The 57,671-nt window shown below is 43.8% G+C and carries 56 protein-coding genes (2 of these 56 cut by a window edge); 42 read left to right on the top strand and 14 right to left on the bottom strand.

The features are described from left to right. From JZO70_RS03175 to queG, 3 genes are all read left to right on the top strand, one after another. Positions 1-620, top strand: partial view of an alpha-L-rhamnosidase-related protein gene (locus JZO70_RS03175; RefSeq protein WP_207672081.1) — the 3' end only. 961 nt of this gene lie to the left of the window's left edge; the window shows 620 of its 1,581 coding nt (coding positions 962-1,581); the start codon falls outside the window, past its left edge; it ends in the stop codon at positions 618-620. Between the two features lie 70 nt (positions 621-690). Continuing rightward, positions 691-2,052: an MFS transporter gene (locus JZO70_RS03170; RefSeq protein ID WP_430748882.1), complete on the top strand. Its 1,362-nt coding sequence runs from the start codon at positions 691-693 to the stop codon at positions 2,050-2,052. A gap of 105 nt (positions 2,053-2,157) precedes the next feature. After that, on the top strand, positions 2,158-3,300 hold the full coding sequence (gene queG, locus JZO70_RS03165) for a tRNA epoxyqueuosine(34) reductase QueG (protein ID WP_207672080.1): 1,143 nt from the start codon (positions 2,158-2,160) through the stop codon (positions 3,298-3,300). 88 nt (positions 3,301-3,388) lie between these two features. Here the strand turns inward: queG and JZO70_RS03160 are convergent, their stop codons facing one another. Further along, entirely contained in the window at positions 3,389-4,420 is a 1,032-nt protein-coding gene (locus tag JZO70_RS03160; RefSeq protein ID WP_207672079.1) for a hypothetical protein, read from the bottom strand. 573 nt (positions 4,421-4,993) lie between these two features. Between JZO70_RS03160 and JZO70_RS03155 the strand changes: the two genes are divergently transcribed. The 9 genes from JZO70_RS03155 to hemC all read left to right on the top strand — a co-directional run bounded on the left by JZO70_RS03155 (position 4,994) and on the right by hemC (position 12,930). Further along, on the top strand, positions 4,994-5,422 hold the full coding sequence (locus JZO70_RS03155) for a GAF domain-containing protein (protein WP_207672078.1): 429 nt from the start codon (positions 4,994-4,996) through the stop codon (positions 5,420-5,422). A 2-nt stretch (positions 5,423-5,424) separates the two neighbouring features. Continuing rightward, positions 5,425-6,414 carry a sensor histidine kinase gene (locus JZO70_RS03150; RefSeq protein ID WP_242703733.1) on the top strand — a complete coding sequence of 330 codons (990 nt, stop codon included), beginning with the start codon at positions 5,425-5,427 and terminating at the stop codon, positions 6,412-6,414. Further along, positions 6,411-7,043, top strand: coding sequence for a response regulator transcription factor (locus JZO70_RS03145; RefSeq protein WP_207672077.1), 633 nt, complete (start codon positions 6,411-6,413; stop codon positions 7,041-7,043). The genes JZO70_RS03150 and JZO70_RS03145 overlap by 4 nt, the downstream gene beginning before the upstream one ends. An 11-nt stretch (positions 7,044-7,054) precedes the next feature. Further along, entirely contained in the window at positions 7,055-7,735 is a 681-nt protein-coding gene (locus tag JZO70_RS03140; protein WP_207672076.1) for a sirohydrochlorin chelatase, read from the top strand. After that, positions 7,735-8,187: a precorrin-2 dehydrogenase/sirohydrochlorin ferrochelatase family protein gene (locus tag JZO70_RS03135; RefSeq protein ID WP_207672075.1), complete on the top strand. Its 453-nt coding sequence runs from the start codon at positions 7,735-7,737 to the stop codon at positions 8,185-8,187. The genes JZO70_RS03140 and JZO70_RS03135 overlap by 1 nt, the downstream gene beginning before the upstream one ends. A gap of 168 nt (positions 8,188-8,355) precedes the next feature. Continuing rightward, positions 8,356-10,788, top strand: coding sequence for a nitrite reductase large subunit NirB (nirB, locus tag JZO70_RS03130; RefSeq protein WP_207672074.1), 2,433 nt, complete (start codon positions 8,356-8,358; stop codon positions 10,786-10,788). Position 10,789: 1 nt separating this feature from the next. Next, positions 10,790-11,092 carry a nitrite reductase (NAD(P)H) small subunit gene (locus JZO70_RS03125; RefSeq protein WP_207672073.1) on the top strand — a complete coding sequence of 101 codons (303 nt, stop codon included), beginning with the start codon at positions 10,790-10,792 and terminating at the stop codon, positions 11,090-11,092. A 105-nt stretch (positions 11,093-11,197) separates the two neighbouring features. Then, positions 11,198-12,019: a formate/nitrite transporter family protein gene (locus tag JZO70_RS03120; protein ID WP_207672072.1), complete on the top strand. Its 822-nt coding sequence runs from the start codon at positions 11,198-11,200 to the stop codon at positions 12,017-12,019. Between the two features lie 17 nt (positions 12,020-12,036). Then, complete coding sequence (gene hemC, locus JZO70_RS03115) at positions 12,037-12,930, top strand: hydroxymethylbilane synthase (RefSeq protein WP_207672071.1); 894 nt, start codon at positions 12,037-12,039, stop codon at positions 12,928-12,930. A 93-nt stretch (positions 12,931-13,023) separates the two neighbouring features. On the opposite strand, the gene JZO70_RS03110 is transcribed toward hemC, so the two are convergent. Then, a complete protein-coding gene (locus JZO70_RS03110) occupies positions 13,024-13,485 on the bottom strand; it encodes a DUF2798 domain-containing protein (RefSeq protein WP_207672070.1) in 462 nt (153 codons plus the stop codon). A 186-nt stretch (positions 13,486-13,671) separates the two neighbouring features. On the opposite strand from JZO70_RS03110, the gene dapB reads away from it, so the two are divergent. After that, the gene (dapB, locus tag JZO70_RS03105; protein ID WP_207672069.1) at positions 13,672-14,469 is read left to right on the top strand and encodes a 4-hydroxy-tetrahydrodipicolinate reductase; all 798 of its coding nucleotides are present in this window, start codon (positions 13,672-13,674) and stop codon (positions 14,467-14,469) included. Between the two features lie 59 nt (positions 14,470-14,528). On the opposite strand, the gene JZO70_RS03100 is transcribed toward dapB, so the two are convergent. After that, positions 14,529-15,182 carry a PepSY domain-containing protein gene (locus JZO70_RS03100; RefSeq protein WP_207672068.1) on the bottom strand — a complete coding sequence of 218 codons (654 nt, stop codon included), beginning with the start codon at positions 15,180-15,182 and terminating at the stop codon, positions 14,529-14,531. A 149-nt stretch (positions 15,183-15,331) separates the two neighbouring features. Here JZO70_RS03100 and JZO70_RS03095 point away from each other — a divergent pair, with 149 nt between their 5' ends. The 4 genes from JZO70_RS03095 (at position 15,332) to JZO70_RS03080 (ending at position 19,560) form a co-directional block, all read left to right on the top strand. Beyond that, on the top strand, positions 15,332-16,219 hold the full coding sequence (locus JZO70_RS03095) for a DMT family transporter (protein ID WP_347565077.1): 888 nt from the start codon (positions 15,332-15,334) through the stop codon (positions 16,217-16,219). A gap of 69 nt (positions 16,220-16,288) precedes the next feature. Continuing rightward, a complete protein-coding gene (gene rsxC, locus JZO70_RS03090; RefSeq protein ID WP_207672067.1) occupies positions 16,289-17,605 on the top strand; it encodes an electron transport complex subunit RsxC in 1,317 nt (438 codons plus the stop codon). Then, on the top strand, positions 17,605-18,600 hold the full coding sequence (locus tag JZO70_RS03085) for an RnfABCDGE type electron transport complex subunit D (protein ID WP_242703732.1): 996 nt from the start codon (positions 17,605-17,607) through the stop codon (positions 18,598-18,600). The genes rsxC and JZO70_RS03085 overlap by 1 nt, the downstream gene beginning before the upstream one ends. 129 nt (positions 18,601-18,729) lie before the next feature. Then, positions 18,730-19,560, top strand: coding sequence for an aldo/keto reductase (locus tag JZO70_RS03080; protein ID WP_207672066.1), 831 nt, complete (start codon positions 18,730-18,732; stop codon positions 19,558-19,560). A 24-nt stretch (positions 19,561-19,584) separates the two neighbouring features. Here JZO70_RS03080 and JZO70_RS03075 read toward each other — a convergent pair whose 3' ends face one another. Beyond that, positions 19,585-20,799 (bottom strand): YdcF family protein, encoded by a 1,215-nt coding sequence (locus tag JZO70_RS03075; RefSeq protein WP_207672065.1) that lies wholly within the window; start codon positions 20,797-20,799, stop codon positions 19,585-19,587. A 92-nt stretch (positions 20,800-20,891) separates the two neighbouring features. Between JZO70_RS03075 and JZO70_RS03070 the strand changes: the two genes are divergently transcribed. Further along, positions 20,892-21,380, top strand: coding sequence for a GyrI-like domain-containing protein (locus JZO70_RS03070; protein ID WP_207672231.1), 489 nt, complete (start codon positions 20,892-20,894; stop codon positions 21,378-21,380). 51 nt (positions 21,381-21,431) lie between these two features. Here the strand turns inward: JZO70_RS03070 and JZO70_RS03065 are convergent, their stop codons facing one another. From JZO70_RS03065 to JZO70_RS03050, 4 genes are all read right to left on the bottom strand, one after another. Further along, the gene (locus JZO70_RS03065) at positions 21,432-22,718 is read right to left on the bottom strand and encodes a serine hydrolase (RefSeq protein ID WP_207672064.1); all 1,287 of its coding nucleotides are present in this window, start codon (positions 22,716-22,718) and stop codon (positions 21,432-21,434) included. A gap of 191 nt (positions 22,719-22,909) precedes the next feature. Then, complete coding sequence (locus JZO70_RS03060) at positions 22,910-23,707, bottom strand: TPM domain-containing protein (protein ID WP_207672063.1); 798 nt, start codon at positions 23,705-23,707, stop codon at positions 22,910-22,912. Further along, a complete protein-coding gene (locus JZO70_RS03055; protein WP_207672062.1) occupies positions 23,704-24,759 on the bottom strand; it encodes a TFIIB-type zinc ribbon-containing protein in 1,056 nt (351 codons plus the stop codon). Before JZO70_RS03055 ends, JZO70_RS03060 begins: the two co-directional genes overlap by 4 nt. A gap of 12 nt (positions 24,760-24,771) precedes the next feature. Beyond that, positions 24,772-26,001, bottom strand: a complete 1,230-nt coding sequence (locus tag JZO70_RS03050; protein WP_207672061.1) for an SPFH domain-containing protein — start codon at positions 25,999-26,001, stop codon at positions 24,772-24,774. A gap of 225 nt (positions 26,002-26,226) precedes the next feature. Between JZO70_RS03050 and dnaX the strand changes: the two genes are divergently transcribed. The 11 genes from dnaX to JZO70_RS02995 all read left to right on the top strand — a co-directional run bounded on the left by dnaX (position 26,227) and on the right by JZO70_RS02995 (position 34,922). Next, positions 26,227-27,960 (top strand): DNA polymerase III subunit gamma/tau, encoded by a 1,734-nt coding sequence (dnaX, locus tag JZO70_RS03045; protein ID WP_207672060.1) that lies wholly within the window; start codon positions 26,227-26,229, stop codon positions 27,958-27,960. A gap of 102 nt (positions 27,961-28,062) precedes the next feature. Further along, entirely contained in the window at positions 28,063-28,377 is a 315-nt protein-coding gene (locus JZO70_RS03040; protein WP_207672059.1) for a YbaB/EbfC family nucleoid-associated protein, read from the top strand. A gap of 28 nt (positions 28,378-28,405) precedes the next feature. After that, positions 28,406-29,002, top strand: a complete 597-nt coding sequence (gene recR, locus JZO70_RS03035) for a recombination mediator RecR (protein ID WP_207672058.1) — start codon at positions 28,406-28,408, stop codon at positions 29,000-29,002. Between the two features lie 61 nt (positions 29,003-29,063). Further along, positions 29,064-29,708 (top strand): dTMP kinase, encoded by a 645-nt coding sequence (gene tmk / locus JZO70_RS03030; RefSeq protein WP_207672057.1) that lies wholly within the window; start codon positions 29,064-29,066, stop codon positions 29,706-29,708. Between the two features lie 13 nt (positions 29,709-29,721). Next, positions 29,722-30,051, top strand: coding sequence for a cyclic-di-AMP receptor (locus JZO70_RS03025; protein ID WP_010755590.1), 330 nt, complete (start codon positions 29,722-29,724; stop codon positions 30,049-30,051). Between the two features lies 1 nt (position 30,052). Then, complete coding sequence (holB, locus tag JZO70_RS03020; protein ID WP_207672056.1) at positions 30,053-30,994, top strand: DNA polymerase III subunit delta'; 942 nt, start codon at positions 30,053-30,055, stop codon at positions 30,992-30,994. Positions 30,995-31,025: 31 nt separating this feature from the next. Further along, positions 31,026-31,850, top strand: coding sequence for a PSP1 domain-containing protein (locus JZO70_RS03015; RefSeq protein WP_207672055.1), 825 nt, complete (start codon positions 31,026-31,028; stop codon positions 31,848-31,850). Continuing rightward, positions 31,843-32,193, top strand: a complete 351-nt coding sequence (locus JZO70_RS03010; protein ID WP_207672230.1) for a DNA replication initiation control protein YabA — start codon at positions 31,843-31,845, stop codon at positions 32,191-32,193. The genes JZO70_RS03015 and JZO70_RS03010 overlap by 8 nt, the downstream gene beginning before the upstream one ends. Positions 32,194-32,243: 50 nt before the next feature. Then, positions 32,244-33,101 carry a 16S rRNA (cytidine(1402)-2'-O)-methyltransferase gene (gene rsmI / locus JZO70_RS03005; RefSeq protein ID WP_207672054.1) on the top strand — a complete coding sequence of 286 codons (858 nt, stop codon included), beginning with the start codon at positions 32,244-32,246 and terminating at the stop codon, positions 33,099-33,101. A gap of 249 nt (positions 33,102-33,350) precedes the next feature. Then, positions 33,351-34,565 carry an ammonium transporter gene (locus tag JZO70_RS03000; RefSeq protein ID WP_207672053.1) on the top strand — a complete coding sequence of 405 codons (1,215 nt, stop codon included), beginning with the start codon at positions 33,351-33,353 and terminating at the stop codon, positions 34,563-34,565. 15 nt (positions 34,566-34,580) lie between these two features. Next, positions 34,581-34,922, top strand: a complete 342-nt coding sequence (locus JZO70_RS02995) for a P-II family nitrogen regulator (protein ID WP_207672052.1) — start codon at positions 34,581-34,583, stop codon at positions 34,920-34,922. Positions 34,923-34,983: 61 nt separating this feature from the next. Here the strand turns inward: JZO70_RS02995 and JZO70_RS02990 are convergent, their stop codons facing one another. Continuing rightward, entirely contained in the window at positions 34,984-35,526 is a 543-nt protein-coding gene (locus JZO70_RS02990; protein WP_207672051.1) for a PH domain-containing protein, read from the bottom strand. Positions 35,527-36,062: 536 nt separating this feature from the next. On the opposite strand from JZO70_RS02990, the gene JZO70_RS02985 reads away from it, so the two are divergent. The 5 genes from JZO70_RS02985 (at position 36,063) to JZO70_RS02965 (ending at position 40,987) form a co-directional block, all read left to right on the top strand. After that, positions 36,063-37,184 carry a baeRF6 domain-containing protein gene (locus tag JZO70_RS02985; RefSeq protein WP_207672050.1) on the top strand — a complete coding sequence of 374 codons (1,122 nt, stop codon included), beginning with the start codon at positions 36,063-36,065 and terminating at the stop codon, positions 37,182-37,184. Positions 37,185-37,356: 172 nt separating this feature from the next. Beyond that, a complete protein-coding gene (locus JZO70_RS02980; RefSeq protein ID WP_010755600.1) occupies positions 37,357-37,557 on the top strand; it encodes a cold-shock protein in 201 nt (66 codons plus the stop codon). A gap of 276 nt (positions 37,558-37,833) precedes the next feature. Beyond that, a complete protein-coding gene (locus tag JZO70_RS02975; protein WP_207672049.1) occupies positions 37,834-39,297 on the top strand; it encodes an adhesive domain-containing protein in 1,464 nt (487 codons plus the stop codon). Positions 39,298-39,358: 61 nt separating this feature from the next. Next, positions 39,359-39,973, top strand: coding sequence for a WxL domain-containing protein (locus tag JZO70_RS02970; RefSeq protein WP_207672048.1), 615 nt, complete (start codon positions 39,359-39,361; stop codon positions 39,971-39,973). Positions 39,974-40,003: 30 nt separating this feature from the next. Beyond that, the gene (locus tag JZO70_RS02965) at positions 40,004-40,987 is read left to right on the top strand and encodes a WxLIP family cell surface protein (protein ID WP_207672047.1); all 984 of its coding nucleotides are present in this window, start codon (positions 40,004-40,006) and stop codon (positions 40,985-40,987) included. Positions 40,988-41,039: 52 nt separating this feature from the next. Here the strand turns inward: JZO70_RS02965 and JZO70_RS02960 are convergent, their stop codons facing one another. Next, entirely contained in the window at positions 41,040-41,552 is a 513-nt protein-coding gene (locus JZO70_RS02960; protein WP_207672046.1) for an adenylate kinase, read from the bottom strand. A 197-nt stretch (positions 41,553-41,749) separates the two neighbouring features. Here JZO70_RS02960 and JZO70_RS02955 point away from each other — a divergent pair, with 197 nt between their 5' ends. The 4 genes from JZO70_RS02955 to asnS all read left to right on the top strand — a co-directional run bounded on the left by JZO70_RS02955 (position 41,750) and on the right by asnS (position 47,596). Then, positions 41,750-44,503, top strand: a complete 2,754-nt coding sequence (locus tag JZO70_RS02955) for a helicase C-terminal domain-containing protein (RefSeq protein ID WP_207672045.1) — start codon at positions 41,750-41,752, stop codon at positions 44,501-44,503. Between the two features lie 62 nt (positions 44,504-44,565). Beyond that, positions 44,566-45,045: a cell wall elongation regulator TseB-like domain-containing protein gene (locus tag JZO70_RS02950; RefSeq protein WP_207672229.1), complete on the top strand. Its 480-nt coding sequence runs from the start codon at positions 44,566-44,568 to the stop codon at positions 45,043-45,045. 27 nt (positions 45,046-45,072) lie between these two features. Beyond that, positions 45,073-46,260 (top strand): pyridoxal phosphate-dependent aminotransferase, encoded by a 1,188-nt coding sequence (locus tag JZO70_RS02945; RefSeq protein ID WP_207672044.1) that lies wholly within the window; start codon positions 45,073-45,075, stop codon positions 46,258-46,260. A 37-nt stretch (positions 46,261-46,297) separates the two neighbouring features. Then, complete coding sequence (gene asnS, locus JZO70_RS02940; protein WP_207672043.1) at positions 46,298-47,596, top strand: asparagine--tRNA ligase; 1,299 nt, start codon at positions 46,298-46,300, stop codon at positions 47,594-47,596. A 143-nt stretch (positions 47,597-47,739) separates the two neighbouring features. On the opposite strand, the gene JZO70_RS02935 is transcribed toward asnS, so the two are convergent. Continuing rightward, positions 47,740-48,456 (bottom strand): GntR family transcriptional regulator, encoded by a 717-nt coding sequence (locus tag JZO70_RS02935; protein ID WP_347565076.1) that lies wholly within the window; start codon positions 48,454-48,456, stop codon positions 47,740-47,742. 27 nt (positions 48,457-48,483) lie between these two features. Further along, complete coding sequence (gene acnA / locus JZO70_RS02930) at positions 48,484-51,156, bottom strand: aconitate hydratase AcnA (RefSeq protein ID WP_207672042.1); 2,673 nt, start codon at positions 51,154-51,156, stop codon at positions 48,484-48,486. Between the two features lie 88 nt (positions 51,157-51,244). Here acnA and JZO70_RS02925 point away from each other — a divergent pair, with 88 nt between their 5' ends. Continuing rightward, positions 51,245-52,162, top strand: coding sequence for a LysR family transcriptional regulator (locus tag JZO70_RS02925; protein ID WP_207672041.1), 918 nt, complete (start codon positions 51,245-51,247; stop codon positions 52,160-52,162). Here the strand turns inward: JZO70_RS02925 and JZO70_RS02920 are convergent. Next, complete coding sequence (locus JZO70_RS02920) at positions 52,154-53,521, bottom strand: CitMHS family transporter (RefSeq protein WP_207672040.1); 1,368 nt, start codon at positions 53,519-53,521, stop codon at positions 52,154-52,156. The genes JZO70_RS02925 and JZO70_RS02920 overlap by 9 nt on opposite strands. A gap of 19 nt (positions 53,522-53,540) precedes the next feature. Beyond that, the gene (locus tag JZO70_RS02915; protein ID WP_207672039.1) at positions 53,541-54,689 is read right to left on the bottom strand and encodes a 2-methylaconitate cis-trans isomerase PrpF family protein; all 1,149 of its coding nucleotides are present in this window, start codon (positions 54,687-54,689) and stop codon (positions 53,541-53,543) included. 806 nt (positions 54,690-55,495) lie between these two features. Between JZO70_RS02915 and JZO70_RS02910 the strand changes: the two genes are divergently transcribed. The 3 genes from JZO70_RS02910 to JZO70_RS02900 all read left to right on the top strand — a co-directional run. Next, the gene (locus JZO70_RS02910; RefSeq protein WP_207672038.1) at positions 55,496-56,329 is read left to right on the top strand and encodes an ABC transporter permease; all 834 of its coding nucleotides are present in this window, start codon (positions 55,496-55,498) and stop codon (positions 56,327-56,329) included. After that, positions 56,322-57,101, top strand: coding sequence for an ABC transporter permease (locus JZO70_RS02905; RefSeq protein WP_207672037.1), 780 nt, complete (start codon positions 56,322-56,324; stop codon positions 57,099-57,101). Before JZO70_RS02910 ends, JZO70_RS02905 begins: the two co-directional genes overlap by 8 nt. A 77-nt stretch (positions 57,102-57,178) precedes the next feature. Next, on the top strand, positions 57,179-57,671 hold the 5' end (the start) of the coding sequence (locus JZO70_RS02900; RefSeq protein ID WP_207672036.1) for an ATP-binding cassette domain-containing protein. It continues 539 nt past the right edge of the window; the window shows 493 of its 1,032 coding nt (coding positions 1-493); the start codon lies at positions 57,179-57,181; its stop codon lies off the right edge, out of view.

Raw genomic sequence — 57,671 nt, 5'->3', positions numbered from 1 at the left:
CTTTGCAGCAAGTGGATGAGCAAGGTCGCTTAGTCCTTACCGAAGATTGGCCAGTCTTCATCGATTGGTCCAATGAGTTTGATAAAGCCACCGCCGGTCAGGCAGTCATGATCTATGCGCTGAAACGCTTCATTCAATTAGCTGAGAAAATGAACGATGTTCAGTTGGGTGACTATCAAACGATTTGCGACCAACTGGAAAGTTTTGCTAAAACAGCACTATACGATGAAGCGAAAAAACAATTTGTGATTGAAGCTAGTGGTGAAGTGAATGTGGCCAGCCAAGTCTGGATGGTTTTAGCTGAAGTGATGGATGACGAAACCAACAAAGCCATCATGGAAACAACTGTAGCGGAACAATTCCCGATCACCGGAATTGCCACTCCTTACATGTATCATCATGTAGTAGAAGCATTGTTTGTGGCCGGCCTATCTGATGCAGCCGTTCAGTTGATGAAAGACTACTGGGGCACCATGATTGAGATGGGGGCCGATACTTTCTGGGAAGCCTTCAAGCCAGAAGAACCAAACTTCTCACCATATGGCAGCCCCATCATCAGCAGCTATTGCCATGCTTGGAGCTGTACACCGGCTTACTTGATTAAAAAATATTTAGCCTAATAGCAGCAGGAGGGTTCGGCTTTCCAAGGGGAAGCCGAACCCATAAAAACAGGAGAAAGTAGGAAAGAGGATGGAATCGTTGAAAATGGAGACACAGACAGCTAAACCAATTTCAAAATGGCAGCAGCGGATCGGTTATGGCGTCTCTGACTTAGCATGTAACTTGATTTGGCAGATGATTTCTTTGTATTTATTGTTTTTCTACACGGATATTATGCAGTTGAGTGCTTCGGCAATTAGTTTGATGTTTGTTTTGACCCGTTTCGTTGATGGCATCACCGACCTTTTAGTGGGATATTTGATCGACCATACTCATACTCGCTGGGGCAAGTCGCGGCCGTATTTTCTGTTTGGCGCGATTCCCTTCGCCCTGTTTGCCTTCTTATGCTTTAGCGTGCCGGATATTTCCGCCAACGGCAAATTGATTTATGCTTATATCACTTATTTCGGCTTGTCTTTAGCCTATACGATTGTGAATGTGCCGATGGCTTCGATATTGCCAAGCTTGACCAATGATACGGAAGAACGGACGGCGCTATCTACTTCGCGAAAATTCTTCGGTTTTATGGGGGCAACAGTGGTAAGTTCAACTGCCTTAGTGTTAGTCAATTACTTTGGCGGGAGCAATCAAGCGTTAGGCTTTAGAATTGTGATGGCGATTTTTGGAGTGATTGGCTGTCTGCTGTTTTTCTTTACCTTCTTCAGTGTGCGGGAAACGACTACCTTGAAGCCGGAAAAAGCCTCAGTGAAGGAAATTTTTAACAGCTTGAAGCAAAATAAACCGTGGTTGATTTTTGCCTTGAACATTGTCTTTATGTGGACCGGCTTTTTTATTCAAACTAGTGCGTTAGTCTACTATTATACAGTGGTAGTGGGGAGTCAGGTGTTGTCGATTTCGGTAGCGACGATCATGTCGATCGTTCCTATGGTGGCAAATTTCTTCGTGCCCTTTTTAGCTAGACGTTTAGGTAAGCGCAATCTTTATGTGACAGCTTCAGCTATTCAAGCCATTGGAATCGTGATTATTTTAGTGGGAAATGTAAACCATTTCGTAATATTAGGCGGTGCAGTGGTGTCCGCCATTGGTTATGGTGTGAAGGAAAGTATTTACTTCTCTATGCAGGCTGATCCGGTGGATTATGGGGAATGGAAAACTGGCGTTAATGTTTCAGGATCACTTTCAGCGATTAACGGCTTCTTAGGCAAAGTTGCTCAAGCACTATCTGGCGGGATTGCCGGAGCTTTATTGGCTTGGGGAAATTACACACCAGGTGCAGCGGCCCAAAGTCCGCAGGCAGAACTGGCGATCCGGGCGATGTACGGCTACATTCCTTTGCTATTAATTATCGGTTCGATCATCACGATGTTCTTCTATCGACTGGATCGAATTTATCCGCAGATTAAACAGGAATTGGAAGCACGAAAAGCATAACAAAATAGGTATTCTCTTGGTTCAGCTGGGAGAATACCTATTTTTTTCGTAATCAGCTATAATAAAATCAGAAACAGAATTTTTACCAGTTAAGGTGGTACAAACATGTCCCTGAAAGAAAAAATTATCGCTGAGAGTCAGCGTTTAGGAATTGATAAAATCGGCTTTGCGACGGCAGAGCCTTTTACCGAATTAGAAGCCTCCCTCCATGAACAAAAAGAGCGGGGCTATACCTCGGGCTTTGAGCATCCAGTGATCGAGGAACGCATTTATCCTGAACGAACCTTTGAAAATCCGCGCACGATTATCTCGATTGCTCTGGCTTATCCAACTAAAGCCAAGGAGCCTGTACCCAAGGACGAAAAGCGGGGCATGTTTGCCCGGGCTTCTTGGGGGATTGATTACCATGATGTTTTGCGGGATCGGCTGCAAAAACTAATTGCTTTCATCCAAACAGAAGCCGAATCGCTGCAGCAGCAAGAAAGCTGGCGCTTCGCTCCCCAAGTGGATACTGGTGAGCTGATTGATGTATCAGTCGCACAACGGGCCGGGCTGGGATTTATCGGCCGCAACGGCTTATTGATCACGGAAGAGTTTGGTTCCTTTGTTTATTTAGGAGAAATCGTCACCAACATCGAATTCGAAGTCGACGAACCCGTTCCTTTTGGCTGCGGCGACTGCATGCGCTGCATCAAAGGCTGTCCTACGAAGGCTTTATTAGGTGATGGCCGCATGAATGCTCAGCGTTGTCTGTCTTATCAAACCCAAACCAAAGGCATGATGCCGGATGAATACCGAAAAAAAATCCGCAATGTCATTTACGGCTGCGATATTTGCCAGCTGGTGTGTCCCTATAATCAAGGTAAAGATTTCCATTTTCATGAAGAGATGGAACCGGAAATTGACACTGTCTATCCCAAACTGAAGCCGATGCTTAATCTGTCAAACAAAGAATTCAAAAATCAGTTTGGTCATTTAGCCGGCTCATGGCGGGGCAAAAAACCTTTGCAGCGAAATGCAATTATTGCCCTAGCAAATCTAGGCGATCGCTCGGCTTTACCAGATTTACTGCAGGTAGCTAAAGAAGACGTTCGGCCGGTGATCCGGGGAACCGCTGCTTGGGCAATTGGCCGCTTAGGTAAAAAAGAAGCGGCAATCTGGCTGGAGCATTTAACCGAGCTACAGTCATTGGAGCAAGACGAAGAAGCCTTGCAGGAAATTGAAAAAGCGATGGAAATGCTAAGCTAGCTGGATTTCCGATTCTAATTAAGAAGCCAAAATCCTCAGTCGATGGACACAAGTAGAACTGTGTCTATCGGCTTTTTAGTCTGCAAAACTATTTTCGCTTTTTCCCATTCTTCCCTCTACCTTTGTTCTTATTTTTCTTCCGATCCTTCTTACCAGATTGCTGCTGTCCGTTGTTCTTCAGAGAGGGCAGAAAGCCTTTGAGGGGTTTCGACAAACTGGTTTTCTTTTCAAGCTGAGTCTTATTTTCCTCAGCTGATGCGTCTTCGCCAGTATCATTTTCTTGGCGATCGTTCTTTATGAAGTTTGACAGGAGCGATCGCGTCGCTTGACTAAGCGAAGAAGCGTCGGATTCTTGGGTTTCACTAGTATCTTCAGCGTCTTTTGTGGTTGAATTGTTAGTTGGCGCGTCCGATTCAACTCCTGCCACTTCCTCTGGTGACTCTTGAACGGTCACGGGTTCTGATTCCGCATCCTCTTTTGGTTGATACAAGGGGTCATCTTCTTTTCGGACATCAAAGGAGCGGTATTTCTCATCCACGGCATAATCCAGCCAAACGACGCGGACAAAGCGTCTTACTCCGTCCTTTTGGAAAATAGTCAGCTCTCCTAAAATACTCAACAAGGCATGAGTCTCCATCGGATCAAGACGGCGAACTACATTGCTGAGATTCCAGGTGTGAAGTTTACCGCTTTCATCTTCAAAGGCAGCTTTTAAGTTGTGCTTCTTGTCGACCGTACAGTCCTTTGAGTTCAAAAGCGGCAGTAATTTGTCTATATGTAAGCGAGTTTTCTCGGTGGCTTTTAAGTAGTCATCTTCGCTGGTGAAAAGGTTAGCTTTGACGTTCGCCCAATCTTTTTGACTGAAATAACTTTCAAAATAAGGAGTTAGGTGGCGGACTGAGGCAAGCTTCTGGCTTTTTAAAAGAATGGAGCAAATTTTCTCTTGAGCTAAGTAAGAAAAATCAGCTACACACAACGCATTGCGCAGCATAATAGCTACCGCACATTGGATAATGTAGGCCTCATCCTGGTACTTTTCCAGGTGTTGAATAAGGCGTTTCTCAAGGGTCTCACGTTTGGAGACGAAGATTTGTCGTTGTTTTAATAAAATTTCAGTCATATTTTTATATCTCCTTATCATCACTAAGTAAAATTCATTTTTATTGTAAACGATTGCTTAGTTGGATTCAAGCACTAATTTCATTTTTTTGTCCACTTATTCTAATCGAAAATTCATTTTGGTGAATCTGCAACATAAAATTGAAAGTGAAATGTTATACAAAATGCATCAGAATGTTTTTTAAAACTACTTCTCACTTGAAATATTCGACTCTTCGCTGCTCATACGAAAGCATCCTTCAACAAATCGTAAATAGAACCTGACTACTGAGACCGAGCATATTTTTAAGTCTATTGGGCAATGATTCAAACCTAAGGAATGCAGCAGCAGAGTACGCCAAAACCAAGGGCTAACTGCCAAAAACAAGAATGGTGGGAGTCCTGTTGGAAAAGAAAAAAATGTTGCAATAATGATCAAAATCGAATTTGGCAAAGAAACATTCTTACGCAATTTTCCACGCATCTTTTACTAAACTTCTGGTATGATGATACTAAATCACTGCTTTCAAAGTAGTGAAAGGTGTAACAAAGTACAAGTAATCAAACAAAAAATTAGGGGATTGGAGTAGTTGGTATGGGGTCAATAAACGACTGGCTGGCAGAGTATCAGCAAAGATGGGGCTGCGATTTTTTTGGAGTGGCGATGAACGCTGCACCAGAGGATGCGCCAAAGGAAATTCGCTGGTTGCATGTAGTAGGCAACAATAGCGAAGCTTACAAGAATATCCGCTTGCAGGTGGGACGCGGCATTGCCGGTATGGTTTGGAAAACTGCCCGCATGCAGCTGGATGAGCATATTTTCGATCGACCGGAGCGGCTGATTGAATACCCAATTGCCCGCACAGAAAAGCTTCAGACCGCCTTAGCTGCGCCGGTTATGGATCAAGTAGAGGTTCAAGCCGTTTTGATGAGCGGCTATCGGAGTGCCCATCAATATACCTTAGATGAACGTCAGCAGTTAGAGCAGGCCGCCGCAGAGCTTAGTCAACTATTAAGGAAGTGAAGATGATGCTTCATTTAAATGAGACCCTTTTCAAGAAGATTCAAGAAGCCCTTTGGCTGTTGGACAGCGAGGACCAAGTACTCGCTAAAACTCAGAAGGCTCAAGAAATCGAAGCCAACTATCGCTTGAATCTGCAAGCCGTCTTAGAAATCAGCCGCGGACAAGGCTGTGCGCTGCACAGTACCAAGGAAGAATGCTTGATGTGTCCTTTGGAGGGCAAGGTTTCTCCATTAGGCTTTCCTTTTGTGCTATTAACACAAGAAGGTGAAAGTGAAGAGTTTTGGGGCCGAGTAGACAGCAGCGAAGGTCAGCTGACTCTGCAAATTCAACCCCAGACCGCCGAAAATAAGAAGGAATCTTTGTTTGAATACTTGAATAATGTTCGCGAGCTGGAACGTAAAAAAATTGCGCAAGACTTGCACGATGGAATCGCCCAAAGCATTTACGGCTTGATGCTGGAAACCCGCGGCTTAAAATGGGTTGCCGAAGCCGATCAGCCAGTTAAAATGAAAGCTTTAGATCGGCATTTTTCCGAAGTGCTTAACGAAGTGAAGGATCTAGCCAGCGAGCTGCGGCCGATGGCAATTGATGAATTCGGTTTGATTCAGGCGCTGGAGCAGTTTATTGAACGCACCACCGAGATGACCGGCTTTGAAATTGAACTGCTAGTTAGCGGTACTACGCAGCCGCTGACCGAACCGGTACGAATCGCCATTTACCGGATTATTCAAGAAGCCGTTTCTAATGCCATGAAATATTCTGGGGAGAATGTGATTTATTTAGCCTTGGATTTTAGTGAAGAGCTGCTAGTTGTTAGAATTCAAGATCGTGGTGCCGGTTTTGACCTGTCTCAGCAGGAAATCGGCTTTGGTTTAGTGAACATGAAGGAGCGGGCCCATGCGATTGGCAGTCAGTTGGTGATTCGTTCTCAGCCAGAACAAGGCACCGTCATCCAGATGCAGGTGCCGTTGAAGGGGGCGTTACAGTCATGAAGATACTTATCGCTGATGACCATGCCATGATCAGAAACGCCCTGGCCTTTTTGATTAACGCACAACCGGATATGGAAGTAGTCGCTGACGCCGCTGATGGACATGAAGTGTTTATGACGGTGGAAAGTCAGCTGATTGAGCTTGTTTTAATCGATATCAGCATGCCGCCTGGGGAGAATGGATTGTTGACTACCAAGCGTTTGAAGGAAGCTTTTCCTGAAGTAAAGGTGATCGTTTTGACCATGCACGATGAACGTTCCTATGTTCGTGAAGCCCTGGAAGCCAAAGCCGATGGATTCTTGTTAAAGACAGCAAACGATGAAACCTTAATCGAAACTATCCGCCAAGTGTATCAAGGCAAGCAATGCTACGACGGCTATACAGAACACGCCTTAAGCAAGATCGCGCTGGAAAAAGAGGACCCGCTATACGGCAGTCTTTCCAAACGGGAGAAGGAAATTTTGCCGTTAATTGCCTTAGGCTACAACAATAAGCAAATTGCTGAGCGCCTGTTTATTTCGGTGAAAACGGTGGAGGTGCACAAAGCCAATGTGCGGAAAAAACTGCAGCTGGAAAGCTATGCCAGTTTGCTGCAATACAGCTTAAAGCATCACCTGATTGAATTTTAGGAGGAAAACCGATGAAGGGAATTATCTTTGTTTTACATGGACGAAAAAACAAGCTTTCAACTACTAATATGGCGCTGATTGAACAAGCGGCCAAGGACCTAACCTGCCCCTATGAAATTGGTTTATTAGAAGGTGAGCAGCAAACCTTAGAAGACGCGATGCATTCTTTACTAGCAAAACAGCTGGAGGAAATTGTGTTTTTACCGATTTTATTGTTCCCAGCGACTCATGCCAAGGAGGATTTACCCAAACGGGCGGATGAAGTGCTAGCCGGTCAGCTTCCCTATCGTATCTTGGACACGTTGGGCACGACTCAGGCAGTGAGCGATTACCTCATTCAGCAAGTTGAACAAGCTGAACTTAAAGGGGATGTATTACTAATTGCCCATGGCACACCTCATTACGAAGCGCCTTATCAGCAGCTGTGCCAGGTTGCCCAACGTGTTGCGGCTGCCACGGGTCGAGCGGTTCACCCGGCTCACTATCATGGGGAGCATCTTTACCAAGAAATTCTAACGCAGCATCCCGATCCTTTGATTGTCCAGCGTTTGTTTTTAGCAGAGGGCTATTTAGCAAAGAAAATCACTAATGATATTCGTGAGCAGCGAGGAACGATGGATGAAATCTTGCCCACTTTACAGGATCAGCCGGCTTTAGAAGCGGCCATCAAGGAACGGCTAGGTGAAGTTTAATGTATCCTATTTTAGTTCATTTAAGTCGGCTGTCGGTTTTGGTGATCGGCGGCGGAAAAATTGCCACTAGAAAAATCAAAGGTTTAGTGGAAGAAGGTGGAAAACCTACAGTGATTGCACCAGTTGTAACGAGTGACTTGTCGCGATTAGCTGAGGAAGGCCGAATTGTCTGGCACCAACGACCTTTTCAAACGGGGGACACGCAAGGATTTCAGATGGTGTTTATTTGTACCGACAACGAAACGGTAAACCAGAGGATTTTACAAGAAGTAACTCCTGAACAACTAGTCAATGACACCACCAAGCAAAGCCGCAGCAACTTTTTCAACATGGTTTTTGTCAAAGAAAAAGACATCGGTCTGGCAATTACTACTGGCGGCAAATCACCAGAAACCGCCAAAAAATTGAAATCAGCCGTTCAGGCGTTTCTCAAGTCGTTAGTTAAAAGCTAACGGCTTTTTCTTTTGGGAAAAAGCGGCCAATGATCAAATTCTAGCCCATTTTTAAAATGTTTTGCATCATTTTACCCACATATAGGGGATTCCCTAATATAAAAGCTGAGGCAATTCCTTTATTGTGATGTTATGAACAAACAATAAGCAGGTCGAGGTGGAATGAAAATGAAAGAACGTTTAGTTGTCATTGGCAATGGTATGGCCGGAGTTCGCACCGTTGAGGAAATTTTGGAACGCGATCCGGAGCGCTACACAATCACCATTATCGGAAATGAAGAGTATCCCAATTACAATCGCATCATGCTGTCCAATGTGTTGCAAAAGAAAATGACCGTAGATGAGATCATCACAAATCCGTTGGACTGGTACGAAGAAAATCAGATTGAACTGATCAACAACAATCCAGCAGTTGGAGTCGATCCCCAGGTAAAAACCGTTACGACAGAATCCGGCGAAGTCATTCCTTATGACAAATTGATCATGGCAACCGGCTCCCATCCCTTTATTCTGCCGATTCCTGGTGCCGACAAAGAAGGTGTTGTGGCTTTCCGAACGATTGATGACACCGCTGAAATGCTGGCAGCAACTGCAAAATACAAAAAGGCAGTCGTTATCGGTGGCGGACTTCTAGGGCTGGAAGCTGCAAAGGGCCTACAAGAGCAAGGCATGGATGTGACTGTGGTTCATTTAGCCAAATGGCTGATGGAAACGCAATTGGATGAAAAAGCCGGCAAGCTTTTACAGGCGGAATTAGAAGATCAAGGCTTGAAGTTCTTAATGGAATACAGCACCAAAGAAATCTTAGGGGATCAGCGGGTTACCGGCATGCGCTTTGCCAACGAGGAAGAGATTGAAACAGATTTAATCGTCATGTCCATCGGCATCCGCCCAGCGGTTGAATTGGCGCGGGAAATTGGTTTAGCAGTAAATCGCGGGATTGTCGTGAATGACTACATGGAGACCAGTTTGTCGGATATCTATGGTGTGGGAGAATGTGTTGAGCATAACGGAACTTGCTACGGCTTGGTAGCTCCATTGTTTGAGCAAGGCAAGATTTTGGCGGACAGATTGACTGATCAGCCAGAGGTTAAGGCGTATCAAGGATCGAAAACTTTTACTTCCTTGAAGGTATCTGGAGCAGACTTGTATTCAGCGGGGAATATTTTGAACACAGAAGGCATGGACAGCATCGAAGCCTTTGACAGTGCTTCCCGGAAATACAAAAAGATCTTCTTGAAGGACGGAAAAATTCAAGGCATCGTCCTATACGGCGACACCGATGATGGCAGCCGTTATTACAACATGATGAAAAAAGGCCAAACGATCGAGGATTTGCAGTCGATCGCTGTCTTGCAGGCAATTGGCGAGGGTGCCGGAATGGGCCAAGATGTCCTCGAATGGGATGACGATGAGGCAGTCTGCGGCTGTAATGGCGTTGAAAAAGGCAAAATTTTACGTTCAATTCGGGAAAAAGGCCTGTCCAGTGTGGCGGAAGTCGGCAAAGTAACCAAGGCGGGAACTTCTTGCGGCAAGTGTAAGCCGCAAATCCAAACCTTGCTGGAATACGAATTAGGGGATGCGGTAACGACAGCTACGGGGATTTGTGGGTGTACTGATCTGAATCGCGACCAAGTGGTGACGCAAATTTATGCCAAACACTTAACCAGCACCTCAGAAGTATTTGAAGCCTTAGATTGGCGTAATGCAGAAGGCTGCTCAAAATGTCGTCCAGCCGTCAATTTTTATTTGAACGTTGCTTGGCCGGAAGAGCACGAGGACGAAAGAGATTCACGGGTGGTCAACGAACGGATGCACGCCAATATTCAAAAAGACGGCACCTTTTCGGTTGTGCCAAGAATGCGGGGCGGTAAAACTTCGCCGCAGCAGTTAATGCAATTGGCTCAAGTGGCTGAGCGCTATGATGTGCCGCTAGTGAAGGTAACCGGATCACAACGAATTGGTTTGTACGGCGTGAAGAAAGAAGATCTGCCGAAAATTTGGGAAGAACTGGACATGGTAGCAGCCCAAGCCTACGGCAAAGTTTTCCGCTCAGTGAAGACCTGTGTCGGCCAAAGCTTCTGCCGCTTCGGTACGCAAAAAACGATGGAGCTGGGGGTTCGCATTGAAGAAACCTTTGAATACATCGACACCCCCCATAAATTCAAAGTCGGCGTATCCGGTTGTCCCCGCAGCTGTGTGGAATCAGCGGTGAAGGACTTTGGAATCATCGGTGTAGACAGCGGTTTTCAAATTATGATCGGCGGCAACGGCGGAACGGAATTAGTTGAAGCCCAGCACTTGGTAACAGTGGAAACAGAAGATGAAGTGATTGATTTGTGCGGCGCGATGCTGCAATACTATCGCGAAACCGGCATTTACGGTGAACGGACAGCTCCGTGGGTAGCGCGAATGGGCTTTGAGAATGTCAAAACGGTCTTATTGGATGAAGAGAAACGTAAAGGACTTTGGGAAGAGCTGAATAAAACGATTGCTGCCAAAGGACGCACAGATACTTGGGGACCAATCATTAAAGACGTTGATTTGCGGGAGAAAATGTACACGATTGAAAAGCCAGAACTAGTGGGAGCGGTGAAATAGGATGAAAGTATTAGCAACGAAACAATCAAAATTGATGCCAAGAGTGGGGCGCTCTGTCGTCATTGAAGATCAAAAAATCGCCCTCTTTCAAGTTACTGACGGCCGTGTTTTTGCTATTGAGGATAATTGTCCGTTAACCAATGCACCAGTTTTGGAAGGGATCGTTTCGGGGGAATACCTGTATGAACCCATGCGGGAATACAAAATTTCCTTAGTTGACGGTATGATCCAGGAACCGGACGAAGGACAATTAACTGTTTATCCGGTCGAAATTATCGGTGACGACATTTTTGTCGAGGTATAGCCAGGATCTCATATGTTGGAGCGGGGTCCGCTGACTTTGAACTTTTGACAGTTAAAAGTCAGCGGCGAGCCTTCCTTTAAAAATGAAAAAGAAGGAGTTTTGAATATGTCATTATCACCAAAAGAATTAGTCGACGAAGCAATTGCCCGCGGCAAAGCCAAGGCCAATTACAGCTTTTTAACGACAGCAGTATTAGGAGTCATGGCCGGAGTGTTTATTGGTTTGGCTGGAGTGGCAATGATTCGCACGATGGGATCGATGCCTAAAGAATGGGGAACCTTGGTCAATTTATTGGGGGCCTTGATCTTTCCTTTTGGCTTGATTTGCTTATTACTAGTCGGCGGAGAACTAGTTACCGGCAATATGCTGGCGGTCAGCATGGCCCTCTACGCTAAAGAAATTACTTTAAAACAATGGGCCCGCAATATGTTTTTAGTTACCTTGTTCAATCTGCTGGGCGCTGTGATTGTTGCAATTTTCTTCGGCTATTTTTCCAATACTTTACAAGGGGCTTTTGTGGAACGAACAATTGCCGTCGCGCAGGCCAAAACCGCCGATGCACCTTTACAGGCCTTCTTATCGGGAATTGCCTGCAATATCTTAGTTTGTACCGGCGTGTATATGAATATGGCCTCTCGCGATTTTATCGGCAAAATGTTCGGTACGCTGCTGCCGGTGGCGGCCTTTGTAATTGCCGGGTATCAGCACGTAGTTGCTAATATGTTTTTTATCGCAGCGGGGATTTTGGCTGGAGGAGCAACCATTGGCGAATTTGTTCAAAACATGGTGTTTGTCTGGTCAGGAAATTTGATTGGCGGTGGGGTAATTTTAGCAGGTATGTATTTCTTGGCCTTTAAAGTCGGAATGAAGTCGACTCAAAAAGAGTTGGAAAAGCCGGAGAGCTCGTCTATAATCGTAGAAGACTAAACAGATAGAGGGATAAAATGAAGACCTTAAGAGTAGGCACCCGCAAAAGTCCATTAGCCATGAAGCAGACCCAGTTGGTCGTGGAGCAATTACAAAAATTATATCCAATTGATATCGAGATTGTGGGTCTTTCTACTAAGGGGGATCGGATGCCTCATGCGCCGCTGACGCAAATTGGCGGCAAAGGGGTCTTCGTGAAGGAAGTAGAATACCATCTGCAGCAAAAGACAATTGATTTTGCGGTGCATAGTCTGAAGGATTTACCGGCGTGTCTGCCAGAGGATTTGATTTTGGCGGCTACTCCTAAACGAGCCATGCCCTATGATTGTCTGATTTTAAGAGAACCGGGTATTTTGTCGCAAGCACGTCCACTGGTGATTGGCACCAGCAGTATGCGCCGCAACAAGCAGATCAGCCAGCTGTATCCCAATGTAGCGATTGTGCCAATCCGCGGCAAGATCGAAACCCGGCTGAAAAAAATGATAACTGAAAAGATGGATGGCACGGTTCTGGCATGTGCCGGCTTGGAGCGGATGAATTATTTTAATCAGCTGCCAGCCTATCATATTTTGACTCCTGACGAATGTGTCCCTGCGGTTGGACAAGGAATTCTAGGGATTGAATGCCGCAAAGAAGACGTGGAGCTGCAGCAGCTGTTGGCACAATTAACTGATGAAACCACCTATGCAGCAGCTGAAGCCGAGCGCTATTTCTTGCGACAAATGGACGGCAACTGCGAAATTCCTATCGGCGCCTATGCCAATAAATTAGCTGTTGGCTGGGAATTTTATGGATTTCTAGCAGAAGATATGGAAGCCGAAGGTGCGAAGGTTCGGCTGACAGGAAGCGATCCGCTAACCTTAGCCCAACAAGCGATTCAGTTGTTAATGCCGGAAAAACAATATTGCTAAGCCGGATATCGGCTTGATACTGGTGAAACCCTTATACTTTTTCTGGAAATAAAAAAAGCCGTCAACAAGCGACGGCTTTAGATCAAGCTGCTCTTAGCTAAGGGCAGCTTTTGCGTTCATTTGGACTTTTTGTAAAACCATTCGTGAAAATGGTCCCACGATCAACAGCTGTAATGGCAACGCTGCGATAAAGTTCATTCTCCATGCAGTTAGGTAGTCTGAGAAAATATGGCTGGTAATGCCGATTTCCATAATAACACCGAACATAGACATGAAAGTAACCATTCCTAAGACCATTAAGCAAGAGATTGCAATGATTGCTTGCCATTTCTTCTCACGGTTGATCGGTAATTTGAAGGCCAGCTTCTTAGCATAAACCCCTACGACAAATACATCCAAAATGAATGCTACGACAAATCCTGGAACCAAACCAATTAATAGACCGCTAAGAGTAAAGTGTTGGTGAATCAGCAAGTTGTATGCACTCATCCCCAAAACCATTAAAAAGCACATTAATGTAGTAAAAATAATTCCTTCTTTTTTGTTTGTTGGCAAAATATCCACTCCTTTTTCTTGGTACATTTTTTACCTTACCACAGAAAAAAAATTCTCGTAAGCATTTTTTCAGAAATTTTCATCTTTTTATTCAGACGGCATAACTTCTGCAAAAATAGGGAAATTTTTCGCCGATCTGATCGGAGTCCATGGTAAACTGCAAGTAATGAAAGCGAGGAGAAAAGCATGAATGTAATCGTAGTAGGACCAAAGGGGAAAATGGGCCGTTTAATCACTCAGATCGCAGCCGAACGGGAGGATATGCACTTAGTTGGTGGAGTAGGACCTGTTGGCCGCGACTATATCGGTGAAGATTTAGGCAGAGCAGCAGGTGTTGGTACTGATTTAGGTGTTCCGGTAGTGGACGATTTAAAAACGATCATTGATCAATGTGATGTGATGATTGATTTTTCCACCAGAGAAATGAGTTTAGCGGTACTAAACTTAGCGGTCCAGCATAAAAAAGCGCTGGTTTGCGGCACCACCGGTTTTTCACCAGAAGAAATGGAGCACTTCCGCCAAGCCGGGCAAACCATTCCGATGCTGTATGCGGCTAATACCTCAAAATTAGTCAGTGTGATGAGCCGCTTGTTAGAGATCGCGGCAGCAGCCATTGGCAATGAAACGGATATAGAAATCGTGGAGATGCATGATCGCTGGAAAAAGGATGCCCCTAGCGGCACTTCGAAGGAATTAGGGGAAGTGATCGCCAAAGCGTTAGATCAGGAGATAACCGATATGGCAGTGTATGGTCGTGAGGGTGAGAGTTTGCGGCAGGAAAATACGATTGGTTATCACTCGATGCGCATGGGAGACTATCCCAGCAGTCACAGCGTAACCTTCGGCGGCTTCGGTGAACGCTTGGAAATCAGCCACCATAGCTACAATTTCAAATGCTTTGCCAGCGGCGCCTGTGATTGTGCTGCTTATGCGGCCCAACAAAAGCCTGGTTATTATTCCGTCAAGGATGCGCTTACTTTTTAAGACAAAATAAGCGAGTCCTTTTTGAAATAAAAAGGGCTCGCTTATTTTACGCGCGTTTCTTAGTCATCTTGCTTTTGCTCTAAAATATCACAAGTTTGAGCATTGATTTTCAGCTCGGTTTCGTTGCGGCCTTCTTTTAGCTTAACTTCCCAGTAGGTGGTGCCTAAATCTTTGGTTAATTCAAATTCTTCAATCGCACCTTGAGCATTGGAATGAGCGATGTCTGCCACTTCATCAACGCTTAAGATCCCGTCAAGCTGCAGGGCATCTTCCTGGCGTTCATTTTGATCGTCACGATCCAAGTTCTCATCTTTCTGCTGCACCACTTCATTGGTTTCAGCATTCAGACTTAACTCATATTCCTTCGTATCATCTACCCCTTCAATTTGGTAGATTGGATTGCCCAATTTGCGTTCCAAAGAAATTGAGGTGATGTCCGAATCAGGATAAGCTTCTTGATAACGCTGGATCGCGTCTTCAGTCGTCATCGCTAACCCGACTAAGCCCGCAGTTGATTGGGCACTGGTGGAACCAGTCGTACTGCTGCTGTCGCTGGTTTGTGAGGATGAGCTGCTGGTTGAACTGCTGCTTTGGGCAGTAGAAACCGTGCTGGAAGTGCTGGATGATGCGGCAGGTTCTGAGTTATCTGGATTGGAACAGCCTGCCAAGGCCAACGCCGACAGCAGAACAGTGGTTAATAAAACTTTTTTCATGATGATGCCTCCTAAAGTATGAATTCCCACCAATCGATGGGCTTGCATCTTCATTCTAACAAAATTGGTCACGCTTGTTAATTTTTGTGAATTTAAAAGAAGAATGGCGGCGGCTGTAATTTTGCTTTATACTATTTTTGAGAAAGCAGGTGGGGGTTATTAAACGAAAAGGGATTATGTTTGCTTCGTTGGCAGCTTCGTTTTGGGCAATATCAGGCATGCAGGGGCAATCTTTGTTCACCAAGTATCAGTTTCAGGCGGATTGGCTTGTATCGGTACGCTTATTTTTTTCAGGAATTATTTTATTAACGATCGCCATGCTATGGAAAAAGGAGAATATCCTAGCACCTTTTAAATCGAAAAAGGATTTAGCAGCACTGCTTATTTTTTCCGTCTTCGGCATGTTTGCGGTACAGCTGACTTATTTCAAAACAATTGAAGCCAGCAACGCCTCCTTTGGTACGATTATTCAGTACACGGGACCGTTCTTTGTGATCTTGTACGAGTCCTTCAGGCGGCGAAAAGTACCGTCGCCGTTGACGATCGGCTTGCTATTCACGACGGCTTTAGGAGTAGTCTTCATTGCCACCAAAGGCGAGTTTACCAATTTGTCTATCTCTTCGGCAGCTTTAGTCTGGGGAATCGGCTCAGCGGTTTCGTTGGCCTTTTACTCCTTGCAGCCAAGAGGGTTATTGGCAAAATACGGCAGTTTTGTGACGGTGGGCTGGGGAATGCTCTTTGGCAGCGTGTTTTCTAACATGCTGCAGCCGATGTGGCAGACAGATGGAATCATTACGCCGGCGTCGGTGGTGTCGATCTTTTTTGTTGTGACTATCGGAACGGCTTTGGCCTTTCTCTTGTATTTGTCCAGCCTGCAATACATCAGCTCCAGCTTGGCCAGTACCTTAACGGCCTTTGAACCGCTACTGGCAACAGTCTTTTCGATTGTGGTTTTCCAATTGCCGCTGACGATGTTTGAGGTGGCGGGCTTCTTATTAGTGCTGGGATCGATTTTATTGATTCAAAAGAAATTGTGACGGACAAGCGACTTGTCCGTCTTTTTCTCGTGATATAATTAAATTATAGAAAAAATTGGGGGAGATGAGATGGAAAAGCATGATTTTAAGGGTGGTATCGATCTCCACAAGGATCAAGCCTTGCATTTAAGAGGAATTGATGACTACAAACGGGTAGAAAGAATTTATCCGAAAAAGGTTTATATTCCCGTCCAGCAGCATATCGGCGGCGTACCGGAAGTGATTGTTGAAGTCGGCGATGAGGTTTATTTAGGTCAGACCATTGCCAAAATGGATGGCGGGCTGGGAGCACGAGCCCATGCCAGTGTTTCTGGAAAGGTCGTTGGGATTCAAGAAATTGACCAGGGGCAAGGAGAAGAAATGCTCTGTGTAATTATTGAAAATGATTTTGAAGAACGCCTGGCAGAAGAGCACCACGAACCGATTGAAGCATTGGATCGGGAAACAATTGTTCAACGGGTGGAAGCAGCTGGCGTGGTAGGTCTGGGGGGAGCAACATTTCCCAGCCATGTGAAATTGAATCCGCGAGAAGAGATCCATACTTGTATTTTTAACGGAGCCGAGTGCGAGCCGTTGTTAATGGCGGATGCTGCTTTGATGGCGACCCAAGGTGAAAAGCTCTTGAAGGGCTGCAAGGTGGTCATGAAAGCAGTGGACGCCAAGGAAGGCATCATCGCCATCGAGGATGACAAGCAGGAAGCGATCCAAGTAATGCGGGAATGGTGCAAAGATACGCCGAATCTCTCCGTGAGAGAAGTCCCTTCAATCTATCCTCAAGGGAGTACCGAGATGCTGTTTAAGACCGTTACCGGCCGGGAAGAGCCTTACGGCGGATCGACGCGACACGTGGGTTATTTAGTTATCAACGTGGCAACAACCGTGGCGGTTTACGAAGCGATCGAGCCGGGGATTCCGTTAAGTCACCGGATTTGTTCAGTAGTTGGCGATGTGATGAAGCAAAAAAATGTTTATTTCCCGATGGGGACGATGATCGAAGAGGTGATTGAATTTTGCGGCGGCTTTAATGGCCGTCCATCGAAAATTATCACCGGCGGGTTTATGATGGGCAAAACGGTAGACACCCTAAATGCTTCATTGACTAAATCAGCCAATGGTTTGATCGTAATCAACGAAGATCACGATGAAGATATGACCCCAAGTCCTTGTATCAAATGTGCCCGTTGTGTCGATGTATGTCCGATAGGCCTATTGCCTCATCAATTGGAAAAGAATTATTTGAAGCAAAACTGGGCCCGTCTGGAAAAACTATACGTAGAAAGCTGCATTAACTGCGGCTGCTGCACCTACATTTGTCCGGCCCGCCGTCACTTAGCAGAGCACATCGTCGCGGGTCAAAAAATAATCAAAGAGAGGAAGAAGGACTAATGATGGAAAAAAATCAACCCTTCGAAGATTTTCGCAGTGAACGCTATCCTATGATGGAAGCTTCACCTCATCTATTGTTCTGGGAGAAAACCGACCGCATCATGAAGCTGGTTGTTTTAGCCCTGCTGCCCAGCGTCCTGGCTTCGATTCTCTTTTTCGGTGTGCGGTCTCTGCTGCTGTATGTGATTTCCATCGTCACGTGTGTGGTTTGCGAAGTTCTTTGGTTCAAAATTCGTAAACATTCTGTGCCGCAGGATTTTTCTGCGGTGGTAACGGCGGTCCTTTTAGCTATGAGTATACCCGCCAGTGTGCCATTATGGTACCCCGTAGTTGGTGGAGCAATCGGGATTATTTTAGCTAAGGAACTATTCGGCGGTATCGGTCGAAATTTGTTGAATCCCGCCTTAACTGGACGGGCTGTTCTGCGGCTGGTTTTTGCCCAAGAGATGTCCACCAATGTTCAGCCGCAGCCCTTCTTTTCATTAGATGGATTAGATGTGGTCTCTTCGGCCACACCGTTAATGACCGCTAGTGCCGGAGAAAGCTTATCCAGCAGTCAGATGATTGACAGTCTAACCGGATTAATTGCCGGGAAAAATGCGGAAACGGCAGCTGTTTTACTATTATTAGGCGGTTTATTTTTACTGTATAAACGAGTGATCAGCTGGCACATTCCTTTGTGTATGATCGCAACAGTAGCGGTGGTGGCATTGATTGCCGGCAAAGGGGATATGACGATCGTTTTTGCCCATGTCTTTGGCGGGGCTACGATGTTGGGTGCCTTCTTTATGGCGACGGATTACAGCACTTCACCTACCACACCAAAGGGGGAAATCATTTATGGGGTCAGCTGTGGTCTGCTGCTGATGGCTTGGCGCTTATTCACCTCCATGCCAGAAGGAATGACCTTTATTCTGCTGATTATGAACTGCTTTGTGCCATTGATTGATTATTTAATTATTCCCCAGGTTTATGGTGAAAAAAGTACCGATTAACATTCCTTGCAGCTGTTCAGGCAACTAAACGAACGGCTGCAAGTTTTTTATAATTTAGAATACCTATTGCTCGCTTTTTCAGGAAAAAAACGGGTATGATAAGAAGAGAAGAATTGAAGGAGGAAGAAAATGGAAACGTATCAGTTAAGAGATGGATTAATTGTTCCTAAGGTAGGTTTTGGTACTTATAAGTTAAACGGATTGGCTGGGGTCAACACGATGGTTCAGGCCTTGTCCAATGGGTATCGTTTATTAGACTCAGCCTTTAACTATGAAAATGAAGGAGCAGTGGGTGAAGCGGTTCGCCGTTCAGAAGTTCCTCGTTCAGAAATTGTGGTAGCTTCAAAGCTTCCGGGACGTCATCATGCTTACGATGAAGCAATTACAACAATTCAAGAATCCTTGCTGCGGGCGGGTCTGGATTATTATGATCTATACTTGATTCATTGGCCGAATCCGCTAGAGGATCGTTATGTAGAAGCATGGCAAGCCTTGATCGACGCGCAACGTTTTGGTTTGGTTCGTTCAATCGGGGTTTCTAACTTTCTGCCAGAACACCTGGACCGCTTAGAACAAGAAACCGGCGTGCTGCCAGTGATTAACCAAGTTGAGCTGCATCCTTTCTTCAACCAAGAAGAGCAGCGAGCTTACAATGCTCAACGGGGTATTTTGACCCAAGACTGGAGTCCTTTAGGTCGGGCCAGCGAGATCTTAAGCAACGAAGTATTGTCAGAAATTGCTCATAAATACGGTCGCAACGTCGGACAGATTATTTTGCGCTGGGAAATTCAACTGGACACCATGCCGATTCCCAAAGCCTCCAGCACCATGAGACAATTAGGCAACCTGGATATTTTTGACTTTGCCTTGACCGACGAAGAAATGGCGATCATTAATGGCCTGTCAAAACCAGACGGCCGCCTGAAAAATCAAAATCCGGCAGAGTATCAAGAGTTCTAAAAAAAGCCCTCGCAAGGAGGACTTTTAGCCAGCATACCATTCAACAAATAGTTGAAGCAGAGAAACAGCGATACAACCAAGTACAATCAGAACTCCCATAATGATGTGAATCCGTTTCTTGATTACCAGTATCGCAACGAATTCTCGTAGAAACGCATTGGGCAAATAGTACTTGGCGGTCTTTGCACCGATGCCATCCGCCTTCAATCCAACCTGCTTGGCATACATGCCGGCGCGGAAAATATGATAATTGTTGGAGGCGAAGATGGCCTTGTAGCCGTCGGGTTTCTCTCGCTCCATAATGTCTTTGCTGAAACGCATATTTTCCAAGGTTGTGGTGGAATGAGTTTCGATCAGAATTTCTTCATCAGGAATCCCCTGATCCAGCGCATAGTTTTTCATGGCGACGGATTCAGGTACTTTCTCATCGGAACCTTGACCGCCAGACATTAATAGTTGCGGCGGCGACAAGGTTTTGCGGCTTTGCATGTGGTAAAAGGCAATTGCCCGATCAATTCGCTTCGCCAGTAGTGGTGAAACGCGTTCGCCGTTGATTAATCCAGCACCTAAAACAATCACATAATCTTGATCCGGCTTTGGATCGTTTAACTGATAAAGTAAGGAAATCGACAAGAAATTCCAAAACACCAGAAACAAATAAAGCAGGACAGCTGTCGGGATAAACAGGAGCGGTTCCGACCAGCCAGGGACCAGATCGGGCCCCACTCTACGAATCACCGTAGCAATAATGATCCCTAGGGCCAAAATCAAGGTTAACAAATTAGCCAGTGATCGCGACTCTCGCTTAAAAACCAAATAGCTGTTCCAAAGCAGAAAAATAATTAACGAATACAAACCAAATAAAAGAACTAAAAGGGCAAAGACACCTAAAATACCTAAGATGCCGATAGTAATTAAGGAAATCGAGCTGAAAGACAAGACTCCTAGATAGACAAACAGGCTGACTAAAAACAGGTTAAACAACCAGCCGTTACGCAGCCGCGCCTTGTCTCTAAAATAAAAGAAGTGAAACAAAGCATAAAAGCCCAGGGGAATGACTAGATAAAAGGTCCGTTGCTGAATTTCGGCAATCAGACAATACAGGGACAACAGTCCACCGGTTAAAAATAAATTTTTTCGCAGTCGTTCTTCCTGGTCCGTTTTACTTATCCAAACGTTTAATAAAATGATACTTGCTAAATAGACAATAAGTGCAACAACATCTCTGGCTATGAACATCTCACCACCTCTTTCATAGTCAGTATATCAAATTAAGAGGGAAAGTTTGCTAAAGAAGCATAGAAAGAAAAGAATAATTAGGAGGAATTATGATGGACATTAAAGGGATCAATCGCATCCATTCACCAAATTTTTGCGTCATCGGAAAAGAAGGCCGAGGGTTGGCAGAAGAGTCAAGCTCATGGGTGCCGCTATTATGGGATCAGATGAATCAGCATTTTGAAGAAGTGGCCGGTCTAATCGATGCCACCGACATGAGTGAGCTGCATTTGTGGGGCTTAATGAGTGATGGCGAAAACTGGCTAGAGCCTTGGCAAAAGGAAGGCCGTTACTTAGCAGGCGTTCAGGTACCGTTGGAAGCTGTACCGCCCGTTGGCTGGATTCGCTGGGAAATTCCTATGATGACTTACTTAACTATTAAAACCGATGCCGAACGGGTGGATGAGGCCACGCAATTAATGTTGGGCCAAGTCTTTCCGTTAGAAAACGTCGAACTGGCTGGAGCCGTTCAGGAACACTACTTGCCAAGCTTTTCAGAAGGCGAAGTTGAGCTGTATTTTCCAATCCGTACCATCAAATAAAGACAAAAAGAACCGAGCAGATCGCGATGATTTGCTCGGTTCTTTGCATGTTTAGTTGAATAAAGCTAAAATTTTCCGCCAAGTAATCAAAAGGATATTGGCTTTTTCCACGCCTTTGCTGGTTACAACATTGGCACTTGGTGCTTCGGTTGGATCCAGGTAGCCTAGGTCATCTTGATTCAAGCTGACGGTGGTTACGCCAAGTTTTTCACCTTTACGCACCGGAGCAATCAAGTCACCGTTGTTCAACAAGGTCTCATCCATCTCGGTTTCCACCGTTACTTGGCTTGCATCCATATCTGAACGTACCCATAATTCCGCAACGCCATCGTTCTTCAAGCGAACGTCATCTTCTTTGCCGTCAACAACCTTTAAGGTAGTGTTGCCTGACATTGGATGGTTGGCTAAATCAATGGTTTGCAGCTGCCAGTTGTCTAGGCAGTAATCCATTAAGCGACTGGTTTCGGTAAAGCGAGCACCAGCGGCTGGATCAGTCGCATTTAAAACGACGGTAATCACGCGGCGACCATCTCGTTCAATCGTTCCGGCAAAACAAGCACCGGCTTTTTCGGTAGTTCCGGTTTTCAAGCCGTCGACGCCTTCCTTGCCTAGAGGCGCGCCTGGAAGCATCTGGTTGGAGTTTTCCATTTCAACTGGTGATTCTGATTCAGGATCGAATTGAGCAGTGACAACTTTTGAAGTGTCTAAATACTCAGGAAAATCGGTAATCAGATGACGGGCAATAATTGCCACGCTGCGAGCAGACATGGTATTTTCGTCGTCCTCGCCAGAATCCGGGTAACGAAGATCTCCCAGGAAGTAGTTGTTCAAACCTGAAGCATTGACGATTGTCGCATCGGTGATTCCCCAGCTAGTAACCAGCTGCCGCATTTGATCGACAAAGGTATGCTCGTTGCCCGCCAAAAACTCAGCTAAAGCAATTGCTGCCGCGTTGCCAGATTCAATAACCGCCGCATCGTATAATTCTTTAACGGAATACGTGCGATCTTGACTCAAAGGAACGTTGGATAATTCTGGGTCGGTACTGTTTGTGGCTGCATATTCTGAAATCGGGACTTGTGCATCCCAGCTCGTTTTTTGTTGTTTCACAGCATCTAAGACCATGTAAGCAGTAATCAATTTGGTGATGGAGGCAATTTCTAAAGCTGTATCACCGTTTTGATTGTAGAAAATTTTTCCCGTATCAGCATCAATGGCAAAAGCCGCTTCCGCATTAATGGAAAAATCATCGGCCGCTTGTGCCGGAATGGCAGTGAACATTTGTATAAAAAGAGCTAAAACGACAAAAAATAAGGGAATTTTTCTTTTATTTTGCATCTGCAATCTCCTTTTTTTCTCTTAACCTTAAAATTCTAGCAAAGTATTCCCCTTAATTCAAGGGTTCTCACGCATTAAGAAGGAAAGTCTTTATAATTTTGTTACATAAATGGCGAATTTCACACAAATAATAGGAATCAGCATAAAATGCTGGTTCCTATTGATGGATATTTTAAACGAAAAATGAGCCATTAAAAGCCGCGTCCGCCGCCGCCGAAGGTTCCACCGCCGCTGGAATTGGTGGTGCTGCCGCCACCGCCCATACCGCCGCCGTTATTAGAAGGCTTAGGAATTCGTCGGGTGGTAACAAAGGAATTTACCAGCTGATCCTTGCGCTCGTCTAATTCCAAATGAGCATGCTCACGATACGGGTAACGATAAGTCCCCAGCTTCAGCTGATAACGCATCCTAGTAACCACGAAGAAGGCAATCGCTGCGATCAAGGCAATTCCAATCGCAATCGCGGCTTCCAAACCGGTGATTGCCTTATAAATCGTTACCTCTCCAGTTTCACCGTCTATCCGGAAATGTCCACCGGGAACACCATCATCCACATACTCAGCCGCTTCAGTAAAGTAGCTTTCCGCGGCTTGATAATAATTGCCATCCTGCATTGCATCTTGTACAGAATCCAAGATATTGTCTCGCCGCCGATCACTAATGAAATCGATCATATTACCGGAATAGGTTAGGTAAAGCTCCCGCTGTCCCATATCTAATAGAAGCAACGCGCCGTTGCCGTCTTCACCCACCCGAGCTTTTAATTGCTGGTTGGCAAAAAGCTGCGGGTCCTCCGTATTGGAGTTGGTAGTTAAAACAAACGTTTCACCTTTGATTTTTTCATTTAATGTATCAGCTAAGCTTCCTAACTCCACTTGCTGATCCGGCGTAAAAAGTCCAGCTTCATCAGTTACGGTATCATCTGCTGCCCAAGCATTCATGGGCAGGAAGAACAACAAAAGTCCGAAAAACCAAGCTAGTTTTCTCATATGAAGTACCCTCCAATCAGCAGGAGAGCCGCCACTACTGCAAAGATACCAGCTGAAACCAGCCCCAGACGTTGGTTGCTAATCGGCAGGATGCCGCTGACCTTGCCAGTCCGGCCATTCATGGCATAGTAATAAACCTTGCCGCCAGCATCGTGATACGTCACTAGCCACATCGGCAGCAGCATATAATGATTGCTTTGCCGATTAATCGTCGCTGTACTGCTGGTTTTATTGAAGGTAGTATAGCCAGAAACGGTATCTCTCAACAGATCATCAGTGTACCCTTGCAACTCGCGATTCAAATCCTCCGCAATATCTTTAATCTCAATATCCCGTTTTTCTGCCTGAAAGCCCGACAAATACTCGGTATGGAAATCGACTGCTTGATCAATTGGAAAGGGCTGAACGGCTTCCACCATTTTTTGCTGGACATTTTTAGTTAAGGCATTTTTCACTAAGTTGCTAATGGTGGCTTTGCCTTTACGATAAATTTGATAAACCTTGGTTTCCGTGTACTCAATGTCGCCCACGATCCACACTCGTAAAGACGTGCCTTTCCCGCTGAGCTCGCCACGGGTCTGGGCATCCACCACCCAATAAGGGAAGTAGACCCCGGTCAGCTTTTCAATTTGCGATTTATCGAAAAAGTCCTTCGGGATAAAACGTTTTTTACTGGTCCAAGCCAAAAACTGCTCCTCGGCTTTTTTACGGTCAATTTGAAAAGGCAAAACTTTATTTGGTAAAAATTCTCCCGACAAGCGCCCCGCTAAAATCACCGGATTATGGCAAAAATAGCAATAGGTGGCTGCCGTTGTCGCATCAGTGACGATTTCTGCTCCACAGCTGGGACAGTTGAACAAATCCATCGCATCCGTGTCGGCTTTTTCTTCAGCAGAAATAGCTGACTCAGCCGGATGCTTCGCTTCAAACTCTTCAATATCTCCAGTAGTAAAAATACTTAAACAGTAATCACAATGAAACTTCTGATCGTTAGGATCAAAGGTTAAGGGCCCGCCGCAATTGGGACAATGGTGAGTTAATACATCAGCCATATCAGGTCCTCCTTAATCCAGCGGTATGCCTTTAAATGGTTTGCCGCAGTGAGGACAGAATTTTGGTACGCCATTGCTTAAGTCCACCACTTCGCCGCACTCGCTGCATTTCATTTGAATTTTTGGTGCATTAGCTGCTGCCTGCGGTGCCGGTTTCGGCTCGCCGCAGTTGCTGCAGAACTTGCCGGTATTTTCGGTACCGCATTTCGGACAGGTCCAAGTGTCGCCTTGTGCTTGTTTTTGCTGGGCCTGCTGCTGATTATTTTCAGAAGCCTGCGACAGGTAAGAGCCGCCAGTGTTCATCCCCATGCCCATTCCGAAGAAGGCATTGCCGGCGCCCGAATCATTGCTGCCGGCTGCTTCCATTCCGCGAGCGACTGATCCTTGCACATAGCCTTCACGGATACCAGGATCACCCAGCATCGCACCTTTATTGCGCATGTTAATTAATTCAGTGGAATCATCGGTATAAGAAATGCTGGCAACTGCTACCGCCACGATTTCCATGCCCCGTAATTCCCGCCAGCTGTCATCTAAAATGTCCGACATGTATTTGCTAAGCTCCATACTTTTAGACGGCACATAAGAAATTCGTTCGCCGCTAGCTGACAGCTGATTAATCGTTGCTTGTAGAGCAGTCAAAAATTCTTGTAAATATTGTTCGTTAATATCCGAAATATCTACCTGCTCCAGATTGCGAGGTACTGCATTAGCAAAGAACAAAATTGGATCAGTAATCTTAATTGAATACGTACCATGAGCCCGCAGGAACAGCTCTGCATTGTAGAAATTATCAAAGTAGTTCAAAGGAGTTGGAGTGCCAAATTTGATTCCTTTGATTTCTTGCAGATTAATATAGTAGACTTGCTGCTTTTGCGGAGTCACGCCGCCGTATTTGAAACGGTCGAAGGTCTCAGCAATCGCTTCTTTCAACGAGCCTTGGAACATCGATGGAGCAGAATCATTTTTGACAGTGTAATAGCCTTCTTCAGCGGTGAAATCGATCACTTTGCCGCCGTCAACCAACAGCATCATCATATTGGGATAAACGTGAACCACTGAACCATCGGTAATTACGTCTTTGGTGCCCTTTTTATTGGAGCCGCGACGATCATCTTGGCGAACCGCCACACCTTTAGTCATCACGGTTGTTTGGCCCATGTCTGCCGGTTCGATGACCTCCAGCCACTGATCTGCTAAACCGCCACCGACTGTGCTTGTTGCTGCTTTAATTAGTCCCATAAAATAGCCTCCTTGAAATCTCTTTTTTCCATTATAGCATAGGCACCAGAAGCCGCAGAAATAAAGGTTTTATCAAGTTTAAGACTCAGTAAACTATCGGGATTGCGGTAGTATTTTCAGGTGAAATCACGTATAATAGAGAGCGGTGATTTTAAAAGGAAAGAAAAGCTGAGCGGAGTTTGCGAAGCCTTTCTTACAAGGCTCTAAAAAGAAAAGAGGGTGACTATGGCCTATCAAGCACTATATCGTGTCTGGCGTTCGCAGCGTTTTGATGATGTGGTTGGGCAAGAAGCAATAACCAAAACGTTGAAGAACGCGATTAAACAAAAAAAGACCTCCCATGCCTATTTGTTTACCGGCCCTAGAGGAACCGGGAAAACTAGTGCGGCCAAAATCTTTGCCAAAGCCATCAACTGTCCTAATAGTGTCGACGGGGAGCCCTGCAACGAGTGCGAAATGTGCCGCTCGATTACTGAAGGACGACAAGAAGATGTCATTGAAATTGATGCGGCCAGCAACAACGGTGTGGAAGAGATTCGCTTTATTCGTGATCGGGCGAACTACGCACCAACGACTGCTGAATATAAAGTATATATTATCGATGAAGTTCATATGCTTTCGACGGGAGCCTTCAATGCCTTACTGAAGACGTTGGAAGAACCAAAAGAGCATGTGATTTTTATTTTAGCGACAACGGAACCTCACAAAATTCCAGCAACGATCATTTCCCGGACCCAGCGCTTTGATTTCAAGCGCATTGGCGTGCAAGCGATCGTAGGCCGGATGCAGTACATTTTGGAAGCCAGCAATTTAACCTACGAAGACCAAGCGCTGCAAGTAATTGCCCGCGCCGCTGAAGGCGGAATGCGAGATGCCTTGAGTATTCTGGATCAGGCAATCTCTTTTAGTGAAGAAACCATCACTTTAGCGGATGCCTTGGCTGTCACCGGCAGCTTGACCACCGAAATGATGGATGCCTTTATCACAGCCTGCCTGGAGCAAAATGTCAGTGCTGCCTTAGAGGTGCTGGAGAAGATTTTAGCAGAAGGCAAGGAAGCTCGCCGTCTGACTGAAGATTTATTGCTGTATTGCCGGGATTTACTGATGTATCAGCAGGCGCCGCAATTATTAAATGATCGCGCGAACTTAACTGATACCTTTAAGGAATTGGCAGATAAGACGCCAGCGGATCGTTTTTACTGGATGATTAAGCTGTTAAGCGAAACCCAAAATGAGATTCGTTTTACCAATCATGCCAATGTCTATTTAGAAGTAGCAACGGTAAAATTAGCAGCACCGCCAACTACTAGCCAAGCTCCAGCAGATGGAGCAGCAGCCGTGGCGGCACCTGCGAATAATGAAGATATTATCGAGCTGAAGCGTCAAATCGTTCAATTGCAGACGGAAGTTAAGCAGCTGAAGGATCGGCCAGCCGGACCAGCTAAGGCGGAAGAAACTAAACAAAAGGCACCGAAGAAGACAGCCAGCACTTATCGAGTGCCAACGGAACGGGTTTATCAAGTGCTCTCAGAAGCAACCAAAGACCATCTGCTGAACGTTCGCAGTGTCTGGGAAGATCTGTTGATGGCTCTGCCAGTGACGCAACGAGCCCTGCTTAAAGCCAGTGAGCCAGTTGCAGCTGGCCCCGGGATGCTGTTAATTGCCTTTGATTACGAGATTGTCTGTCAACGGGCTGACGGCAGCGAGGAATTACGGACCAATATGCTTAATTCTTTAGGCATGATGATTAAAGACTACTCGCCAGATTTTGTCTTTATTACACGAGAAAGCTGGCCGCGCTTGCGTCAATCCTACGTTAGCCAGCATAAAGACTTGAAGCCAGAAGTCAACGATGACGTAGATGACAGCGGCGAAATCGAGCTGATCCCAGAAGAAAATCAAGTGGTGGAACAAGCCAAAAGCCTTTTTGGGGATTTAGTGAAGATAGAGGCAGACTAGCCAAAAGCGAATAACTCAATATCATGCAGGCTTTATGTTAAGCTTGATAGGAGCAACACAACTTAAAAAATTAATGACTAAGAAATTGGAGTGAATAGAATTATGATGCGCGGAATGGGCAACATGCAAGGCATGATGAAACAAATGCAAAAGATGCAAAAAGAAATGGTGAAGGCACAAGAAGAACTAAACGAAAAAGAATTCACTGGAAGTGCTACTAACGATTTAGTAAAAGTCGTTTTCACTGGCGACAAAACTATGAAAACAATCGAAGTCAATCCGGAATTAATCGATCCAGAAGATCCAGAAATGCTGCAGGACATGATTGTTTTGGCAGTCAACGATGCACTAACTAAAATAACTCAAGAAACCGAACAAACAATGGGTAAGTATACTAAAGGATTACCTGGTCTATAATTGCTTTTCGGTTGAAAGGAAGAAGACCATGCAATACCCAGAACCAATTGCGAAATTAATTGACAGTTATATGAAGCTGCCGGGAATTGGCCAAAAAACGGCAACCCGCCTGGCCTTCTTTACGATTGATATGAAGGACGAAACGGTGAATGATTTTGCCCGTTCGCTAATCAGCGTGAAGCGGGACCTGCATTTTTGCAGCGTCTGCGGCAATATCACCGAGGAAGATCCCTGCGAAATCTGTCGCGATACCACTAGAGACCGCAGTACGATTTTAGTGGTAGAAGAACCAAAGGATGTAATGGCTTTGGAAAAAGTCCGCGAATACCATGGACTGTACCATGTGCTTCATGGAGTAATATCTCCAATGGAGGGAACTGGCCCAGAGGATATTAATCTTCCGACATTAATCAAGCGTCTGCACAATGATGAAGTCAAGGAAGTGATTATCGCGACCAACGCCACCACTGAAGGGGAAGCGACCGCGATGTATCTGTCCCGTTTAATTAAACCCGCCGGGATAAAAGTCACCCGCTTAGCCCACGGATTATCCGTCGGCAGCGACATTGAATACGCAGATGAAGTCACTTTGTTAAAAGCAGTAGAGGGACGTCGTGAACTGTAGGTTTTTCTTTCACGACGTTTTTGTGTACAATGAGAATAGAACTAATGGAGGCAAATGAAGAGTGAACGGCTTATTTATTACTATTGAAGGACCAGATGGCGCAGGCAAGACCAGCGTCATTGAGGAATTATTTCCTCTCTTGCAGCAAGTAGCGAAGAAGGATATTGTGAAAACCCGCGAACCCGGCGGCATTCCGATCGCTGAGAAAATTCGTTCCGTCATTTTGGATCCCCAGAATGACCGGATGGATGACCGGACTGAAGCATTGCTGTATGCGGCAGCTAGAAGACAGCATCTGATTGAAAAAATTTGGCCGGGTTTAGAGCAGGGAAAAATTGTTTTGTGTGATCGCTTTGTGGACAGCTCGCTGGCGTATCAAGGTGCTGGTCGCGGTATCGGCATGAAGGAAGTAGCCCAAATCAATGAATTTGCCATCGAAGGTACGACGCCTGATGTTACTCTTTATTTAGACGTTGATTCAGATACCGGATTGCAGCGAATTATGAGTACCCGTACCAACCAAATCGATCGATTGGACGCGGAAGGTTTGCAGTTTCATCAAAGAGTGCGCCATGCGTACTTGAAGCTTGCGGAGGAACATTCAGAACGAATCATCAAGATTGATGCGCGAAAACGTCTGGAATTAGTTATTGAGGACTGTTTTTACGAATTAGTCTCCCGTTACCCCCAGTATTTTCAAAAATAGAGAGGTGTAGAAAATGAAATTAATTATGGCCATTGTCCAAGACAAAGATTCTAACCGATTAGCCAATGAGTTTATCGACGCCAACATCCGTGCCACAAAACTATCTTCGACCGGAGGATTTTTAAAGGCCGGCAACAGTACCTTTATCATCGGAATTGAAGACGAACGGGTGGAAGAAGCATTAGGCTTAATTAAAGAAACCTGCCAATCACGTACACAATATGTCACTACCCCGGTAACTCTGGATATCTCATTGGATGGACAAGTACCTTATCCAGTGGAAGTCGAAGTCGGCGGAGCCACCGTGTTTGTAATGCCGGTAGAAGGGTTCCATCAATACTAAGATGACAGAAGCAGAAAAACTCCAACAACTTCAACCAGTTGTGTTCCGTCAATTGCAGAACAGCTTTAAGCATGGTCGTTTAGCCCATGCTTATCTTTTTGAAGGCGACCTGGGAACCGGTAAAGAGGAAATGGCTTTGTGGTTCACTCAGCACCTGTTCTGCCAAGCCCTGAAAGACGGAATGCCCTGTGAAGTTTGTAATAATTGTGTACGAATCAGCAATAACGAGCATCCCGATGTAATCGAAGTCGCACCTGATGGACAAACGATCAAAGTAGAACAAATTCGTAAATTGCAGGTTGAATTGGGAAAAAGCGGGTACGAGTCGGCGAAAAAAGTGGTACTGATTCAGCAAGCAGAAAAAATGAATGCCAACTCGGCCAACAGTCTGCTGAAGTTTCTGGAAGAACCGCCAGCCAATTTCATGATTATTCTAGAAACGCAGGCCGTCGGGAAAATCCTGCCAACCATCCGTTCCCGCTGTCAAATTATTCATTTTCAAGCCTTATCGGTGGAAGAATTAATCCAGCGGTTAGAAAACGAAGCCCAAATCCCTCCCCAATCAGCTAAACTCTTAACGAATTTAACAAATAGTTTCACAAAAGCAGTTGAAATATCAAAGGATGAATGGTTTAATGAATCTAGGGATACTGTTATTCAATGGTATAGTTACCTAGAAAAACGGGACCCGCAGGCCTTTATATATGTACAAAAAAAACTAGTAAAAGTATTCAAGGACAAGATGCAGCAGCGGACAGCCTTTGAGATGCTGGCATTTTATGTAAAAGAAAAGCGCAATCAAATGCTTCAGCAAGATCAACAGGCGGTCGCTTTCTACAATCATCTGTTAGAAGAAATTTTACTAGCCAATCAAAAACTAGAGGCCAATGTATCCTTTCAAAATATTGCAGAACAAATAACGTTGCACGTCGTTTTTGCTTAATGTTATTTTTTTAAAGAGAGTAGGGAGACCAATGGTTGAAGTTGTCGGTGTCCGTTTTCGCGAAGCAGGTCATATTTATTATTATGCACCAGGCAAAAACGAGTACTATTACAATGACAAAGTTTTAGTGGAATCACAACAAGCGCATCAGATCGCTACCGTAGCTGTCCCGAGACTGGACATGGACCCAAGCGATCTATCCGATGATTTAAAGACAATCTTGCATAAAGCGTCAGAAAAAGAATTAAAAAAAGCGCTGGAAAATGAACGTGATGCCAAAGCTGCTTTTAAAGTAGCCAAGGAAAAAATTCGCGCCCACGAGCTGGAAATGAAATTAATCCATGTGGAATATACCTTCGACCGCAGCAAAATGATTTTCTATTTTACCGCGGACGGCCGGGTGGACTTCCGAGAATTGGTTAAGGATCTGGCTTCCGTTTTCCGGACCCGGATCGAACTGCGCCAAATCGGCGTACGGGATGAAGCGAAGATTTTAGGCGGTATCGGCCCTTGTGGACGACCGTTGTGCTGTTCCACTTTCTTAGGAGATTTCATTCCAGTTTCTATTAAGATGGCCAAGGATCAAGGGTTGTCTCTGAATCCCACAAAGATTTCGGGATTGTGCGGCCGTTTGATGTGCTGTCTGAAATACGAAAACAGCGAATACGAAGCTGCCAAGCGGGAATTACCTGATTATGGCAAGGATGTTATGACGCCTGAAGGTAAAGGCCGGGTTGTCGGTTTGAACCTATTGAGCCGTGTGATCAAGGTCCGCTTACCAGGCCGGGAAACCGCTGTTGAGTATGACTACAGCGAGTTGCAAGCAGCCAAAGCAGGTGATCGTAATGATGGATAGACGTTCCCTTTATGATGGGTTAAACCATTTAGAACAGGAAATGCAGCACAGTGTAACCGAATTGGCGGAAATGAAGGAAGCTTTGCTGGAACTGATCGAGAAAAATGCCACCTTGGAGATGGAAAATGAACGTTTACGCGAACGCGTGCGTGAAATGAATCAAAAGATGTCTCCAGTGACAGACGAACGCCAAGAACTGTCGCGTTCCCGCATGAATTTGGAAAAAATTTATGAGGACGGCTTCCATGTCTGCAACCTGTTGTACGGGTCCAGACGGGAGCATGATGAGCCTTGCGCCTTCTGCCTCGACGTTATTTATCGCGAAAGCAAACAAAGCAAGTAAACCGGGACAGGTGAGTTCCGGTTTTTTATTAGTGTTAAGGAGGACAAGCAGTGAATATTCAACGAAGCTACGGGAAGCACGAAAGCGGCACTTTGTACCTTGTGCCTACGCCGATTGGCAATTTAGACGATATGACCTTTCGAGCCGTGAAAACCTTGCAGGCAGCTGACTTGATTGCCAGCGAAGATACTCGTAATACCCAAAAATTATTGAACCATTTTGAAATCAATGTTCCTCAGAAGAGCTTTCATGAGCACAATTATCGTGAGCGGATTCCGGAGCTGATCAGACTTTTAAAAGAAGGACAAATGATTGCCCAAGTCAGTGATGCCGGCATGCCGTCAATTAGCGACCCTGGTCAAGAATTGGTAGCCGCCTGTATTGCAGAAAATATTCCGGTGGTATCTTTACCAGGAGCCACGGCCGGTATGACGGCTTTAATTGCTTCCGGCCTTTCACCGCAGCCTTTTTATTTCTACGGGTTTTTGCAACGAAAAAAAAGTCAGCAGAAAAAAGAGCTGGAGCAGCTGAAGAATCAGACTGCCACGATGATTTTTTACGAATCTCCTCATCGGGTAAAGGAAACTTTGAAAAATGTGGAGCAAGTCTTAGGCGCTCGCCAAGTCGTGATCTGCCGAGAACTGACCAAATTATATGAAGAATATATCCGCGGGGATGTCCAAGAAGTCATTGATTATGTAAGTGAACATCCGCTAAAAGGGGAATGCTGCCTGCTGATTTCCGGCTTTAACGGCGAAGTTGCCGAAGAAATTGTAGAAGGAACCATGAAGGAGCAAGTGGAGCAACTGATAGAAGAAGGACTCTCTTCTAAAGAAGCCATCAAGGAAGTTGCCAAACGAAATCAAGTCAAGAAGCAAGAGGTATACAAATTATTTCACGATTTATAGGCTGGAGCGATCCAGTCTTTTTTTATTGTCTAAAATAATATCGTATTTCCGCTAATATATCGGGATTTTCAGCCGGTTCGTTGCTGAAACCATCCTGCAAATTCTCAGGAAAATCCAGGATCTGATGTAACTAAATCTCACACGAAAAGTCACTAAAAAGCAAAAAGTTGCAGAAAATGAAGAAAAAAGCTAGAAATTTTTCTGAATCATGTTAGTATATGTAACATAATAAAGAATGAGGTGTGTGTTATGACAGGGAATATTGGATTTATTTTGGTTTGTGCAGCAATGGTGTTTCTAATGACCCCCGCGTTGGCTTTCTTCTATGGTGGATTAGAGCGACGCAAAAATATTTTAAATACGATGATGATGGTTATCTGTACTATGGGTTTGGCTTCACTAATCTGGATCGCAGTCGGCTACACATTGTCGTTTAGTGGAGAAGGCAGCTTCATCGGGAATTTGGATAAAGCCTTTTTCAATGGTGTGTCGATGACTGAGGGTGACGGGATACCTGAAGGTCTGTTCGCTTTCTTCCAAATGATGTTTGCTTTAATTACGACAGCAATCTTAACTGGTTCAGTCGCAGGCAGAATGCGTTTTTCAGCAATTTTCTTATTTATTGCCTTGTGGTTGCCGATTGTTTATTTCCCAATGGCGCATATGGTCTGGGGCGGCGGCTTCTTAGATCAAATCGGCTCTATCGATTTTGCCGGTGGAAATGTCGTGCATATTAGTTCAGGAATTTCAGGCTTGGTATTGGCGATTGTATTAGGACGACGCAGGGAATACCACTTAACGGAGTATCGTCCTCATAATGTTCCATTTGTCGTTTTAGGTGCCGGTCTATTATGGTTCGGTTGGTTCGGCTTCAATGGCGGCTCAGCATTAGCGGCTGACGGTTTAGCCATTCATGCCATGTTGACAACAAATACCGCCGCAGCTTGCGGGATGCTTTCTTGGATGCTGATTGAAAAATTAGCCAATGGCAAGCCAACAGTGGTTGGTGCATGTACTGGTGCGGTAGTTGGTCTAGTAGCAATTACTCCAGGTGCTGGTTTTGTTCCTCTTTGGTCTAGTATCTTAATCGGCGGCTTGGTTAGTCCATTCTGCTACTTCTTTATTGCAGTGATCAAACAAAAGCTTGGTTTAGATGATGCATTAGATGCCTTTGGTTGTCATGGTGTCGGCGGAATCTTTGGCGGGATTGTCACAGGAATATTTGCTGATCCAGCAGTAGGTGGAAAAACAGGACTCATCTACGGCTCAGTTGATTTATTTCTAGCACAGCTTGCCAGTATTGCGATCACCTTAGTTTTCGCAGCTGTTGCCAGTTTCTTGATTATTTCATTTATCAAAGCCATTATGCCGATTCGCGTATCAGAGCATGAAGAAGCAGTTGGTTTGGATCAAATTGAACATGATGAAAATGCCTACCCAACCTTTATGGGCTTGGATTCTTAAAATGGAGGAATACGAATGAAAAAAGTAGAAGCGATTATTCGTCAAGAAAAGTTGGAAGAGTTAAAAGCAGCGATTGATCGGGAAGTGGAAGTCAGCGGGATGACGGTCACTCAAGTGCTGGGCTGCGGTGCACAAAAAGGGCAAAAGTCCCACGTTCGTGGTCAAGAAGTTATTACGACATTATTGCCTAAAGTAAATGTCAGCTTTGTTTTAGATGACGAAGCAGTTGATGGTGTAATTGATTTGATTATTGAGCTGTGTCATTCAGAGGATTACGGCAACGGGAAAATCTTTGTTTATCCGATTGAAGAAGTCATCCGCATCCGCACCAGAGAATCTGGTAAAGCGGCAATATAAAAAGAAGGTTCGCTGGATTTGATGCCAGCGAACCCTTCTTTATGTCTGGGTTTCATCTTTTTTATTGCAAAATGTCTTTCTTAACTTGCTGGAACTCTTCCTCTGAAAGAATACCAATGTCCATTAATTCTTTCATCTTCAACAACTGTTCAGCCTTGCTTAAAGATTCTGCCGGTTTCTCAACCGGGGCGGGTTCTTCAGCCAAGTTCTGCTTAATCGATTCAACAATATCTTCGGCTTCATGCGAAGTCAGCATAATATTCACTGGATTATCCGAAGTGTAAATGGTTAAAGTCGCTGTCGTAGACTCCATCTGTAGTTGGAGATCCTGCAGATTAGTTAAAGGGATACTTTTCAAATCTTCTACCAGCAAACGCTTTTGGCCCATTAGAAACCGATGATTGGTCAGCGCATAGCCATAAAAGCCGTCGTCCTTAGTAGGGGACTTGCGATTGTGGACACCAATAAAGCACATCTTGACAACCTCATCCGGTCTTAAGTGGTTAGCGATTACATTGAATAGTTTTAAAGTGAAATTGCGGTCAGAGCCGGAGAAATAGCCCTTGTCCTTGCAATAGTTGTACATTTCTTCTGCTGTTTTCATATAAACCTCCGATCCTACCTTCATTGTAGCAAAACCCAAGTCCGGGAACAATCACAAAAAAACCACCATAGCCGTCACTATGGTGGAAATGAAGGTTGTTATTTACTCTTGGTAGGAGTAAGTATGAAAAAACCAATTCGGGATAATTGGTATACTGTAATCATAAAGGAAACGCTTCAATAAATCATGAAACTTGCTTAGTTAATTGCTAAGAAATTTATGAGAAAAAGCTAATGTAGTCTCAGATATGGGTGGATCAGTTTAGTTTAAGACTGGTATACCAAAGAATTAGAGGAATAAACGATTGTGAAAAGAAAGATATGGCGAAAGCAATGTTTTTGAAAAAAGGCAGAAGTTATCCAGGATCCTTAAAAAAATTATAAGAACCAGCTGTTTATTCTCAATTATCATGGATCTAAAAATCAAAGAATTTTGTGAAGCCAATCTTACTATCCTTTAGGAAGAGCAGATTCTTTCAGTAAACTTGCCCCTGTGTTAGACTAAAGGTGTAAGATTTTATTAGGAGGGGTTCATTTATGGCAAACATCAGTAAAAAATTACTCGCTGAATTGACTTCAGAAGAGGCAAACGGTCCGTTCATAACATTCATGTTAAACACCCACGTGGCACATCAAGAAGTTGAAAAAGATCAGCTGCTCTTCAAGAACTTTGCAAAAGAAGCGAAAAAGCGTTTTGAAAAACGTTACGCAGATCAAAGCTTTGCACCATTCCAAGAAAAAATCGAACGACTGCTGGCCGATCAATCTTTCTGGCGCAGCGGCACCAAAAGTGTTGCGATCATTATGAATGCTGAAGAGTTATACATTCATCGATTGAGTATAGAAGTAGACGACCAATATTATGTAAGCGACTTGCCATACTTATTGGCAATTATTAAAAATGCACAATTCAACTATCCTTACTATTTAATGGCGTTGAATCGCGATTCTATGAAGCTGTACTTAGTGAAAAATAAATTGGCGGAAGAAATTGAATTGCCTGAAGGTGCGCCGGTGGATGTTGTTACTGCGTTAGGCGACGAACTAACTGGCGGCAACTTGAATTATTCTTCTCAAGGCAGCAGCCAAGGTTCTAAAGAAGGCGTAGCTTATCACGGCGTGAATTCTAAAGACGAAGAAGTGGAAATCGACTGGGTAAACTATTATCAAGCTGTTGACAACTTCCTGCAAAACGATCTTGATAATCCAGAAAACTTGCCGGTTTATCTGTATGCTTTACCAGAAAACCAAACGCAATTCAAAAAAATCGCGAAAAACAAATTTTATTCCGACAAAGCAGCGGTTTCGGCATCACCTGCCCAAATTACTATCAAGGATATTGAACAAGGGGCAGAAAAATTATCAGCCGAATTGGCAGTTGAAGAAACTGACAGCTATCAATCGCTAATGAATAAGAAATTTATTGATCAGTTGGTAGACATTGTCCAGGCTGCCAAAGAAGGCCGAGTGTCTCACTTGTTCATTGCTACCTCTAATTTAGTGACTGGCTTTGGAGATGATCCGGATACTGAATACGATCGTCGTCAGGTGTTGAATGAAACTGCCGATCAAGTAATTAAAAACGGCGGACAGGTCTTTGTTTTGGATCAAAAGGACGCACCAGATGAAAAAAGTTTGCTAGCCATCCTACGATTCTAAAAAAAATAAAGCTTTTTTGAGAGTTAATGGTAGAGTTTTCAAATTAAATGTGTTATAGTTATGAATGTAGTTTTTGTACGGTAATATATGGCAAGCTTGTTTCCAACAACATCTTCCTTATTCACCAATCAAGTAATTACAAATTAATTTTTATCCTAGGAGGATGTTTAACATGGAACAAGGTACAGTAAAATGGTTTAACGCAGAAAAAGGTTACGGATTTATTACAGCAGAAAACGGAAATGACGTATTCGTACATTTCTCAGCTATCCAAGGCGACGGATTCAAAACATTAGAAGAAGGCCAAGCGGTTACTTTTGATGTTGAAGACGGACAACGTGGACCTCAAGCTACAAACGTTGAAAAAGCTTAATTAAAACTAACAATTACGTCGAGGGCTTAAGCTCTCGACTTTTTTTGTGCGTAAAAAAGGACAAATTATACATAATCAGGTCAGCAGTTAAGTCGGGGTTAACAGTATTCGGCTTTTTCAACCTAACTCGAAGTTGATGAGATTGGCAAAGTGTTTGTAATGCTTACATCTATTAGATGTAAGCATTTTTTTTGTTACTAGATAATAATTGTTTTATACTAGAAGAATAAAAGAACGATTGTTATCTGCGGAAATAATGGAAGGATAAGGAGATAGATGGCTAAAAATAATGCAATTTATTTTATTAAGCGAAAAATTTTAGTCACTATTTTGCTGGTATTTACCGTACTGGGGCCGATACTTTCGCAAATTTATTTAGCAAAAGAGGCAGAAGCAGCTGTATTGGACATAGAAATTCTTTCCAACATTGAAGCAAACAACACTAGCGGCACCTCTCCTGAAAATCGCTGGCAGCTAAACGATCAACAGGAAGTCGAATTTGTGATTCGCGGAAGCGGACTAGGCAGTATTTCCGCAGGATTGACTGGTCCCAAGACAGCCGTGTTAGTCATTCCTCCTGAGTTGGCCGGCTCAGTTGAGCCAACCGGCGATGCCCTCATTGAAACCAATTTGACCCTCAATCTACGTGGAATTCCCTTGTTAAGGACTCTATTTTCAGCTTTGGATGGCTTATTGGGAGAACTGGTAAGAATCTTAAACGGAGCTTTAGGGGCTCTGACTGGAGTTACTTTGAATTTAGATGAGGTGTATCGGCAAGTAGATTTGTTAAATAGCCTGCAGGATTTGCCTAGTCTGAGCTTTCATGTACCAGTGACCCTTAGTGAAGATGGTCGAGCACTGACTATCAATGTCGACGATGGCTTGGGCCGGGTATTAGCTGAAAATCTAAAAACCATCCTGCAAAATCTATCAAATGCGGTAGATGCATTGCGTGCTGAGGGGCAAGGCCCAGTTTCTGGATTGCTGGCTGGAACTATCAACGGCTTGTTAGGTCCGCTAAAATCTGGTCTAACGACAGCAATTCAAGCTCTGTTCCCATTATTAGATCTCGGTGGCTCATTAGTCAGTGCATTGGCAGATGGTTCACTTTTAGGGGACACAACAGTCACGATCAGCACCAACATCCAACCACCGGAACAAGTAACAGAAGATTTGGATGCCCATTTTTATGGGTCAGTCGTCAAATCATCCACGATTGATATCGATTTACTGACAAACAGCTCTGGTGTTACGTCGATTTACTTTGAAGGTGAACGCTTTGGTGTGGAAACGGAGCAGCTTCCCAAGTACTTAGATTTTGGCACCCATCCTATTCAAACGGCCGAAGATCAAATCTTCTCCCTTGATGAAGGTTTGGGAATGGTGCAGGTAGAGGACACACGCAATATTGAGAAAAATTGGAGTATAAAGGTTAGCCAAGCTAGTCAATGGACGAGTCCCAATAATACCAATTTAACAAACCCGGACCTAACCTTATACAGCGGACCGTTGGAAACCACTTTTCAAGACGGAGAAATTATCAATCATGCTGCTGAAGGAATTACCTTAAGACCCTTCGCACAACAAAAGGTCTTTACCCTAAGAGGTTCACAGGATTCAGGTTCAATTGCATTGCCATTGAGAGGAGCTGAATTGTTTGTCCCGATGAATACACCAAGAGAAGCAACGTCTTACGAAACAACACTTGTATGGACTTTATCAGAAACTCCTAACGAATAAGGCAAGTGATCATTTGATAAATTGACCGACACTGGAAGACAACCAAAGAGGAGAATATATTATGAAAGCAACAAAATGGCTATTAGCCGCAACAATCGGATTAGTAGGTGCGAGCATCCCCACCCTTGCACATGCAGCATCAAGTACAGACGCAGTCGTAAGCTATACCGATGGCGGAATCAGCTTTAACCCAGAAGGAGATATTAACAATCAAATTCCTCCAAATTTAGATTTTGGTACTATGGCAATTCAAACGACTCAACAAGAAAATTTAATCGCCCAAACAGATGGAGCAAACACTACTGGCGCAGTATCTATCAGTGATAACCGAGCAATAGCTCAGGGCTGGACAGTAAAAGTTAATCAGCAAACACAATTTGCAAACGCAAGCGGCGCCGAATTGGCAAGCGCTGAATTATCCATCAGCACAGGTGCTATCACCAACAACCTAGGGAATACGTTAGGTAGTATCGGCAAGGAAAATGTAACGCATAAACTACCAATCGACCAAGACGTAATCGTTTTAGAAGCAAAAGTAAATGAAGGTTTAGGTGAGACTTCATTACCGTTAACTGAATTTGAACTGGAAATTCCTGCCAATACCGCAAAAACTGCTCAGCAATATAATACAACGTTAAACTGGGTAATGTCAGAAGCGCCAAGTGAAACACCGTAATAAGATGTAAGATGAAGGAAGTGTAAAGAAATGAAAAAGCTATTCGGGATAATGGTTGTTTTATTGGCCTTTTTAGTTGGCGGTACAGCCCATGCTGATTCGATGAATGTATTTGAGGTAACCGTTCATCCGCCAGCAAGTCAAAGCAATCCAGAGGTATCCTATTTGGACTTAGAGCTGCCGCCGCAAGGGAATGAAACCGTCACAATTTCTATCAAAAATGCTAGCGACCAGCCGTTGAAAGTCAAGCCGTCCTTTAACCGGGCAGTGACGAACAATTTAGGAGTGATTGAGTATTCTGGAAAAAGAGCAGAAACTCTGGAAAATGTGCCAGTAAATATTAAAGAGCTGGTCACCTTTGATGAATCTGTCATTGAATTAGCTCCGCAAGAAGAGCGCAATGTAACCGCGGAAATCACAATGCCGGCAGAAGAGTTTTCTGGAGTATTAGCTGGTGGCTTCTATTTTGAACAGGTGCCAGAAGGTGAGATTCAGGGAGGCGTTCGCAATATTTATTCTCGTGAAACAGCGGTCTTAATCAGAAATGACCAAACGCCGGTGGAGCCAGAGCTGGAGATTGTCTCAGCTAAACCGATGCAGGAAAATGGTCGCAATATGATTGAGCTGACGATTGATAATCCGCAAGCCGCCTATGTTCATAACTTGAAGATTGAACATAATGTTGAAGCAGGGGATGAGGAATTTTTAACAGGTGAAAAAGAAGGAATGAGTGTGGCGCCGACTTCTCAATTTAAATACATAATGCCCCTAGACGGCAAAGAATTTAAAAACGGTCAGCACACGGTGAACATAACAGCGAACGCCGGTGACAAAACCTGGACCGGCAGCCCAACCTTCATGATCGAACGCCAAGAAGCCAGTGCCCTTAATGAACAGGACGTCACGATTGAACGTCAGAGTTTCCCATGGTGGATGCTGCTGATTGCCGGTTTTATTCTAGTTCAAACGATTATTATTGTTGTACTAGTGAAACGTCGGAAACGAGTAGAATAGTTGAATAAGCAAAGGATGAGAGCAATAGCTGCTTTCATCCTTTTTTTGGTCGTCACAGGTCAATAGTAGTGGGATAATGCTCATCGATTAAAATGTAGCGATAACCATGCTTTTGGCATTGTCGCAGGTTCTCAGCATTTTCCATAATCATTTCCGCCAAATTATAATCTGAATCGTCCAATCGTTTTTCGACGTCATTGGCATGCATTTTAATAGTAGAAAACTGTTTTCGAATATAGTTTTCTGTCATCACTAAACAGTAAAACTGAATCTCTTCTAAATACTTCACGCTAAAATCCTGCATCCAGTCAAAGGGAATATACAAGCCTTCAACTATCAGATTTTGCTGATTCTCAATTGCTGTTTTAATGATTTCCCGTACAATCGGCCACATGTAAATCGTCAATTGGTCGTCGTCCTCAGGTGTCAGCGTTGTATAGTGACTGCGAATCAATCCCATTTTCAAATGATCTAGGGATAGATAAGGATAATGATAGGTTTCCAGCAGTTTTTGAGCCATTACCGTTTTTCCAGTGTGGGAGGCACCAGTAAGCAAAATAATCATCGGGAATATTCCTTTCTATAAAAAACTGCACTATATAAAGTGTTGTCTTTTTATCTAGGATAAGCAGATTTTCCAGCGGAGTCAAACTTGAGCTGGAAGGGCAACTTCTTTTTTTACGGAGATTTATTCGCTTTCTTATTTGTAAAGTTGTTAAAAAGGATGAAATTCAGCTATAATGCATAGGGAGGAGGGGCAATATGACTAAAACTTATGCGGTTGTTGATATCGAAACCACCGGTACCGACCCGAAAACTGACCGGATTATTCAATTTGGCTGTGTTCTAGTAGAAGACGGCAAGATTGTCAGTCGTTTTGCGACGGATATCAATCCGGATCAGAGGATCTCCAAGCAGATCCAGCATCTAACCGGCCTTACTAACCAGCGTGTTCGTAAAGCCCCTTATTTTGAAGATGTAGCCTTAACGATTTATAACCTATTAGCTGATACAACTTTTGTGGCCCATAATATATTTTTTGATTACCCGTTTTTAAGTAACGAATTAGAACGTTGCGGCATGCCTCCGCTGCGGATTCCTGGTATTGACACAGTGGAATTGTCCCAGATTTTTTTCCCGACCAATTTGAGTTTTCGGCTGAGTGACCTGGCGAATGAATTTCATTTAACTCATGACAATCCTCATCAAGCCGACAGCGATGCCGAAGTTACTGCGCAGCTGTTAATGAAAATCGAGAAAACGATTAAAAGCCTGCCGCTGGTAACGGTGGAAGAAATTATTCGTTTGTCTGATTATATGGCCTTTCAAACGCAGGAATATTTGATTGAGTTGGCGGAAGAGATGAAAAATCACCCAATCCCTTTGTCTTCAGACATGGAAGTCGTGCACGGTCTAGCCTTAAAAAAGAAAAAGGTTCCTTTATATGAAGAAATCTACTACGAAAAGAAGGCGTACCCCCGCTCAAAAAAAGCGAAGGAAGCGTTGTACCAAGGACAACTGACTTTCCGTAAAGAACAGTCTCGACTGATGAATCTGGTCTTTGACTTCTTTAACAAAAAAACCGAAAAAAATGTGCTGGTGGAAGCAGCGACGGGTCTGGGAAAAACGATGGGCTATCTCTTGCCGATGAGTTACTTGGCAACACCGGAAAATCCGTTGATTGTCAGCACCGTTTCCCTGTTACTGCAGGAGCAGATGTTGGGGCATGATTTACCAGTGTTGAACAAGCTATTGCATCAGCCTTTGCAGGCAGTTGTCATGAAGAGCAGCAGCCATTACATTGACTTGGCACGCTTTTACCAAACGCTGCAAAGAGAGACCGAGCAAAAACAGTATGCTTTTTATCAAATGGCGGTACTGGTTTGGTTGACCCAGACGGAGACTGGCGATTTTGACGAATTAAATATGACTAGTCTGCGCCATGTGTTTTGGCAGGAGGTTGGCCATCAAGGATTGGATACTTTGGTGCGGCATAATCCTTTTTATCAAGTGGATTTCCTGCGACATCGCCAGGCCAAGCTGGAGCAAAGCAACGTGATTATTACCAATCATGCTTTCTTGGCTCAGGAAAATCAGCGGAAAACCTTCCAGCTGCCAGTCAGTCCTTACTTGATTATCGATGAAGCGCACCATTTAAATAAAGTCCTGGAACGAGTGAGTACGCGGCAATTGAATGTGTTGGCTGTACAAAAAGAAGTGAATCGCTTGAAGGACACCAAGACGTTCCAACACTGGCAAGGTCTAGCTAATCAAGATCAAGCCCTGCAGCATGCCATTGAACTGTTAGAGGATATCGCTGAAGAATTAGTGGAAGACCTGTTAGATTTGTACACGGAGTTGGCCCGATTGACCACTAGAGAGTCCACTATTATCGTAAAAGAACAGATGGATACTTTGTCGTTAGCCGGCGAGCAGCTGATTCAGCGGATTGAACGTTTATATGATGATACGATGAGTTTGGCTCAGCGATGCCAAGGTTACTTTATGGCACATAAAGAAAGCTTTACCATCCAGCAGCAAAACTACTGGAATGAATTCATCGATTGGTTTGAGAGTCTGCAGCAGCAGCAAGAAGCCTTTGAAGCCTTCTGCGAACAGTGGGAAGCCCGCTATGTTCATTGGCTGGATGAACGTGGACAAACTTTGCATTTCCAAGATCTGACTGCGTCCCTGCTGCCAGAAACTAAATGGTACCAACGCTATGAACAGATTCTCTATATCGGAGGCACGTTGAAATCCGGCAGCGATCGGCAGTATTTTCCAAAACGCTGGGGAATTCCAGATACATCGCTGAAGGTGATTCCAAGTCCTTATGACTATGCCCAACAAGCGCGGCTATTCTTACCAGATGATGGGATTGCGATTCAAGAGACTTCATCCGAGCGTTACGCCCAGTATCTAACCGATGTGATTCGAAAGCTGGCTGGAGCGGAAAAACGGCCGATTTTAGTGCTGTTCACTTCCCACGAGATTCTAAATCGGGTCTACCATCACTTGAAGGTACCTTTGTTAAATGAAGGTCGCGAGGTGTTAGCCCAAGGAATTGGCGGCAGTCGTGAAAAACTGCTGAAACGCTTTTTACTCTCTGATGACGCGCTGCTGTTTGGCGCTGACAGCTTTTGGGAAGGTGTCGACTTGCCAGGTGAGGTGCTGCAAATTATGGTAGTTACCCGCTTGCCGTTTGAAAATCCGCGGCGCCCATTAGTGAAGATTCGCAATGATTATTTAGAAGAGCAAGGAGTCAATCCTTTCTTCCAGGAAGCCGTACCGCATACAGCATTGCGTTTGAGGCAGGCACTGGGTCGTTTGATCCGTTCGGAAACTGATAAAGGAGTTATGATCTTGTTGGATCGGCGCTTTTTGACTGCGGGCTATGGGGAACGACTAAGAAAAGCTTTGCCTAAAGAGTTGCCGATTGAAGAAGCCAGCTTACCAGAAATCATTGAAAAGACCCATGAATTTTTAAGTTCTAACAAAAATGTTGAGAATGAGTGAGGAACGGGCTTTCTTTTGGTATAATGGGGCTTATCTGAAAGGAGTCGTGCTTTTTGGATACAATGCGATCAAAATTAAATAAATGGGTCATTGGTTTAGTGGCTGTTTTGCTACTGATAATTGTGTCGGGAACAATATTATTTATCCGTTCCAACCGTCCGATGCAGCAAGCGAAAGAAGAAGCAGTCGACTTAGCCAAACAATATGCCAACCTGGAGACAATGGAGAACTTCTATTGGTTTAATCGCGAAGAAACTTATTTTACCGTGACTGGTAAAGACCAATCCGGTAATGACATCGTGGTGATTATTCCAAAGTCAGGGGAGAATATCCAAGTCCTGGACGCCAAAGACGGCTTAAACGAAGAAGCGGTCATTCAGCAGATGCAGGCAGCCCATCCGGAGATTACGGTGGATAAAGCTGCTTTAGGAAAATTCAAGGATCAGCCTGTCTGGGAAATTACCGGCAAGGATGATCAAGGTGCTATTAGTTATTACCTGTTTTCTTTTGAAAACGGTGAAGAAATACAAAATGTCAGTTAAAAAATCTTGGTAGGGGAGTTATTGACGATGAAAATATCGAAACGTATTCAGAATCTAGAACCATCCGTAACATTAGCAGCAACTGCGAAAGTAAGAGAATTGAAAGCACAAGGACACAATGTGATTGGCTTGACCGTGGGCGAACCGGACTTCACTACACCGGATAATATTGAGCAGGCAGCGATCGAAGCCATTAAAAGCGGAGCAGTCAGCTTTTATACTGCAGCCGGCGGGATTCCTGAATTGAAGGAGGCCATCATTCAAGTAACCAAAAGAGATTATGAGATCGATGTGAAGCCAAATCAGGTGATCGTAACCAGTGGCGCGAAGTTTGCTCTATATGCATTATTCCAAACAATTTTGGATAAGGGTGATGAAGTAATTATCCCAACTCCTTACTGGGTCAGCTATGGGGAACAAGTGAAGCTGGCTGAAGGCGTGCCAGTGTTTGTAGAGACTGTACTAGAAACCGATTATAAGGTAACTGTTGAACAACTAAACGCAGCCTTAACCGACAAAACACAAGCGCTGATGCTAAACTCGCCATCTAATCCAACCGGCATGATCTACAACGAAAAAGAATTGCGGGCAATTGGCGAATGGGCTGTGGAAAATGATGTCTTGATCATTTCTGATGATATTTATGCACGTCTGGTTTATAATGGCAAACATGCGCCATACATGGCGGCGATATCTGACGAGATTGCCCGTCAAACCATTATCATCAACGGAGTGTCTAAAACCTTCGCTATGACCGGCTGGCGTATTGGCTATGCCATCGGCAACGCGGAAATTATTAAAGGAATGACGGATATTGTTTCGCAATCTACCAGCAACCCAACGGCTGTCAGCCAAGTAGCTTCAGTCGAGGCTTTGTTAGGCGACCAGTCAACAGTTAGAGAAATGCGGATCGCTTTTGAAGAACGCTTGAATACCATCTATCCAAAAGTGGCTGCTCTACCAGGTGTCACTTTGAAGAAACCGCAAGGCGCTTTTTACCTGTTCCCTAACGTAAAAGGAGCCATGGAAATGGGCGGCTACGACAATGTAACCACTTGGGTCAACGATCTATTGGAACAAGAGCATGTTGCGCTAGTTACTGGTGAAGGCTTCGGCGCACCAGAAAATGTCCGCATGAGTTATTCAAGCAGTATGGAAGATCTGGAAGAAGCAGTGGTTCGTATCCGACGTTTCATCGAAAATAGTCAAAAGTAAGAAAGACGGTTCGGGATAAAAGATAGGAGAGACAATTGTGAAACAGATTCAAATTATTGATGCCAAAAACCATGTTGGCGAGACCGTGAAAATTGGTGCTTGGGTGGCAAACAAACGCTCCAGCGGAAAGATTTCATTCCTGCAGCTTCGTGACGGAACGGCTTATTTCCAAGCAGTTGTTGTTAAAAACGAAGTCGGCGAAGAAATTTTCCAACTTGCTAAAGACTTAACCCAAGAAACCTCTATTTGGGTAACGGGAGAAATCCGTGAAGATGCCCGCTCCAAATTTGGTTATGAGTTAGGTGTCAAAACAATTGAAGTCGTTGGCGAAAGTCATGACTATCCAATCACACCGAAAGAACACGGCGTCGATTTCTTAATGGATCATCGTCACTTATGGCTGCGTTCATCACAACAGCACGCAATCATGTTGATTCGCAATGAAATTATCCGGGCAACCTATGAATTCTTTAACAACAACGGGTTTGTCAAAATTGATCCACCTATCTTAACTGGATCAGCACCAGAAGGCACGACTGATTTATTTGAAACCAACTATTTTGATCAAAAGGCGTACTTGTCACAAAGCGGTCAGTTGTATATGGAAGCTGCGGCAATGGCGTTAGGCAAAGTTTTCTCATTCGGGCCAACCTTCCGGGCTGAGAAATCTAAAACCCGTCGTCACTTGATCGAATTCTGGATGATCGAACCAGAAATGGCCTTCATGCATCAAGAAGAAAGCTTGGAAGTGCAAGAGCAATACGTGGCTTACTTAGTTCAAAGTGTTCTAGACAACTGTGAATACTCACTAGATGTTCTAGGCCGTGATAAAGAAGTCTTGAAACGTTATACGCAATTGCCTTACCCACGGATTTCTTATGATGATGCTGTTACCTTATTAAAGGAAAACGATTTTGATGATATCGAATGGGGCGATGATTTTGGTTCACCCCACGAAACCTTTATCGCTAATTCCTTTGATCGTCCAGTCTTTATCTTGAACTATCCAAAAGCGATCAAACCGTTCTACATGAAACCACATCCAACTCGTGAAGATTTGGTCATCTGTGCGGACATGATTGCACCAGAAGGTTATGGCGAAATCATTGGTGGTTCTGAACGGGCAACGGATTATGAATACTTGTTGGAACAAATCCGGGAAGCTGGCTTAGACGAAGAAGAATATTCTTGGTATCTAGACCTGCGCAAATACGGCAGTGTGCCTCACTCAGGCTTCGGTCTTGGATTGGAACGTACGATTACTTTCCTTGCAGGCATCGAACATGTCCGAGAATCAAGTCCATTCCCACGTTTGCTGAACCGTATTTATCCATAAGACAACTGAATTAACTGAGCGGCTAGATGTTTTTATCTAGTCGCTTTTTTGATGAATAGATAAAGTACATGAAGCCTATCTGTACTAAGAAAAGCAGACAAAAAAAGAGCTGGATCGCTTTTTTGCGATCCAGCTCTAACTATTTACAATGCAACGGAGTTCAATTCATCCATTTCTTTTACAATACATAACAGTGCGGCATCCAAATGCTGCTCAATCTGCAACTTTAACTGATTTTCGCTTCTTTGTTTCATGCAGCAGAAAATCTTTCGATGGTCCTCGATGGCATCTTTTCTTCTTTGCTGGGAATGTGCAGACAAATCTCTGAAGTAGGACAAATAATTTTGGATATTTATCATAGTATCCTTTAGCCGAATGATCTGACTCTTCTCGTAAATAAACTCATTAAATTCAGTGAAAAGCTCAGCTAGCCGATCAGGTTGTCGGCTCATACGGATGAGGATTTGTTCCAACTCGTCAAATTCTTCATCTGTCATTTTGTACATAGCCGTGACGGCGGCTAAACAATCCAGCGATTTTCTAATGGCAAAAATTTCGTAAGCATCTTTTCTCGTGATGCCCCTTACGATCATGCCTTTTCCGGGAGAGTGCTCCAACAACCGCTCCTTGTGCAGTTTTTGCAAGGCAAAGCGGAGGGTTGTTCTGCTGATTCTGACCTTGTCAGAAAGAACCGATTCGTTAATGCGGGTACCAGCAGGGATTTCTCCATTAAGAATGGTTGTTCGTAAAGCAGTATAAACAGCAACTTTCAATGGTGTTCTACCGGTAAAATCTAAATTTAAGGCGACAGTTTCAGCAATATCAAAATCGGGTGTCTGTTTGATTAAGGTAAGTTCCACTCATTGTCCTCCTCGTCACATAAAAATTTAGCGGATTTTATTTCGTAAAACCATTGGCAGAATTCCTTTGTTACGGTAGTAGTTAATCTCAGTTTGCGATTCAAAACGAGCAGTTGCTTGGAATTCAGTAACCTTGCCTTCAGGATCAGTTGCTCGAACTTGAACTAGGGAATTTGGTTCAAGTTCATTGTCGATAGCAAAGTCAAAGCTTTCTTCACCAGTTAACCCTAAGCTGTCAGCGTCTTGACCTTCCAAGAATTGTAAAGGCAGAACCCCCATCATTAATAAGTTGGAACGGTGAATCCGTTCAAAGCTCTTAGCAATAACCGTTTTTACTCCTAATAAATGAACCCCTTTGGCAGCCCAGTCACGGGAAGAACCCATACCGTAATCATTGCCAGCCAGGATAAGCAATCCAGTGTTATCTGCAATGTATTTGTTGCTGGCATCATAGATCGGCATGATCTCACCAGTTGGCAAGTATTTTGTATAGCCGCCTTCTTTGCCATCTGCCAGTTCATTACGCAAACGAATATTGTTCAAGGTTCCTCGTACCATTACCTCATGGTTTCCGCGACGACTGCCATAAGAATTGAAGGCTTGCGGACGCACGTTGTGTTCGGTTAAATAAAGACCAGCTGGTGACTTCATAGGAATAGCCCCAACAGGTGACAGGTGATCGGTAGTAATTGAATCACCTAACTTAGCCAACACCCGCTGTCTAGTTAATCCTTGAATTGGTTTTATTTCTGACTCGAAGCCGTCAAAGTATGGTGGGTTAGCAATATAAGTTGATTCAGGGTCCCATTCATAAGTTGTCGTCGGCGTGATTTCAATTTCATTCCAATGCTGATTTGAAGTGAACACTGAGCCGTATTCTTCTTTGTACAAGTCAGTTCTCACATATTGGCTCACTAGCTGTTCAACTTCTTCATTGCTAGGCATAATATCCTTCAAGTAAATCGATTCGCCCGCTTCATTATAGCCTAGTGCTTCAGTCGTTAAATCAACCTGGACATTCCCAGCTAAAGCATAAGCAATCACCAAATGAGGTGCTGCTAAGTAGCCCGCTTTTACGTCTGCATGAATCCGACCTTCAAAGTTGCGGTTTCCACTTAGAACAGCTGAAACTAATAGGTTCTCATCTTGAATCGTCTTACTGATGGCTGGATCTAATGGACCAGAATTCCCCACACAGGTCATACAGCCGTAGCCGATCACGTCAAAGCCTAGCTGTTCTAAATAAGGCAGCAAGCCAGCATCTTCAAAGTAACGAGTAGCCACTTTTGAACCAGGAGATAGGGAAGTTTTCACATAGCGTTTTACCTTTAAGCCTTTTTCAACGGCATTTTTAGCTAACAAACCAGCACTTAACATAATGAATGGATTGCTGGTATTAGTACAGCTGGTAATTGAAGCGATAACGACCGCACCCGTTTCAATCGTCTCAGTTGTTCCGTCTTCGTATTGAATAGTCGCTTGTTTCTGCGCTTCTTCTGGTTGCAAACCATAACCGCTGTTCCCGTTAGGCAACGAAAGTGAATCAATGAAGCCTTGTTTAACTTTAGATAAAGGAACTAAATCCTGTGGACGTTTCGGTCCAGCCAGACTAGGTTCAATTTCTGATAAGTTCAACTCAATGACATCAGTGTAGTCCGCTTCATTTTCAGCGTCATAGTAAAATTGATTTTCTTTTACGTAGGCTTCAATGACAGCTTGCTGAGCAGCATCTCTTCCGCTAAAGGCCAAGTAATTCAACGTTTCTTGATCGATTGGGAAGAAGCCGCAAGTTGCGCCATATTCCGGTGCCATGTTGGCTACCACTGAACGATCCGATACAGTTAAGTGAGCCAGACCTTCGCCGAAGTATTCGACAAACTTTCCGACAACATTTTTTTCTCGTAAAATCTTCGTCAAAGTTAAAGCCAAATCAGTAGCAGTTGCACCATTTTTCAGACGGCCTGTTAAACGAACCCCAATGACATCTGGTGTTGTTAAGTAACATGGCTGACCAAGCATTCCAGCTTCAGCTTCGATCCCGCCGACACCCCAACCTAATACACCCAACGCGTTAATCATTGTTGTATGAGAATCTGTTCCTACTAAAGTATCTGGGAATAACAGTTTTTCTTCTCCAGCGTCCCGTTCGGTTACGACATCTGCTAAGTATTCCAGGTTTACTTGGTGGACAATTCCGGTAGCTGGAGGGACAACCCGGAAGGAATCAAAGGATTGCTCCGCCCATTTGAAGAAGCGATAGCGTTCCATGTTGCGTTTGAATTCCAACTCTTCATTTTTTTGAAATGCTGCTGTTGATCCAGCAAAATCCACCTGAACAGAATGGTCAATGACCAAATCAACCGGAATTTCCGGATTAATGACATTAGGATCTTTGCCTAAATCTTTTACTGCTTTGCGAAGAGAAGCCAAGTCGACAATTGCAGCTCCACCAGTTAAATCTTGCAGAATTACTCGTCCTGGTTTAAAGGGGATTTCTGATTTTTCAGCTCCTGGCAGGTTCCAGTTTAATAAGTGGGGGATGGCTTCCTCACTTTCAGCTGTTTGCTGGCGTAAGATGTTTTCCAGCAATATTCGAATCGAATAAGGCAGACGAGCAAGGTCGCTGCCGGTTTTTTGGCTCAGCTCGTTTAAACTAAAGTAGCTGTATTCCTGATTTTCAATCGTTAATTTCTTTTTCATGTGGAAGCCTCCGTAATTTAGTGTTGTTTAAAAATGAAAATGCTTTATGATTTAAGTAGTAGAAATTGTCGGAAAGGATTGTTTATCTATGGAGATAAAGGATTTCGAATACATTCGTGCCATTGTAGAACACAAAAATTTGACCAAAGCCGCCGAGTTTTTGTTCATCACACAGCCTTCTTTAAGCATGTATATTAAAAATATGGAAGAGCGTTTAGGCTTCCAAGTTTTTCAAGTGATTGGCAAAAAATTTACTCTAACAACGTTGGGAGAAGTTTATCTCGAAACCGGGATGAAAATCCTAGAGTTAAAAGACAATTTTCAAAGTACGCTGGAAACGATGCAGGAAAAGCGCTATGGTAAAATCCGCTTAGCCATTCCGTTGCTGAGGAGCTCTTATTTGCTGCCGGAAATTTTGCCTAAGTTTAATGCCCTTTACCCGAACGTCCAGATTGAATTGTTTGAAGACGCCTCAGTGACTCTTGAGAAAAAGATTCAAGATGGTCAAGCAGACGTCATTATTATGAATAAACCAGATCGTGTTTTAAATATGGACTACGAAATTGTTCGCAAGGAAGAAATTTTATTGGCTGTTCCTCAAGGGCTGCTTGAAGGATATTCGCTGCCGGAAAAAGAGCAGGAAAAGTATCCGTATTTTGATCTAAGAACCCTCGAGGATCAGCGCTTTATTTTGCATTTTCCTAATCAACGGACAGGACAAATGGCTGAGAAGATTTTTCGGTACTATCAAATGAAACCTAAAAATGTTTTTTATACGCGGAACATTGAAACGGCTCTAAATTTAACCGTGGCCGGATACGGGATATCCTTTGTTTATGAGAACCACGTGGACCACTTAAATCTGAAGGAGCAGCCGTTGTTCTTTTCTATTAGTCAGCCCAACACCAGTCTGTTTGCTTCAGAAGTTCTGATCGGCTATCGTAAAAACCGGGTGCTGCCACCGTACACTCGCGACTTTATTGAACTGTGCAAAACCTTAATTTAAGAAAGGCAAAGGAATGGCACCAGTTAAAATTGCGATTATCAATTGAATGAAGTAGCTGGGAATACCCCATTTCAGGTATTCCTTTTGGTAGTCGGCGAAGTTTACTTCGGTTCGATCTACCAATACATAAAGGAAAGCAACCAACGGGCTGGCAAAACGTACCGCCTGTCCAATCAGCGAAGCTACCCCGATATTGACAGGTGAGGCACCAAAGCTGTAAGCAATTGGCGCGATAACCGGCAAGATACCAAAGTAGAAGGCATCATTTGGCAGGAAGAACAATCCCGGCAGTGAAATCAGCGCTAACAGTAATGGAATATAGCCGCCCATGTTTTCTGGTAAAAGAGACACGATATGTTCAGCAATACCAGCACTCATGCCGCTGCCGTTTAACACACCCATAATAACACCGGCTCCGAAAACTAGGCTGACTGGCCCAAGTGCTTCAGCACCATTGGCAGTAAGTCGTTTTGCCTGAAGCCCAGGATCTTTGTAGTTCACAATCAGGGCGATACTGGTACCAACAAGGAACAGCATGCCGCCGTTGACGATATCTAAGATTAACAAAGCCATAATTAAAACCGTTAAAACAAAGTTGAACAATAGCAGTTTCGGACGTTTCAAATTTTCTGGATCATCATCTAAGGAAACCATAATTGCCTCTAAGTCAGATTCAGTAATAATACTTTTACCATCAACACAACCTAAACGTACGCGTTCTTTCTTTCCGTAATAGTAAGCCATGTAAACGGTTAAGATCATGGCGCCGATCATACCAGGAATTAATGGAACGAAAAATTCTTTAGGACCAATATTCAACACCGGCATAGCTCGTGCCATCGGACCGCTCCATGGGACAAGGTTCATGATTGAGTTTGGAATAGCAATCAGTACAGCTAGATACAGCTGACGCATTTTCATTTTCTTAAACAGCGACAAAACAGCAGCAGTGATGATTAAAACAGTCGTTGTGCCATCACCATCTAAAGAGACGATCATGGAGATCGCAGCTGTTGCCAGACATAGTCGCAAAGGATCACCTTTGGCCCATTTAATCAATACCTTGCTCAATGGATCGAAAAGACCAACATCCAGCATGATAGAGAAGTACAAAATCGCAAACAGCAGCAAAGTGATTGTCGGTGCTACCCCAGATTTCACACCATCACCAACAACTTGGTAATACAAACCTTCGTAAATCCAATCAAACACATTTAAAAATGATTGCCCTGTATAACCGGCTACAATAAACCCAAAGGCCAGCGGTACAAGAATCAACCCCGCAAAGGGTGAAATTTTCTTAGAAAGCAGTAAAATCATAAAAACAATAACCATCAAATATCCCAATAATGCTAACATGCTTACTCATCTCCTTTTTTTAGTTGCCTTTTAAAAATACAGTTCCTGTCAAAATTTTTCGTGCAGTTCTATAGGAAGAAATAGAGTGAATCTTCACTTCGTTTTTCGCTGATGTTGAAGAATTAATCGTTGTTTCAATTAAGCCGTCACCATGACCAAAAGTTAAATTCGCTTGTTCGGCTAACGCTTCGCCTTGGTTCAACAGACGATTAGGAATGGTGTTTGGTACTGCACAAGCAGCTGCTGAACATAATGCCCCAGTTAATGCGATCGTCTTATGGGCCTTTTGCATACTCATCATGCGAACGGCTAAATCATAGCTGTCGCCTTTAACCTCAGTTCCGCTGACTGTTTGATAATCACTAGCAGGACTGACTAAAGTAAGTTTAGGAACCCCAGGTGACTCTTTGGCACTTTGGGTAACATCACTGATAAAGCCCAGTTTAACTGCGGCTTCTCCGCGAATTTTTTCCAAAGTGTCCAAGAATTCTTGACTGCTGTCGATCTCTGAAGCACTTTCATTACCTTTTAAACCGACCTTTTCAGCCTCTACAAACACGAGAGGGTTGGCTGCATCTACAATAGATACTTCGATTTCTCCAAAGCCGTCTACTGATAAAACATCCACCGCATTACCAGTTGGCAGAAGTTTTCCTGTCATGGAACCAGCCGGGTCAATAAATTCTAACTCAATTTTTAGTCCAGTACCAGGTACGCCGGAAATTTGGAAGTCTCCTTCATAAGTTAACTTGCCCCCAGGTGTAGGAATGTGTTCGAAAATGACTTTTTTAGTATTCGTGTTGTAAACCTTAACTGTTGTTACTGGATCTGCAATGTCGACTAAATCGCTTTCAATTGCGAAAATACCGACCGCCGAAGAAATGTTCCCGCAATTGCCTGCATAAGAAACTACTGACTTATCAATCGCTACTTGGGCAAATGTATAATTTACGTCCCATGCTTCTTTCTCTTCTTTGGAAATGATTGCTACCTTACTGGTTGTGGAGACCGCACCGCCTAAGCCATCAATTTGCCTGACATCCGGACTGCCCATAATGCTTAATAAATTATCGTCTTGGTTTCCAGATAATTGCTCTAACTCTTCTTTGAATAAAAAAACACCTTTACTTGTACCGCCTCGATAAATGCTGCAGTTTAGTTCTTTCAAGTCTATCATTCCTTTCTGGCTCAATTATAGGTCAAGAGGGTTCTAAAAGTACAATCAATGTTTTTTATAATAACCATCAGTGATAACTATTATCAATCGTTTCAGAAGGAGTATTCTATTTTTTGTTATTCAATTTAAAAATTTGATAACATTTCGCTTAGTATAATTTGAAATCTATAGGAACCTATGAAGTGAATCCGTTCTTTAATAGAAGGGGACAAAAAAACTGTATCCGCTATCTTTTTGCTGGGGTGTCAAATGATCTATAACAATCTGTTATTATATCGTTTTCTTATTAGCATCAAACCTCTTATTATTTGCCCGTAGTATAGGGGATATTTTACTGGAAGATTAATAATAAACACTGAATTACCGCCGAGATTATTCGGTTGGCTGCACTGTCAGAACGGATTCACATGCGCAGAAACCAAGGCAACATAATAGGCTGTTTGTGCTCGACGTTCTGAAGCTATAGAAAACTGCTGTTATGTTTGTTGTTTGAATACTGGAGAGATGATCTATAAAGCTGAGTCAATGTTCCCTAAATGAAGGTTCTTTAAAAAGATGGAGAGTGAAGCTGACTTAATATTCTGACTTAAAGCAAAACACGAACATTATCAATATGGCTTAATAATTGATTGAACTATCGGGACAAATGGGTCTCTTTTTTTGACCAATATCTCGCAGATTGCTGCATTATTTTGAAATTATAGTTCTGAAAGCATTTTAATTCGCAAATTTATATTGTTCCTAGCGGAAAATTCGTATATACTACAGCTATGTTAAAAACGAACAAGGAGTTTAAAATGAAGAAAAATGTTCCTTATTTGATCCTTTTACCTGGATTCGTACTATTGGTGTTCTTTTTGATCCTTCCTTTAGTAGCAAGTATTTTTCCTAGCTTTTTGCCTGAAAATGGCGGCCTTAGCAATTATGCATCTTTTTTCCAAGATGAGTACAACCGGGGGATTTTCTGGCGTACCATCCGTGTGTCAAGTATTGTTACAATCGTGTCATTGATTTTTGGGATTCCCACTGCTTATTTCATTGCTGGATTAAGTAAAAAATGGCGGGGGATTTTGATGGCGATGACGTTATTCCCATTATTGACCAATTCGGTTATCCGTAGTTTTGCCTGGATCAATATTTTAGGGAAAAATGGTGTGTTGAACAGCTTATTGCTGAAAACTGGCTTGCTGGAACAACCACTAAACCTGCTGTACACAGAGTTTGCCATCATTATCGGCTCGGTGTATTTATTTTTGCCTACGATGGTGATGACCTTAGTGGGTGTGATGGAAAATATCGAAGGCGAGATGCTGGAAGCAGCAGAAACGCTAGGAGCTTCGCCCTTCACAGCATTCATGAAAATTGTTTTGCCTCTGTCGATTCCTGGAGCGATTGTGGGAAGTATTTTAGTCTTCACGGGAACCTTAACTGCTTATACTACTCCGCAATTATTGGGGGGGAATCAGAAAATGCTGATGTCTACCTTCTTGTATCAACGGGCGGCAACGTTGGGAGACTGGAATGGTGTAGCTGTGATTGCCTTGATTATGATTGTTACGACCTTAATTGTCATGAAGGTCTTGAATTTCATTGCTAAAAAAGTGGACAGGAGAGAGTTTGATAATGCGTAAACAAAAAGGAATGACCATCATTGCGATTCTCGTATTCGCATTCTTATTCTTACCGTTGGTGTTAATTGCCATCACTTCTTTTGGGACGGCAGCTGCTATCCAGTTTCCGATTCAAGGTTTTACCTTGGATTGGTATGCCAATGCTCTTTCTAACGATTCAATTATGGAAAGCTTCAAGCTAAGTTTGCTGATTGGCGTCTTGGCGACCGTCTTGGCGTTACTTGTAGGTGTTCCGGCTTCATATGCTTTAGCGCGTTTCCCGATGAAGGGACGCAGCTTGATTAAGAGCTTTTTCTTGTCGCCAACCGTGATTCCTGGGATTGTCGTTGGTTACACATTGTTCCAATTTATCGTGGTTTCGCTAGGATTGCCAGTATTCCAAGGTTTATTAATGGGACACTTTTTAATTAGCTTACCTTACATTATTCGGGTAGTCGGCTCTAGTATGGAGCAATTGGATTATTCAATGGAAGAAGTTGCTTGGACACTAGGCTGTACGCGATTAAGAGCCTTTGTTCAAATCGTCTTGCCAAATGTTTCGTCAGGTATTTTTGCCTCATTCATGTTAGCTTTTGTCAATTCCTTCAATAATGTACCAGTTTCGATGTTCTTGTCTGGACCGGGCGTGACTATGCTGCCAACATCATTATTGAGCTATATGGAATATAACTATGATCCAACGGTTTCAGCGATTTCAGTTATGCTGATGCTGCTGACGATTGGTTTAATGTTCTTGATTGAACGGACGTTAGGGTTAGCATCGATTGTTTAGCCAGATGGTAGGCGTATGAAAATCGAATTAATGAGATAGCCGCAAGTAAACTTAGAATAAACGAGGAGCGAAGGATTGTGTCATTTGTAGAATTAAGCGACATTCGCGTCAGCTATGACGGCAAGCTAGATATTTTAAAAGATTTGAACATCTCTATGGAAAAGGGCGAACTAGTTTCCTTATTAGGTCCCAGTGGCTGTGGTAAAACCACCACCTTGCGAGTAATCGCCGGCTTAATCCAGCCAAACGATGGAGATTTTATTTTAGATCAAGAAAATTTGACGAAGGTGCCTGTGCACAAACGGAATTTCGGCATGGTTTTCCAAAGCTATGCGTTATTCCCCCATTTAACAATTGCTGAAAATGTGGCCTTCGGTTTGAAGCTGCGTAAAGAGCAAAAAGAAGTGCTGGATCAAAAAGTGGCTGACATGCTAAAAATTTGCGGATTGGAAAATTTAGGGGATCGTTATCCGAAACAATTATCTGGCGGACAACGTCAACGGGTTGCTTTGGCGCGAGCACTAATTATTGAACCAAAGCTGCTATTATTAGATGAACCATTAAGTAACT

It is taken from the genome of Candidatus Enterococcus moelleringii (assembly GCF_017377575.1).
In the GTDB taxonomy this organism is placed as follows: domain Bacteria; phylum Bacillota; class Bacilli; order Lactobacillales; family Enterococcaceae; genus Enterococcus_A; species Enterococcus_A moelleringii.
This window is presented reverse-complemented; position numbering and strand designations above follow the sequence as displayed.

Bases quoted from the DNA above. Each gene is read 5' to 3' on its own strand.
- JZO70_RS03170 (WP_430748882.1), top strand. From the start codon at position 691: ATGGAATCGTTGAAAATGGAGACACAGACAGCTAAACCAATTTCAAAA.
- queG (WP_207672080.1), top strand. From the start codon at position 2,158: ATGTCCCTGAAAGAAAAAATTATCGCTGAGAGTCAGCGTTTAGGAATT.
- JZO70_RS03160 (WP_207672079.1), bottom strand. From the start codon at position 4,420: ATGACTGAAATTTTATTAAAACAACGACAAATCTTCGTCTCCAAACGT.
- JZO70_RS03155 (WP_207672078.1), top strand. From the start codon at position 4,994: ATGGGGTCAATAAACGACTGGCTGGCAGAGTATCAGCAAAGATGGGGC.
- JZO70_RS03150 (WP_242703733.1), top strand. From the start codon at position 5,425: ATGATGCTTCATTTAAATGAGACCCTTTTCAAGAAGATTCAAGAAGCC.
- JZO70_RS03145 (WP_207672077.1), top strand. From the start codon at position 6,411: ATGAAGATACTTATCGCTGATGACCATGCCATGATCAGAAACGCCCTG.
- JZO70_RS03140 (WP_207672076.1), top strand. From the start codon at position 7,055: ATGAAGGGAATTATCTTTGTTTTACATGGACGAAAAAACAAGCTTTCA.
- JZO70_RS03135 (WP_207672075.1), top strand. From the start codon at position 7,735: ATGTATCCTATTTTAGTTCATTTAAGTCGGCTGTCGGTTTTGGTGATC.
- nirB (WP_207672074.1), top strand. From the start codon at position 8,356: ATGAAAGAACGTTTAGTTGTCATTGGCAATGGTATGGCCGGAGTTCGC.
- JZO70_RS03125 (WP_207672073.1), top strand. From the start codon at position 10,790: ATGAAAGTATTAGCAACGAAACAATCAAAATTGATGCCAAGAGTGGGG.
- JZO70_RS03120 (WP_207672072.1), top strand. From the start codon at position 11,198: ATGTCATTATCACCAAAAGAATTAGTCGACGAAGCAATTGCCCGCGGC.
- hemC (WP_207672071.1), top strand. From the start codon at position 12,037: ATGAAGACCTTAAGAGTAGGCACCCGCAAAAGTCCATTAGCCATGAAG.
- dapB (WP_207672069.1), top strand. From the start codon at position 13,672: ATGAATGTAATCGTAGTAGGACCAAAGGGGAAAATGGGCCGTTTAATC.
- JZO70_RS03100 (WP_207672068.1), bottom strand. From the start codon at position 15,182: ATGAAAAAAGTTTTATTAACCACTGTTCTGCTGTCGGCGTTGGCCTTG.
- rsxC (WP_207672067.1), top strand. From the start codon at position 16,289: ATGGAAAAGCATGATTTTAAGGGTGGTATCGATCTCCACAAGGATCAA.
- JZO70_RS03085 (WP_242703732.1), top strand. From the start codon at position 17,605: ATGATGGAAAAAAATCAACCCTTCGAAGATTTTCGCAGTGAACGCTAT.
- JZO70_RS03080 (WP_207672066.1), top strand. From the start codon at position 18,730: ATGGAAACGTATCAGTTAAGAGATGGATTAATTGTTCCTAAGGTAGGT.
- JZO70_RS03075 (WP_207672065.1), bottom strand. From the start codon at position 20,799: ATGTTCATAGCCAGAGATGTTGTTGCACTTATTGTCTATTTAGCAAGT.
- JZO70_RS03070 (WP_207672231.1), top strand. From the start codon at position 20,892: ATGGACATTAAAGGGATCAATCGCATCCATTCACCAAATTTTTGCGTC.
- JZO70_RS03065 (WP_207672064.1), bottom strand. From the start codon at position 22,718: ATGCAAAATAAAAGAAAAATTCCCTTATTTTTTGTCGTTTTAGCTCTT.
- JZO70_RS03060 (WP_207672063.1), bottom strand. From the start codon at position 23,707: ATGAGAAAACTAGCTTGGTTTTTCGGACTTTTGTTGTTCTTCCTGCCC.
- JZO70_RS03055 (WP_207672062.1), bottom strand. From the start codon at position 24,759: ATGGCTGATGTATTAACTCACCATTGTCCCAATTGCGGCGGGCCCTTA.
- JZO70_RS03050 (WP_207672061.1), bottom strand. From the start codon at position 26,001: ATGGGACTAATTAAAGCAGCAACAAGCACAGTCGGTGGCGGTTTAGCA.
- dnaX (WP_207672060.1), top strand. From the start codon at position 26,227: ATGGCCTATCAAGCACTATATCGTGTCTGGCGTTCGCAGCGTTTTGAT.
- JZO70_RS03040 (WP_207672059.1), top strand. From the start codon at position 28,063: ATGATGCGCGGAATGGGCAACATGCAAGGCATGATGAAACAAATGCAA.
- recR (WP_207672058.1), top strand. From the start codon at position 28,406: ATGCAATACCCAGAACCAATTGCGAAATTAATTGACAGTTATATGAAG.
- JZO70_RS03025 (WP_010755590.1), top strand. From the start codon at position 29,722: ATGAAATTAATTATGGCCATTGTCCAAGACAAAGATTCTAACCGATTA.
- holB (WP_207672056.1), top strand. From the start codon at position 30,053: ATGACAGAAGCAGAAAAACTCCAACAACTTCAACCAGTTGTGTTCCGT.
- JZO70_RS03015 (WP_207672055.1), top strand. From the start codon at position 31,026: ATGGTTGAAGTTGTCGGTGTCCGTTTTCGCGAAGCAGGTCATATTTAT.
- JZO70_RS03010 (WP_207672230.1), top strand. From the start codon at position 31,843: ATGGATAGACGTTCCCTTTATGATGGGTTAAACCATTTAGAACAGGAA.
- JZO70_RS03000 (WP_207672053.1), top strand. From the start codon at position 33,351: ATGACAGGGAATATTGGATTTATTTTGGTTTGTGCAGCAATGGTGTTT.
- JZO70_RS02995 (WP_207672052.1), top strand. From the start codon at position 34,581: ATGAAAAAAGTAGAAGCGATTATTCGTCAAGAAAAGTTGGAAGAGTTA.
- JZO70_RS02990 (WP_207672051.1), bottom strand. From the start codon at position 35,526: ATGAAAACAGCAGAAGAAATGTACAACTATTGCAAGGACAAGGGCTAT.
- JZO70_RS02985 (WP_207672050.1), top strand. From the start codon at position 36,063: ATGGCAAACATCAGTAAAAAATTACTCGCTGAATTGACTTCAGAAGAG.
- JZO70_RS02980 (WP_010755600.1), top strand. From the start codon at position 37,357: ATGGAACAAGGTACAGTAAAATGGTTTAACGCAGAAAAAGGTTACGGA.
- JZO70_RS02975 (WP_207672049.1), top strand. From the start codon at position 37,834: ATGGCTAAAAATAATGCAATTTATTTTATTAAGCGAAAAATTTTAGTC.
- JZO70_RS02970 (WP_207672048.1), top strand. From the start codon at position 39,359: ATGAAAGCAACAAAATGGCTATTAGCCGCAACAATCGGATTAGTAGGT.
- JZO70_RS02965 (WP_207672047.1), top strand. From the start codon at position 40,004: ATGAAAAAGCTATTCGGGATAATGGTTGTTTTATTGGCCTTTTTAGTT.
- JZO70_RS02960 (WP_207672046.1), bottom strand. From the start codon at position 41,552: ATGATTATTTTGCTTACTGGTGCCTCCCACACTGGAAAAACGGTAATG.
- JZO70_RS02955 (WP_207672045.1), top strand. From the start codon at position 41,750: ATGACTAAAACTTATGCGGTTGTTGATATCGAAACCACCGGTACCGAC.
- JZO70_RS02950 (WP_207672229.1), top strand. From the start codon at position 44,566: ATGCGATCAAAATTAAATAAATGGGTCATTGGTTTAGTGGCTGTTTTG.
- JZO70_RS02945 (WP_207672044.1), top strand. From the start codon at position 45,073: ATGAAAATATCGAAACGTATTCAGAATCTAGAACCATCCGTAACATTA.
- acnA (WP_207672042.1), bottom strand. From the start codon at position 51,156: ATGAAAAAGAAATTAACGATTGAAAATCAGGAATACAGCTACTTTAGT.
- JZO70_RS02925 (WP_207672041.1), top strand. From the start codon at position 51,245: ATGGAGATAAAGGATTTCGAATACATTCGTGCCATTGTAGAACACAAA.
- JZO70_RS02920 (WP_207672040.1), bottom strand. From the start codon at position 53,521: ATGTTAGCATTATTGGGATATTTGATGGTTATTGTTTTTATGATTTTA.
- JZO70_RS02910 (WP_207672038.1), top strand. From the start codon at position 55,496: ATGAAGAAAAATGTTCCTTATTTGATCCTTTTACCTGGATTCGTACTA.
- JZO70_RS02905 (WP_207672037.1), top strand. From the start codon at position 56,322: ATGCGTAAACAAAAAGGAATGACCATCATTGCGATTCTCGTATTCGCA.